Below are 55373 nucleotides of genomic sequence, written 5' to 3' on the forward strand. Positions count from 1 at the left end.
GAACATGAGGTGCGCGGCTACAAACGCACGGCCCATGCCAATGCCCTGCAAGGCGTACAGACCGAGTTCATCGGGCCGGACCGGGTCAAACAACTGGTGCCGATCATCAACATCGACGGGCCGCGCTACCCGGTGCTGGGCGGGCTTTGGCAGGCCCGCGGCGGCACCGCGCGGCATGATGCGGTGGCTTGGGGCTATGCGCGGGCCTGCTCGGATATGGGCATGGACATTATCCAGAAATGCGAGGTCACCGGCGTGCGCCAGACGGGCGGCAAGGTGACCGGCGTCAGCACCACACGCGGCGATATCGACTGCGACAAGCTGGGGATCGTCGTGGCGGGGCATTCGGGGCAGCTGGCGAATATGGCAGGCTTTCGTCTGCCGATCGAAAGCGTGGCCTTGCAGGCGCTGGTCTCAGAACCGGTCAAACCCTGTATGGATGTCGTCGTCATGGCCAATACGGTGCACGGCTATATGAGCCAGTCCGACAAGGGCGAGATGGTCATCGGCGGCGGCACGGACGGGCATAACAACTACACCCAACGCGGCAGCTTTCACCATATCGAAGAGACGGTGCGCGCGCTGGTCGAGACCTTCCCGATGATCTCGCGGCTCAAGATGCTGCGGCAATGGGGCGGCATCGTGGATGTCACCGGCGACCGCTCTCCCATCCTCAGCAAGACCCCGGTGGAGGGGGTGTTTATCAATGGCGGCTGGGGCACGGGCGGCTTCAAAGCGATCCCCGGCTCGGGCTGGGGCTTTGCGGAGTTGATGGCCAAGGGGCATTCGCCCCTGACCGACGCCTTCGGGCTTGAGCGTTTCGCCGAAGGGCGCTTTATCGATGAATCCGTGGCCGCCGGGGTGGCGCATTGATGATGTGGATCGGCCACAATTCGCCGCTGCTCAGCACGGGGGGGAACGCCAGTGCCCGGCCCGGGGTTACCCGTTCAGACATTGAATATAACGGAGCTGAACAATGGCAACCCCGGATCACAACCGCACGGATCACGTCGATCATACCAACACCACCACAACCACAACCACGACGGATCGTGGCGGCAACAGCGGCCTTGCCTTCATCGTGGGCGCGGTCGTCGTCGTGGTGGCTTTGCTGGCCTATTTCCTCTTCGCGGGCGGTGACCTTGATGGCGCGAATGACGTCAACGTTAATATCGAAGGTGCAGCCGAAAGCACTGGCGAGACCATTGAGGGCGCGGCCGAAGGCACGGCGGATGCCGTCGATGAGGCAGCAACCCCGACCGAGTAAAACCCCCTCGGCCACGCGCGCAGCGTCGCCCTTTCACGATTCACGCCGCTCCGCGCAGTCGCGCTGGGGCGGCGTTTTGCCGTTCTCTACCCGCGCAGGAGCCTGCCCATGCTGATCCTCACCTGTCCTTGCTGCCATGTCACCGCCGAAGAGACGGAGTTTCACGGCGGCGGGGAGGCGCATTTGAAACGTATCGGCCCCGGCGGCTCCGAAGAGGATTTCGAGCGCTACCTCTTCATGCGTGAGAACCCCAAGGGCGTGCATCTTGAGCGTTGGCGGCATGTCTATGGCTGCGGCAAGTGGTTCCACATGGCCCGCGATACCGCCACGCTCGAAGTCTTTGGCAGCTATCCCGCGCAGACCCTTGCCCCGCCGGATCACATCCTCAAGGCGATCCGCAAACGCCATCCCGATTGGCAGTGGCAGCGCGCCAGCTAACCCCCGACCTCGTTTTTCGCCCCGGCATTCACCCCATCCTCAGCCCCCAAGGTTTTCCACGATGAGCACAAGACTGGCCACAGGCGGCCGCCTGCTGAACAAAAGCAAACCGCTGAGCTTTACCTTCAACGGCAAGCAGATGCGCGGCTATGAGGGGGACACGCTGGCCTCGGCGCTGTTGGCCAACGATCAGGTGCTGGTCGGGCGTTCGTTCAAATACCACCGCCCGCGCGGCATCGTGACCTCCGGCCCCGAAGAACCCAACGGTCTGGTCGGTCTTGGCCAAGAGGGGCATTTCGAGCCCAATGCCCGCGTCACCACGACCGAGCTTTACGAGGGGTTGGCCGCGGAAAGCCAGAACCACTGGCCGAGCCTTGAGTTCGACGTGGGCGCGATCAACAAACACCTCAGCCGTTTTCTGCCCGCGGGCTTCTACTACAAGATGTTCATGCATCCGCGTCCGCTGTGGAAGCATCTTTATGAGCCGATCATCCGCCATTCCGCCGGTCTGGGCAAAGCGCCCAAGGCGGCAGATGCCGACACCTATGAACACTTCCACGCCTTCTGCGATGTGCTGGTCATCGGCGGCGGGGTCGCGGGGCTTCAGGCCGCCTTGGCCGCGGGGGTGAGCGGTGCGCGTGTCATCGTGATGGAGCAGTCGGCCCATTGGGGTGGGCGAGCGCCGGTTGACGGCGGCACGGTCGACGATGCGCCGGTGGAGGACTGGATCGCGCAAACGCTCGACCGTTTGCGCGGCATGGAGAATGTGGACCTGCGCGGCCGGACCATGGGGGCAGGGGTTTACGATCACGGCTATGTGCTGGGCTATGAACGGCTGCGGGATCATGCCCCCGAGAGCGCAGGCCCACGTCATCGGCTTTGGCGCGTGCGGGCGGCCCATGTGATCACCGCCACGGGCGCGATCGAACGGCCGCTGAGCTTTGCGCACAATGACGTGCCGGGCGTGATGCTGGCCTCGGCCATGCGCGACTATGTGGCGAATTACGGGGTGTCACCGGGTGATCGCACCGTGGTGGTGACGAACAACGACAATGCCTATCTCACGGCGATTGCGCTGAAACAGGCGGGGCTTGATGTGCCCGCCGTGCTGGATGCCCGCGTCTTGCCGCAGGACAGCGAATTGGTCGCCCAGGCCCGCGCGCTTGGCATTCGGGTGGTCATGGGCCATGCGGTATCCTCGGTTCAGGGGGGCAAGCGGGTGACCGGTGTGGCCGTCTGTTCGCAGGCGGGCGAAGGTGCCGTGTTGGAAGAGATCGCCTGCGATGCGGTGGCCATGTCGGGCGGTTGGTCGCCGGTGGTGCACCTGTGGTCCCATTGCGGTGGCAAGCTGACGTGGGACGAGGCGAAAGCCTGTTTCCGCCCAGATCAGGACCACCCGCCCACCGGCGCGGACGGGCACGGTTTCGTCACGCCCGCCGGGGCAGCGGCAGGGGTCTTTGCCCTCGACGACGTGCTGCATGACGCCCATGCTGCTGCCGATGGGGTGGCAACGTCGCTCGGCTTCAAACTGCCGCGCGATCTGGCGGCACCCACGGCGGCGCGGCGCGAGGAAGCGCCGATGATGCCGGTCTGGCAAATGCCGCAGGGCGCCAGCGTCAAACTGCGCGAAAAGACCTTTCTGGACTATCAGAACGACGTGAAGGTCTCGGACGTGCGGCTGGCGGCGCAAGAGGGCTTCGTCTCGGTCGAACATGCCAAACGCTATACCACGCTCGGCATGGCGACGGATCAGGGGAAGCTTAGCAATATCAACGGGCTGGCCACGCTCGCCGGGGCGCTGGATGCAGAGATCCCCAGCGTCGGCACCACCACCTTCCGCCCGCCTTACCACCCGATTTCGCTGGGCGCGATTGCGGGGGCGGCGCGGGGCGATACCTTCCAGCCGATCCGCCGCACCCCGCTGCATGACTGGCACGCGGCCAATGGCGCGGTCTGGGAGCCGGTCGGCCAGTGGCGGCGGCCCTATGCCTATGCGCAAGACGGTGAAAGCACCCATGACGCGGTGATGCGTGAAGTGACGAACACGCGCCAGAACCTCGGCCTGCTGGATGCCTCGACTCTTGGCAAGCTGATCGTCCGTGGCCCGGATGCGGCGCGGTTTCTCGACATGATGTACACCAATATGATGTCGACGCTGAAACCCGGCAAATGCCGCTATGGGCTGATGTGCAACGAGAATGGTTTCCTCATCGACGATGGCGTCGTGGCGCGGCTGGATGAGCAGACCTTCCTCTGCCACACGACCACCGGCGGGGCCGACAGCATCCACGCCCATATGGAGGAATGGCTCCAGACCGAGTGGTGGGACTGGAAAGTGCATGTGGTCAACGCCACCGAACATTACGCGCAGGTGGCCGTGGTCGGCCCCAATGCGCGCAAATGTCTGGAAAAGCTCGGCGGCATGGACCTCAGCCGCGAGGCGCTTGGCTTCATGGAATGGACCGAAGGTGAGCTTGGCGGCTTCAAGGTCCGCGTCTTCCGCATCTCTTTCTCGGGCGAGTTGAGCTATGAGATCGCGGTCGAGGCCGGGCAGGGGCAGGCCTTTTGGGACGCGCTGCTGATCGCCGGGCATGATCTGGGTGTGATGCCCTATGGCACGGAATGTCTGCACATCCTGCGTGCTGAAAAGGGCTTCATCATGATCGGGGATGAGACCGACGGCACGGTGATCCCTCAAGACCTTGGCCTGAACTGGGCGATCTCGAAAAAGAAGGACGACTACCTTGGCAAACGCGCGCAACAGCGTAGCCATATGCAAGATCCGACCCGGTGGAAACTCGTGGGGCTTGAGACCACGGATGGCAGCACCCTGCCGGATGGGGCCTATGCGCTTGGCGAAGGTGAGAATGAGAACGGCCAGAAGGTGATGCAGGGGCGGGTGACCTCCTCCTATCACTCCCCAACGCTGGACCGGGGCATCGCCATGGGGCTGGTGCTGCATGGACCGGACCGGATGGGCGAGGTGCTGACCTTCCCCGGCACCGATGGCAAGACCTATGAGGCGCGGATCGTCGATCCGGTGTTTTATGATCCCAAGGGGGAGAAACAGAATGTCTGAGCCCGTAAGCGCATTGAAGAACGCCCGCTATAACGCTGGTATCGCTGTGATTTCCGAAGTGGCACCCATGGGCATGATTACGATCCGCGGCGATCTTGATGCGCCCTATCTGCGCAAGGTGACCAAGAAGCTCACCGGGGTGGAGCGCCCCGAGCGGGGGCAATGCCGCTTCGCCGGGGATGCCGGGGTGGCTTGGATGTCGCCCGATGAATTGCTGCTCTTTTGCCCCCACGCGCAGGCGCCCGAGGTGCTGGCGCGGCTGCATGCGGCCTTCGAGGATACCCATACCACTGCCATGGATGTCTCTGGCGCACGGGCGGCGTTTCGTGTCGAAGGCCCCCATGCGCGAGAGGTGCTGGCCAAGCTCGCCCCCGTCGACCTCGCCCCAGATCAATTCACCCCCGGCATGTTCCGCCGCACCCGGATGGGGCAGGTGCCCGCCGCCTTTTGGCTGCGCGACGATGGCGCCTTTGAGGTGATCTGCTTTCGCTCGGTGGCGCAGTATATGTTCGACCAGCTTTGCGTGGCAGCCCAGCCCGGCAGCGCGGTCGGTCACTTCCAAATGGCGTAAGTCGGGAGAAAAACTGACTATTTCTCTCGGAACGGATGTGATTTGCAGACGTTGACCTTGACGTTGCTGCTTGATCTCCATCAAGTGGCCACAGCGAAATTTCCAAACGAGGAGGCCCAGAAATGGCTTTTGAACTTCCCGATCTCCCCTATGCCCACGACGCGCTTGCATCCAAGGGCATGTCCAAGGAAACGCTGGAATACCACCACGACAAGCACCACAACGCCTATGTCACGAACGGCAACAAGGCGATTGAGGGCACCGAGTGGGAGGGCAAGACCCTCGAAGAGATCATCAAGGGCACCTACAACCCGAACGCCGTGGCCCAGTCCGGCATCTTCAACAACATCTCTCAGCTGTGGAACCACAACCAGTTCTGGGAAATGATGAGCCCCGAAGACAACAAAATGCCCGGTGAGCTGGAAAAGGCGATCACCGAGAGCTTTGGCTCCGTCGACAAGTTCAAGGACGAGTTCAAGGCCGCGGGCGCAGGCCAGTTCGGCTCCGGCTGGGCATGGCTGGTGAAGGACAAAGACGGCAGCCTCAAGGTCACCAAGACCGAGAACGGCGTGAACCCGCTCTGCTTTGACCAGACTGCGCTGCTCGGCTGTGACGTGTGGGAGCATTCCTACTACATCGACTTCCGCAACGCGCGCCCCGACTACCTGTCGAACTTCCTCGACAACCTTGTAAACTGGGACAACGTCGCGTCGCGCCTGTGATCTAGCGGCGGCGCGTGCGAGAGCCGCTCGCGCCTGATGCGTGTGGCGCTCTCCCAGTCACCGACGCCCACGACTACGCCGCAGGCTGGGTGAGCTGGGACAACGTCGCGCCGCGTATGTGATATGACGGCACGGCCTTACGGCCAGCCGGAACAAGACAGAAACCCCGCAGCCTGCTGCGGGGTTTTTCGTTGGAACCCAAGACCCTTCGCGGATGTTTTTCTCCTGAGACTTCACGTCAAAAAAGGAGGACAACATGGCCGAGCGGAAGCGATCCAACGACGGTAGCAAGGAGACGGAAAAATTCCTCTCTGATACCGAGACGCCAGACCAAGGTGGCCGCGCCGGGGGTGATCTGCAAAAGGACGTTGGCACCCAAGACGCCATGCGCCGCGCCGATAAGGGCGAAGACGGCGTGACCCGCGTCACTGGCGAAGACAAACGCAACCATGGAGAGCCTTCATGACCAAACTCAGCCAAGACACATGGGTGCTGATCGCGGATGGCGAAAAGGCCCTTTTCCTGCAAAACCACACGGACGGCGAAGACCCCTATCTTCAGGTCGTGCGCAAGGAAGAGCAGGAGAACCCACCGGCGCGGGAGCAAGCCGCCAACCGCCCCGGTCGGATGAGCGATGGTCCAAGCGGGCACCGCTCTGCCTTTGACGACACGGATTGGCATGAGCTGGAAAAAGAGCGCTTTGCCAAAGACTTGTCGGACATCCTTTACAAACTAGCGCACAAAGGCCGCTTTGATCGGATCGTCTTGGTGGCCCCTCCGGCAGTGCTGGGCGACCTGCGCGATGACCTCCACAAAGAGGTGCAGAGCAAGGTGGTGGGGGAAATCCCCAAGACCCTGACCAACCACCCCATCGACGAGATCGAAAAGATCGTGGCCGGGGAATTGGCCTAAGCCTGACTTTTCCCTTGGCGCGGGAAATGATTGCCTTCACAAGGAAGCAGTCTACCGCGCCAAGGATTTCCCATGACCGACACCACCAAGGGTTTCGCCGCCATGATCGCGGCCTGCTGTATCTGGGGGCTCTCGTCTATCTTCTACAAATTGCTGTCGCATGTGCCCGCAGCGGAGGTGCTGGCCCATCGCACCCTCTGGTCGCTGGTGTTCTTCGTCATCGTGCTGGCGGTGCAGCGGCGGCTGCGCGCGATCCTTGACGCGATGGCCGGGCCGCGGGCTTTCAGTCTGCTTGCTTTCGCGGCACTGGTGATCGCGACGAACTGGTATCTTTTCATCTGGGCGGTCCAGAGCGGGCAGGCGACGGAGGCGGCCTTGGGCTATTATATTTTCCCGCTGGTCTCCGTCCTGCTGGGCCGTCTTGTCTTTGCCGAGCGACTGAGCCCCGTACAGCTTTTCGCGGTCGGGTTGGTGACAGTCGCGGTCTCGCTGCTCACCTATGGCTTGGGCACCGCGCCTTGGCTCGCTATGGCGCTGGCGGCGTCTTTTGGGCTTTATGGGCTGGCGAAAAAGCGGTTGGCGGTGGGGCCGGTCGTCTCTGTCACCGCTGAGGTGCTGCTGTTGTCCCCCCTCGCGGTGCTCGTGCTGTGGCAAACGGGTGACAATGGGGCGGGGGCCTTCGGGGCCTCCTTCCGCGATACGGCGCTGCTGATACTCGCCGGGCCGATCACCGCAACGCCGCTGATCCTGTTCAGCTATGCGGCGCGGCGGCTGTCGATGGCGACGGCCGGATTGCTAAGCTACATCAACCCGACCTTACAGTTTTTCTGCGCCGTGGTCCTGTTTCGCGAACCCTTCACAGGCTGGCATGTGCAGGCCTTTGTGCTGATCTGGTGCGCGCTGGCGGTCTATTCCGTCAGCACCTTCCGTCAGGACAAAGCGCGGCGCAGAGCGCTGAGAGCGGCATCGGCATCGGGCACTACGGTGACGTAATCCAGCAGCGTCGCATCGGCGAAACCTTTGGTCACGACATGGTTCATCAGCGACATGAAGGGATCCCAGTAGGCATTTGTGTTCACAAGAAAAATCGGCTTTTCATGCAGGCCCAACTGGCGCCACGTCAGCACTTCGAAAAGCTCATCTAGTGACCCCGCGCCACCCGGCAAAACCGCCACGGCGTCGCTGTTCATGAACATCACTTTTTTGCGCTCGTGCATCGTCTCGGTCACGATGTAGCGGGTGAGGTCGGTCTTGCCGACTTCCCATGCCACGAGATGCGCGGGGATCACGCCGAAGGTATCGCCGCCTGCGGCTTGGGCCGCACGCGCGACGCTGCCCATCAGGCCGACATCGCCCGCGCCATAGACCAGCCGCAGTCCCGCGTCGGCCAGACCGCGGCCCAATGTTTCGGCGTCTTGGGTGAAGGCTTCGTCGTCGCCGGGGCGGGAGCCGCAATAGACACAGACAGAATGTTGCATGGTAAAGCGTCCTGTTGATTAGGAAAATTCGGCGCGGATCGTCTGCGCTTTTGACCCCTGTTAGCCTGCTTGCTAAAAAGGCTCAACCACAGGGGAAGTAGAGAATGTTCAAGGGATTTGGCCGGTTTGGCGGCATGGGGGCGATGGCGGCGGGCGCCTTTGCGGCGGCGGTGCTGGCGCTTGGCGCTTGGATCGGCAGCAAGCGCGGCGCGCCGGAGGAGGCAGCCTCTGAGACGGTGGCCGTGCTCCCCGAACGCGATGCCACCCCTGAGAATGCCACGCTGGTGCCAGATGCTGTGAAAGGTGTCTCGGTCGGCCCCGAGGGCGAGGCGGCGACGGAGCCTGAGGCGGCGCCGCAGGCCCCGGCCTTTGACGAAGTGCGCCGCGAAAGCGACGGCATGACGGTGATCGCGGGCCGCGCGGCGCCGGGCAGCACCGTGGCCGTGTTGAAGGATGGCGAAGAGGTGGCCCGCGCCACCGCCGATGGGGCCGGGAAATTCGCGACCCTTGCCATGATCCCGCCCGATGGCAAGGGCCATGTGCTGACGCTTTTGGGCCAGGACGGCGCGGCGGAGCTTGCTTCGGAAGAGGAGATTATTCTCACCCCTCGCGCAGTGCCAGTGCAGTTGGCGGAGGCCAATATCGCGCCGGAGGAAAGTCCGATTGCGTCGGTTGAGGAGGGGACCACACAGCCGGTTGATACGGCGGAGCCTGAAATCTCAGAGACCACGGTGGAAGAGCCGACTCCGGCAACTACAAACGACGCTGATGAGGAAAGCGCTTCAGCTACGGGTCAAAACCCAGCCGCTGCGCAGCCGGAGCAGGCGACCCCGCTGGCCGGAACGGCCACAGCCGAGGCGGAGCGCGCTGCGACCGACAATGCGGACGTGCAAGACGTCGAGGCGGACCGAGGGCAGTCGGCTTCAGACGAGGCTGATACGGCCGACGACATCGCATCGACAGAGCAAGACCCGGCTATCGCCGAAGAAGAGGTTGCCTCCGCCCCCGCTCAGGCCACCCCACTTTCCGATACCGGGACCGCTAACGTGGAGAGCAGAACATCGGAGCAACCCTCTCAAGCGATGCCGATGGCGGGAAAAGGCACCGCGGAGGAGGAGAGCGCGGCGGCGTTGGATGAAGACGGTGCTGCCGAGCAGGGCGCGGATAGCAACACCGCGCCGTCCCAAGCCACGCCGATGGCCGGAACAGGCAGCGCCGAAGCCGTGAGTGCCGCGACGGTGGAGCAAGACGATGCCGCCGAGCAGGGCGAAGATTCCAGCACCGCTCCGGCCCAAACCACACCAATGGCGGAAACGGGTACAGCTGAAGACGTGAACGCCGCGCCGTCGGAGCAAGACGGAGCCGCCGATCAGGGGGCTGACACTGGCGCCACGCCTTCTCAAGCGACGCCGTTGGCGGAAACCGGCACCGACGAGAGCGTCAACGCCGCGCCAAACGCTGACGGTGAGGCGCCATCTCAAGCCACACCACTGGCGGAGACGGGAACTACTGAGAGAGACGCCACCCTCGCGCAAACACCGCCCGCAGCCGTGCCCGAGGCCCCGAACCTCTCCGACCGCAGCCCATCGCCATCCGAGACCACAACCTCCGCCCCAGCGGAAGAACCCGACACCACCGCCGCACCGGCGAAGCCGCCCGCGCCCGCTCCGGTGTTGAAATCCACCGCCGAAGGGGTCGAACGGCTCGACACCGCGCCGCCGCAGGTGATGACCAATGTGGCGCTCGACACCATCGGCTACTCCGATCAGGGCGATGTGCAACTGGCGGGCCGTGCCCAGCCGGACACCCGCGAAGTGCGCGTCTATCTGAACAACAACGCCGTGATCAGCTTGCCGGTCGATCAAGAGGGCCGCTGGCGGGGCGATCTGCCCAATGTCGATGAGGGCGTCTATACCCTGCGCGTGGATGAGCTTTCCCGCGGCGGCGATGTGACGAGCCGGGTAGAGACCCCCTTCAAGCGCGAATCCCCCGAGGTGCTGGCCGCCGCCACCGAAGGGCTGACCGGCCCGCTCAGCGCGGTGACGGTGCAAAAGGGCGATACGCTCTGGGCGATCTCGCGTGCGCGCTATGGCGATCCTCTGCTCTATGTGAAGGTTTTCGAGGCCAATAGCGCCAATATCCGCGACCCCGATCTGATCTATCCCGGACAGGTTTTCGACTTGCCCGAAGACCCGGCATCGGAGTGATCTGAGCGGCCAAAACCGGGGCGGCATTCGCAGCGCGCAGAGCGGCTGTGCGCCGCCCGGTACTGGCAACCCAAGGCCATGGGGCCTATGTAGCCTGTAATCACTTCAGGAATTCCCATGCCAGCCGATACAGACCAATCTGCCGCCGCGCGGCGGCGCGACCGCAAGACCCCCAAGCCCGAACGCATCCCCACAGAGGCCGAAATGATCGACGCCGCCGAGCGGCAGTCGGGTTTTCTGGTGCTGCGCAAGGTGGCGCCCTACCTCTGGCCCAAGGATATGCCATGGGTGAAACGCCGGGTGGTTCTGGCCATGCTGGCGCTGCTGGTGTCGAAGCTGATCATCGTCGCCACGCCGTTCTTCTACCGCGACGCGGTGGATGCGCTGGCGGGCGAGGGGACGCCGATGCTGGCGCTCGGCGCGATTGGTCTGACCGTGGCTTACGGCATGGCGCGACTGATGGGGGTGGGCTTTCAACAGGTCCGCGATGCGGTGTTTGCTCGCGTCGGGCAGCGCGCCCTACGGATGCTGGCGCTTGAGACCTTCCAGCACATCCACAAACTCTCGATGCGCTATCACATCACCCGCAAGACCGGGGGCTTGAGCCGGATCATTGAGCGCGGTGTCAAAGGCGTCGATTTCCTGCTGCGCTTCTTGCTGTTCTCCATCGGGCCGCTGATCCTTGAGCTGATCCTCGTCGGTGTGATCCTCGCCGTGCTTTTCGATATTTGGTATCTGGCGGTCGTGACCGTGACCATCGCGGTCTACGTCTGGTTCACCTTCGCCGTCACTGAATGGCGCGTGCGCCTGCGGCGGCAGATGAACGACAGCGACACCGACGCCAACCAAAAGGCGATCGACAGCCTGCTGAACTATGAAACGGTGAAATACTTCGGCGCAGAGGGGCGTGAGGCCGCGCGCTATGACGCCGCGATGGCCGATTATGAGAACGCGGCGATCAAGACGAACTATTCGCTGGCCTTCCTGAACTTTGGCCAAGCTCTGATCATCACCGCAGGGCTCGTAGGGGTCATGGTCATGGCGGCGATGGGCGTGCAAAGCGGCGAGCTTAGCGTCGGCGACTTCGTGATGGTGAACTCCTACATGATCCAGCTGACCGTGCCGCTGAACTTCCTTGGCACCGTGTACCGTGAGATTCGTCAGGCGCTGGTGGACATGGGGCAGATGTTCGGCCTGCTCGAACAACCGGCTGAGATTGACGACAAGCCAAACGCGCCGGACCTCAAGGTCACCGGCGGCCATGTGACGCTTGAGAACGTGCGTTTCGCCTATGACACCGACCGCGAAATCCTCAAAGGCATCTCGCTTGAAGCGCGTCCGGGAGAGACGGTGGCGATCGTCGGCTCGACCGGCTCGGGGAAATCCACCATCGGGCGGCTGTTGTTCCGCTTCTACGATGTCGCGGGCGGGGCGCTGAAGATCGACGGGCAGGACGTGCGCGATGTGACGCAGCATTCGCTGCATATGGCGATTGGCGTCGTGCCGCAGGATACGGTGCTGTTTAACGACACCATCGGCTACAACATTGCCTATGGACGCGATGGTGCCACGCAGGAGGAGGTCGAGGACGCCGCGCGCGCCGCACAGATCCATGATTTCATCATGGCGCTGCCGCAGGGCTATGAGACCATGGTCGGCGAGCGGGGGCTGAAGCTTTCAGGCGGCGAGAAACAGCGCGTCGGCATCGCGCGAACCCTGCTGAAAGACCCGCCGATCCTGCTGTTGGATGAGGCCACAAGCGCGCTCGACAGCGAGACGGAGCATGAGATCCAAGATGCGCTGCGCCGCGCGGGCCAAGGACGCACGGTGCTGACCATCGCCCACCGCCTTTCGACCATCGCCGAGGCCGACCGCATCGTCGTGTTGGAGAAGGGCGAGATCATCGAACAGGGCAGCCATGAGGTGCTGCTCGTCCAAGGTGGGCGCTATGCCCAGCTTTGGCAGCGCCAACAGGCGGAAGAAGAGTAGACGGAGAAGCTGGCCCCGCCTTCTGTTTCGGCAGGCAGGCGGGGCATTGCCGCCGAGGGGTGCATTTGCGGGCGATCTGCTCTTGCACTGTGCGGGGTGGCGCATGATATCTACCGCCATGACCGATCTTTCGACCCCCTCGCAGACCTCGCTGCGCGCCCGCGCCGCCCGGCTGGCCGACCGCCCTTCGTTCCAGAATTTCATTCTGGGCGTGATTCTCTTTAACGCCGTGATCTTGGGGCTTGAGACCTCGGACGAGGTGATGGGGCAGGTCGGGCCGCTGATCCTGCTGCTGGACCGTATCTGTCTCGCCATTTTCGTCATCGAAATTGCGATCAAGCTTTTCGGGCGCGGGCTTGATTTCTTCAAACGCGGGTGGAGCATCTTTGACTTCGTCATCGTCGCCATCTCGCTGATCCCGGCGACACAGGGGCTCAGCGTTTTGCGCGCCCTGCGAATCCTGCGGCTCTTGCGCGTCGTCTCGGTCGCGCCCTCGCTGCGCCGCGTGGTCGAGGGGTTGGTCAACGCGCTGCCCGGGATGGGCTCGGTCTTTTTGCTGATGGGGGTGATCTTCTACATCGCCTCCGTCATGGCCACCAAACTCTTTGGCGCGGATTTCCCGCAGTGGTTCGGCACGCTGGGCCAGTCGGGCTATTCGCTGTTTCAGATCATGACGCTCGAGTCGTGGTCCATGGGCATCGTGCGCCCGGTGATGGAGGTCTATCCCTATGCTTGGATGTTCTTCGTGCCCTTCATCATGGTCACCACCTTCGCGGTGGTGAACCTGTTGGTCGGCCTGATCGTGAACTCGATGCAAGACGCGCATCATGAGGAAAGCAACGAGCAGACCAACACCTACCGCGATGAGGTCATGTCGCGGTTGACCGATCTGGAAAACCTGATCAAGGCGCAGAACACCCCGCCCAAACCCTAAGAGGCCGGGCGGGGAGAGGGCGTTATTCCTCGCCGATCGCCTTGGCGGTGAGATTGTCCAGCGCCTTGGTCATCTTGGTGAGATATTCCGCCTCTTCGGGCAGGCCGTGGGCGGTGACCAGCGTTTCAGGCGCGGCATAGGTCACATGCACGGCCCCCTCGCCATCGGCGTAGACCAGCACCCGCATCGGCAGGTCCAGCCCGGCGGTCTGGGCATCCTGCATCGCGGGGGTGCCGAGCTTTGGGTTGCCAAAGATCAAAAGCTGCGTCGGGCGCAATTCCATCTCGGCCTTTTCGGCCCCGGCGGCATGATCGACCCGGGCAAAGACCTCGGCCCCCGCCGCCTCGACCGCGCTTTCCAGTCGGTCCATCGTCGTCGGCACATCATGGGGTGAGACTTTGGCCACCAAATCCTGCGCCAAAGCGGGCATGGCCGCCATCACAATACCTGCTGCCAGTGCAATCGCTTTCATCATCGTCTCCTTTCGCTGCATTCTGCCCCTGACCTAGCGTGACGCGCCCCCGGGCCAAGCACTCGGCGAAAAGGCGCTGCGGTTCGCTGGGTCTTGGCTTGGCTGGCCACGCGCGGTAAGAGGGTCAAAATCAGGCCGGGGGCAGGGCGCGATGAGCGATACCGACAGTTTTATTGACGAAGTGAACGAAGAGGTCCGCCGCGACCGGCTATACGGCTACCTGCGCCGCTATGGTTGGATCGCCGTGCTGGCCGTGGTGGCCATCGTCGGTGGCGCCGCGTGGAACGAATACAGCAAAGCACAGGAGCGGGCCGAGGCCGAAGCTCTGGGGGATGCGATGCTCGCCGCGCTCGAAGCGGATGCCAGCAATGCCCGCGCCGAAGCGCTCGCTCCGATCGAGGCGGATGGCCCCGGTGCCCGCGCCGTGCTTAACTTCATGCGCGCCGATGCGCTGGCCGAAGCGGGTGAGACCGATGCCGCTGTGGAGCAGCTTGATGCCGTGGCGCTCGACGGTGATCTCGCGCCGATCTACCGGGCCTTGGCGCAGTTCAAGATCGTGACCCTTCAGGGCCAATCGGTGCCCGTGGCCGAGCGGCGTCAGGCGCTCGAAGCGCTGGCCCAGCCCGGCGCCCCGCTGCGCCTGTTGGCAGAAGAGCAACTGGCCCTGATCGACATCCAAGAGGGTGAGACCGACAAGGCCGTGGCGCGCTACCAATCCATTCTCTCCGATGCGGAAACCACCCCGGACTTGCAACAACGCGCCCTTCAGGTGATTGTGGCCTTGGGTGAAGAACCGGGTGATGAGAGCGCCGCCGCAGAGGCCGCGCTGGAGATCCCCGAAGCAACGGGTGACTGACACATATCCACCCGCCAAAAATGGCGGGGGCGTGAAGGTTGAGGAAAGACAGAAAGTGAGCAGGTCCATGACGAAGCATCGCGAAACCGAACCCGGGCAAGCGGGTCTGCGGGGTCTGGGCGTGGCGGGGGCCATCGGTGCCGCGCTGCTGCTAGCGGCCTGCGCGGACGAGCAGACCTATCTGCCGGGCAAACGCGAAGACGTGCGCGCGGTGCTGCAAAACCCCGGCGTGCAAGACCCTGCCTTCGACGCCGCCACTGGCCCCGTGCCAGAGAATACCAGCCGCGCCATCGCTCTGGGCGGCACGGTGAACAACGCCAACTGGAGCCATAGCATCGGCAGCGCCGCGACCCGCATCAGCCATCCCGCGTTGCGCACGGCCTTCCAGCCGGTCTGGAGCGCTGATATCGGCGCGGGCGACAGCCGCAAACAACGTATCACCGCCGATCCGGTGGTGGCGGGCGGGCGTGTCTTCACGCTCGACGCCGGCGCGCAGGTCACTGCGACCTCTACCTCAGGCCAAACGCTCTGGACCCGTGATCTCACCCCCGCATCCGACCGCGAAGGCCAAGCCACCGGCGGCGGGCTCGCCGTGGACGGCGAAACGCTCTATGTCTCCGTGGGTTTTGGCGTTCTGGCCGCGCTCGACGTGACGACGGGCGGCGTGCGCTGGGACCAAGACCTTGACGCCACCGGTTCGGGCACGCCGACCGTCTCGGGCGATCTGGTCTATCTCACGGCGGGCGACGATACCGGCTGGGCGCTCGACAAAACCAATGGCCGCATCCAGTGGCAGACCGGCGCTGTGACCAGCCTCAGCAACGTGCTGGGCGCGCCTGCGCCTGCCGTCACCAGCGATCTGGCGATCTTCGCCTTCGGCTCGGGCGAGGTGCAGGGGCTGTTCCGACAAGGCGGGCTTGAGCGGTGGTCGACCTCTGTTCTGGGCAAACGTCCGGGCCGCGCGCTGAGCTTTGTGGGCGATGTGACAAGTGCGCCTGTGGTCTCGAACGGGACCGTCTATGTGGGCAATCACTCAGGCCGTCTGGCCGCGCTGGATGTCAACAGCGGCGACCGTAAGTGGGTCGCGCGCGACGGGGCGATCGGACCGGTCTGGCCTGCGGGCGATTCTGTCTTTGCGGTGACTGACCTGAACGAACTCGTACGGCTCGACGCCAGCACGGGCCGCCGCATCTGGGGCACGCCGCTGCCGAATTTCGTCAAGGACAAGCCCAAGAAGCAATCCGAAGTGGTGGCCCATTACGGCCCGATCATCGCCGGGGGGCGCGTGATCGTGGCTTCCAACGACGGGGTGCTGCGCAGCTTTGACCCCGTGAGCGGGGGGCTGACCGGCACCACCCAAATCCCCGGCGGGGCGACAACCGCCCCGGTCGTGGCGGGCGGCACGCTTTATGTCGTCTCCACCAAGGGGCAATTGCACGCTTTCCGTTAGGCCGCAAATAGGCTAAGGCGCGTGTCTGAACTGGCCCAACCGGGGCCCGGAGCCTGAATTATGTCCTTTACCCTTGCCATCGTGGGCCGTCCCAATGTCGGGAAATCCACGCTGTTCAACCGCCTTGTCGGCAAACGCCTTGCGCTGGTCGATGACCAGCCCGGCGTGACCCGCGACCTGCGCGAAGGCGCGGCCAAATTAGCCGACCTGCGCTTCACCGTGATCGACACCGCGGGGCTGGAAGAGGTCACCGACGACAGCCTGCAAGGCCGGATGCGCCGCCTGACCGAACGTGCGGTGGACATGGCCGATGTCTGCCTCTTCATGATCGACGCCCGCGTGGGCGTAACCCCCTCCGACATGGTCTTTGCCGAAATCCTCCGCAAGAAATCCGCCCATGTGATTCTCGCGGGCAACAAGGGGGAGGGCAAGGCCGCCGACGCCGGGATGATTGAGGCCTATTCGCTGGGGCTGGGCGAGCCCATTCGCATGTCCGCCGAACATGGCGAGGGGCTGACCGATCTTTACACCGCCCTGATGCCGCTGGCGGATGAATATGCTGAACGTGCCACCCAAGACGCGCCCGAGACGGATGTGGACCTGCCTGAGGATGACGCCGATCTCGAAGCCGAATCCCTGCCGATGCCGACCCGCGCCAAGCCCTTGCAGGTCGCCGTGGTGGGCCGCCCCAATGCGGGCAAGTCGACGCTGATCAACCAGATTCTGGGTGAGGACCGTCTGCTGACCGGGCCAGAGGCCGGGATCACCCGCGATGCGATCTCGCTGACCACCGAATGGGCCGGGCCGGATGGTGAGCCTGTGCCGATGCGCATTTTCGACACCGCCGGGATGCGCAAGAAGGCCAAGGTGCAGGAGAAGCTGGAAAAACTCAGCGTTAGCGACGGTCTGCGCGCGGTGAAATTCGCCGAGGTCGTGGTGCTTTTGCTCGACGCCGAAATCCCGTTCGAGCAGCAAGACCTGCGCATCGCCGATCTGGCCGAGCGTGAGGGCCGTGCCGTGGTCGTCGCCGTCAACAAATGGGACATCGAAGAGAACCGGCAGGAGAAACTGCGCGATCTCAAGGAAAGCTTCGAGCGGCTCTTGCCGCAGTTGCGCGGTGCGCCGCTGATCACCGTGTCCGCCAAGACGGGCAGGGGCCTCGACCGCCTGCAAGCCGCGATCATGCGCGCCTATGAGGTCTGGAACCGCCGGGTGACCACCGCGCAGCTCAACCGCTGGCTCTCGGGCATGATGGAGGCGCATCCGCCTCCCGCGCCGCAGGGCAAGCGCATCAAGCTGCGCTATATGACCCAAGCCAAGACCCGCCCGCCGGGCTTCGTGGTGATGTGCAGCCACCCTGACAAGGTGCCGGACAGCTACACGCGCTATCTGGTCAACGGGTTGCGGTTGGATTTCGACATGCCCGGCACGCCGATCCGTCTGTGGATGCGCGGCCAGTCCGACGCCAACCCCTATAAGAACCGCAAGAAAGCGGCACCGTCGAAGCTGCGCAAGCACACCGACGGTCGCCGCAAGGACTAAGCGCGCTCAGCCGCGCCGAAACGCCCTGACGGTGGGCAGCGCCACGATGACGCTGCCCCCGAGCGCCAGATAGGCGACCAAGGGCGTCTCGCCCCAATTGGTCACGACCACGCCCACCAGCCCCCAGATCACCGCGATGCCATAGGTCGGTGTCCGCCCCAGAGCGGTCTGGACGATGGTGCCGATTGCAATCGCCAGTCCGACAAAGACCACCGCTGCTGTCTGCTCTTCCAGATAGCCGTATCCCGCCGCCAGCAGCGCCAGCGACACGCAGGAAGCGGCAGAGAGCCAGCCTGCGTAGAGCCCCACCGGCGCGGCGGCCCAGAGCGGGTCTTCGACCGGGGCGAGGAACAGGGCGATGAGGGCGGTGATCAGCATGATCCAGATCAGTATCGCGGCCCAGACCGGGCTCATGGTCGCCACGGCGAGCCATGTGGTCCCCACGGCGAGCGACAGGCAGAGCGGCACGCGCATGTCATGCCACTGCCCGTCCCGCGGCGCGCGCAACAGGCCATAGCCAAGGCCCGCGATCAGCCACAGGTAAATCACCCCCCAGATGGAAAAGGCATAGCCCGCAGGCTGCGCGGGCGGGTTGTCCTGCGGAATGGGGAATTGGTTCGGATCAAAGCCCGAAAAGCTGGGAACGAAAAAGGGTGAGATCGCGAAGGCGATGCTGAGCAGCAGGGCAAGCACGGCGATCAGGGTGCGGGAGGATTTGGGCAAGGTCGGCCTCGCGGGATTAGCTGTTGCGGTACAGCTAATCCTAGAGCGCCCGCGCCCCACGGCAACCAAGGGCCAGCGCCTACCCGGTCGCACCAAAGCTGCGCCCCACAAAATCTGGCACGCCCCCCGGCGGGGCGGGGCGGGCAGGCGATGGCCCGACCCCTGCGGGGCGGATCGGGCCGAGCGGTGGCTGACCCTTAGGCGAGCACACCTTCCGCCGTGAGGGTCGTCTTGCCCCCCAGATAGGGCGCAAGCGCCTCGGGCAGTTTCACCGAGCCATCCGCCTGCTGGCCATTTTCCAGCACCGCGATCAGGCAACGCCCAACCGCCAGCCCCGAGCCATTCAGCGTATGCACGAACTGCGGCTTGCCGCCGCCCTCGGGTTTGAACCGCGCGTTCATGCGCCGCGCCTGAAAATCGCCGGTGGTCGAGACCGAGGAGATCTCGCGGTAGCAATCCTGCCCCGGCACCCAAGCCTCAATGTCATAGGTCCGCCGCGCGCCGAACCCCATGTCGCCGGTGCAGAGGATCACCGTCCGGTAGGGCACGCCGAGTTTTTCGAGAATGCCCTCGGCGCAGCCGACCATGCGCTGCTGTTCGGCGTCGCTCTCATCCGGGTGGGTGATCGAGACCATCTCGACCTTCTCGAACTGGTGCTGGCGCAGCATACCGGCGGTGTCGCGGCCCGCGCTTCCGGCCTCGGAGCGGAAGCAGAGCGTATGGGCGGTGAGACGGATCGGCAGGGCGCTTTGCTCCAGCGTGTCGCCGCCCACCGAATAGGTCAGCGGCACTTCGGAGGTCGGCACCAGCCACCAGCCATCCGTGGTCTGATAGCTGTCCTCGCCGAATTTCGGCAGTTTGTCGGTGCCATACATCGCCTCGTCGCGCACCAGCACGGGGGAGTTTACCTCCGTCAGCCCGTTTTCATCCACATGAGTGTCGATCATGAATTGCGCCAGCGCGCGGTGCACCCGCGCCACGGCACCTTTCAGCATGACGAAACGCGCGCCCGAAGTCTTGGCCGCGGTCTCGAAATCCATGCCGGGTTTGACGCCTTTAATCTCGTAATGCTCGACCGGTTTGAAGTCGAAGGCGGGCTTCTCGCCCCAGTTCTTCACCTCGACATTGTCGTTCTCATCATCGCCTTGGGGCACGTCATCGGCGGGGTTGTTGGGGATGCGGGCGAGCATGTCGGTCAGCTTCGCGTCCAACTCCTGCGCCTCGGCGTTCATCGCGGCGACTTCGGCCTTTTTGTCGCTGATCAGCGCGCGCAGGCGCTCGAACTCGGCCTCGTCGCCCCGACCCTTGGCGGCACCGACTTCCTTGCTGGCCTTGTTCTGCTCGGCCTTGGCAGTCTCGGCGGCGGCAATCTTGGCGCGGCGCGCGGCATCGAGGGACAGCACCTCCTGCGACATCGCAGCTTCGCCCCGGCGGGCGAGAGCGGCGTCAAAAGCCTCGGGATTGTCGCGGATGGCGCGGATGTCGTGCATGGGTTTGTCCTCAAGATCGGGTGAGTCGGTTTTGCCGCCTTATGCCTGAATGTGCGGCGCGGGGGTAGGGGCCGCAACCATGCGGCGATTGGCCCCGCGCGGGCGGGCAGGCGGGATCGGCTTTCCACCTTGCACCCCGCTGTCACCGCGCATAGGTTCTGGCCAAATTCTCAAGGCCCATTTTGTGGCCCAATACCCATCGAAAAGGACGACCCCCATGGAAGGCATCCAGCAATTCGTGCCGCTGATCCTGATCTTCGCGATCATGTATTTTCTGCTCATCCGCCCGCAGCAGAAGAAGGCGAAGGAACATCAGGCCATGGTGGCCGGTCTGCGCCGGGGCGATCAGGTCGTGACCCAAGGCGGCATCATCGGCAAGGTCTCCAAGGTCAAAGACGACGGTGAGCTTGAGGTGGAAATCGCCGAGGGCGTGAAAATTCGCGTGGTGCAGGCCACCATCGCCACCGTGGTCTCCAAGACCGAACCGGCGAAGTAAACCCTACCCCGAGGCCGCAACCCAAAGGCGGAACTATGCTACAGATTGATCTGTGGAAGCGGATTGTCATTGTCCTGACCTGTTTGGCAGGGCTTTGGCTGGCGCTTCCCAATGCCTTTTACGCTCCTGTCGAAAAGCACAATGACGCCGTTGCGGCCATCGAGGTTCAGGGCAGTACGCCCGAACTGGAAGCGCAGCGCGCGCTTTGGCCCGAGTGGATGCCCTCGGGGCTGGTGAACCTTGGCCTCGATTTGCGCGGCGGTGCGCATCTGCTGGCCGAAGTGCAATTGGCCGATGTCTATGCCTCGCGCATGGAGGCCCAATGGCCCGAGGTCCGCGACGCCCTGCGCAGCCTGACACCGGTGCGCCGCCAAGAAGCGCCAGCGGGGGAGTTGCGGGTCCGTCTGAACGATCCGTCGAAAATGGCCGAGGCGCTGCAGATCACCCGTGATCTGGCCCGGCCCGTCACCACCGTGACCGGCGCAGGCGGCAGCGACATCGACGTAAGCGGGGCCGATGGCATCATCACCATCACCCTGTCGGATGCCGAAAAACAGGCGACCGACGAACGCACCATGCAGCAGAGCCTCGAAATCGTGCGCCGCCGCATTGACGAAGTCGGCACCCGTGAGCCGACGATCCAGCGTCAGGGCGCGGACCGCATTCTGATCCAGGTGCCCGGCATCGGTTCGGCGGCCGAGTTGAAAGCCATCATCGGCACCACGGCGCAGCTGACCTTCAACCCGGTGGTCAACCGCGGCTCGAACGAAAACGACAACCCCGGCATCGGCAACGCGATCCTGCCTGCCGCCGACGAAGAGGGAGTCTTCTACACGATTGAGACCGCCCCCGTCGTCACCGGCGAACAACTAGTCGACGCACAGCCGAGCTTTGATCAGAACGGCGCGCCTGCCGTGTCTTTCCGTTTTGATACCTCCGGCGCACGCAAGTTCGGCGATTACACGGCTGAGAACATCGGTTCTCCCTTCGCCATCGTGCTTGACGATGAGGTCATCAGCGCGCCCACCATTCAAAGCCATATTCCCGGCGGGTCGGGCATCATCACCGGACGCTTCTCGGTCGAGGAAAGCACCAACCTCGCCGTGCTGCTGCGCGCAGGTGCACTGCCTGCGGGTCTGAGCTTTGTCGAAGAGCGCACCATCGGGCCGGAACTGGGCCAAGACAGCATCGACGCGGGCAAGATCGCGACTGTGGTCGCCTTTGTCGCCGTGCTGTTCTTCATGTGGGCGTCCTACGGGCTGTTCGGCTTCTTCGCCAATATCGCGCTTATCATCAATGTCGGGCTGATCTTTGGCCTGTTGAGCCTGATCGGTGCCACGCTGACGTTGCCGGGCATCGCCGGGATCGTGCTGACGGTCGGCATGGCGGTCGACGCCAACGTGCTGATTTTCGAGCGTATCCGCGAAGAGCAGCGCAACGCCAAGGGTGCCGCGCGGGCGATCTCACTGGGGTATGAGCGTGCGCTCAGCGCCATTCTGGATGCCAATATCACCACATTCATCGTGGCGGTCATCCTCTTCGCTCTCGGCTCCGGTCCGGTGCGCGGCTTTGCCGTCACGCTGGGGCTGGGCATCGTCACATCGGTCTTCACCGCCTTCTTCGTCACCCGTTTGCTGGTGGTGATCTGGTTTGAACGCCGCCGTCCCAAGACAATCGAGGTTTGACATGCGACTGAAGCTGGTACCCGACAACACGAACTTCGATTTCTTCGGCTATGCCAAGATCACCTTCGGCGCCTCCGTGGTGTTGATGGTCCTGTCCCTGATCGCTTGGGGCGTGATGGGGCTGAACTTTGGCATCGACTTCCGCGGCGGCACCACGCTGCGGACCGAAAGCACCCAAGCCGTCGACGTGGGCGAATACCGCGATGCGCTCGCGCCGCTTGAATTGGGCGACGTCACGATTTCCGAGGTCTTCGATCCCGGTTTCGGTGCCGACCGCCATGTGGCGATGATCCGCGTGCAGGCTCAAGAGGGGCAGCAGGCGGCGACCACAAACACAATCGAAACCATCGAAGCGGCGCTGCAAAGCGTCGCCCCCGATATCAAGTTCACCTCCGTCGAATCCGTGGGGCCGAAGGTCTCGGGCGAGCTGATCCAGACCGCCTTCCTTGCCGTGGGCGGGGCGCTGGCGGCGATCTTGATCTACATCTGGTTGCGGTTCGAATGGCAGTTCTCGGTCGGCGCGGTTGTGGCCCTGTTCCACGACGTGGTTTTAACCATCGGTTTGTTCTCGCTCCTCCAGATCCGTTTCGATCTGCCGGTCGTGGCGGCGATCCTGACCATCATCGGCTATTCGATCAACGACACCGTGGTGATCTTTGACCGCCTGCGGGAGAACCTGCGCAAATACAAAAAGCGGCCCCTGCGCGACGTGATGAACCTCAGTGTGAACGAGACGCTGAGCCGTACGCTGATGACCTCGGGCACCACGCTGCTGGCACTGATCGCGCTGCTGATCTTGGGCGGCGACGTGATCCGGGCCTTCGTCTTTGCCATCACTTGGGGCGTGATCGTCGGCACCTATTCCTCGGTCTATGTGGCCAAGAACGTGGTGCTTTACCTTGGCGTGAAGCGCGACTGGTCCAAGCCTGACGCGGGCGCGGGCACGCAATTCGCCAATATTGATGCCTGACCTGCTGGCGCAGGCCATCGCCACCCCCGGGGTGGCATGGCTTGCGCTGGCCGTGATCGTGGCGGGGTTGGTGCGCGGCTTTGCCGGGTTCGGCTCCGCCATGATCATCATGCCCGTGGCGGCCTCTGTGCTTTCTCCGGTCGAAGCGATTCTGTTTCTCACCGCTGCCGAATTGATCGGCCCCCTGCCAAACCTCCCCGATGCCCTGCGCGAAGGCGCGCCCCGCGAAGTGGGGCGGCTGCTCCTCGGCGTGCTGATCGGGATGCCACTGGGGCTCTGGGGGCTGTCGCTGATCTCACCCGAAGGGTTCGGCTGGATCGTCTCGGGCGTGGTACTGGGGCTTCTGACGCTGCTGCTCGCGGGCTGGCGCTATCACGGGCCGCTTGGCGCGAAGCTGGTGACGGCCACCGGCGCTCTGGGTGGCTTTATGACCGGTTTCGCGGGCATCGCCGGGCCGCCGGTGATCCTGCTTTATATGGCGAGCCGCAGGCCCGCTGCGGTGATCCGGGCGAATTTCCTGCTCTATCTTCTGGGGCTCGACCTGATGCTCTTTGCCATGCTGGCGGCGACGGGGCAGGTGGTCTGGCCGGTGCTGTGGCTGGGCCTGCTGGCCGGGGTGCCCAATGTCATCGCCAATATCATCGGGGCGCGGCTATTTGACCCAAAGCGAGAGCGGCTTTTTCGCGCGGTGGCCTATATCGTCATCGCTGCATCGGCTATCCTCGGCATGCCGCTGTGGAATATCTGAGCCTGTGAGGGACGCGACATGCGATTGAATGAGATCACCTATACCGACGCCAAACCGATCGACGGCTACGGCCCCGGCTTTTTTCGCATCGATGGAGAGGTTGTCGAGGGCGCGCAGGTGATCGGCCCTGAGGGCATCACCGGCTGGGGCGGTCTGGCCGATCCCGCGCCGGTGCTGGCGCTGGCGGGCAAGGTGGATGTCGTCTTTCTCGGCACCGGGTCGGAGGTGGCGCATATCCCCGATGACCTGCGTGAGACCTTGGAAGAGGCCGGGCTGGGGGTCGAGGTCATGTCCTCTCCCGCCGCCTGCCGCACCTACAACATTCTGCTGAGCGAGGGGCGGCGCATCGCGCTGGCCCTCTTGCCGGTCTAAGGGCGGAGCGGCGCGGCCAGTGCAAGTCAGTAACCTTAGCGTCGCACGCGGCGGGGTGCCCGTGCTCTCGGGCCTATCCTTCGCGCTGGCGGCGGGGGAGGCCTTGGTGCTGCGCGGCCCGAACGGGGCCGGGAAGACGACGCTGCTGCGCTGTATCGCGGGGCTGCAAGCGCCGCTCACGGGGCAGATCGAGGGGGCGGAGGACCGTGTCGCCTATGCCGCCCACGCAGATGGGCTGAAATCCATGCTGACCGTACGCGAGAACCTGAGCTTCTGGGCGCAAGTCTTTGGCAATACAGATATATCCGCAGCGCTCGATGGCTATGCGCTGCGCCCATTGGCTGACCGTCTGGCCGCAACGCTTTCTGCCGGACAAAAGCGCCGTTTGGGCTTGGCGCGGCTCTTGGTTACGGGGCGGCCGACTTGGGTTTTGGATGAGCCCACGGTCTCGCTCGATGCAGATGCAGTGGCGCTATTCGGCGATGTGCTGCGCGGGCATCTGGCGGCGGGCGGATCGGCCCTGATGGCCACGCATATCGATCTGGGGGTGGAGGCGCGGGTGCTCGATATCAGCGCCTACCGCGCGGCCCCCGATGCCGATATCGGCGTCAGCGATGCGGCGTTTCTATGAAGGCGTTGCTGCTACGAGACCTGCGTTTGGCGTTGCGGGCGGGCGGGGGCTTCGGCCTTGGCTTGGCGTTCTTCTTGATCGTGACGATGCTGGTGCCCTTCAGCGTCGGGCCAGAGGCTACGCTGCTGCGCGCGATTGCGCCCGGTATTCTCTGGCTTGGGGCGCTGCTTGCCTGCCTTTTGTCGCTCGACCGGCTGCTGGCGCTCGACCTCGAAGATGGCTCACTGGAACTGCTGTTGACCGCTCCGCTGCCGTTGGAGGGGGCGCTGGCGATCAAGGCTTTTGCGCATTGGCTGACCACGGGGCTGCCGCTGGTGCTGGCGGCGCCCTTTTTGGGCGTGATGCTGCAACTCGCGGCCCCGGGGCATCTGTGGCTGCTGGCCTCGCTGGCGCTTGGCACGCCCGCGCTGTCGGTGATCGGCATGTTCGGTGCGGCGCTGACGGTGGGGATCAAACGCGGCGGGCTGCTGCTGTCGCTGCTGGTGCTGCCGCTCTATATCCCGACGCTTATTTTCGGGGCCGAGGTCGCGCGGCGCGGGGCGGCGGGGCTGGACACCGCCACGCCACTTTTGATGCTCGCGGGGCTGACGCTGGCCGTGGTGGCCTTGATGCCATTTGCCGCAGCGGCTGTCTTACGGATGGGGTTGCGATGACCCCGAGAAATCGTGCATTGAGCACCACCCAACCGCGCGATAGGTAGTCTGTATGTCCCTTTGGCAATACGCAAACCCGGTCAAATTCCTCGCACTTTCGCAGCGCGTGCAACCCGCGCTTTGGGTGCTGGCGGCGGCTTTCGTGAGCGTTGGCCTGCTTTGGGGGTTCTTCGGCACCCCCGATGACGCGCGCCAAGGCAGCACGGTCAAGATCATCTACCTGCATGTGCCCGCCGCCCTGATGGCGATCAATGCGTGGTTCATGATGCTGGTGGCCTCGCTCATCTGGCTGATCCGCCGTCACCACGTCAGCGCATTGGCGGCCAAGGCCGCGGCCCCCGTGGGGCTGGTGATGACGCTGATTGCGCTGGTCACGGGGGCGATCTGGGGCCAGCCGATGTGGGGCACATGGTGGGCGTGGGATCCGCGGCTTACGTCCTTCCTGATCCTGTTTCTCTTCTATCTGGGTTATATCGCGCTGTGGCAGGCGGTCGAAGACCCGGACACCGCCGCCGATCTGACCTCGGTTCTCTGCCTGGTCGGCTCCGTCTTCGCGGTGCTGTCACGCTATGCGGTGCAGTTCTGGAACCAAGGGTTGCACCAAGGCACCTCGATCCCCGTGGCCACGGGCAACCGCAGCGTGGCGGATGTTTTCTTTTACCCGCTGGTCCTGGCAATGCTGGGCTTTGGCCTGCTGTTTCTGGCGCTGGTGGTTTACCGCACGGGCACCGAGATTCGCCTGCGCCGTACGGCGGCGCTCAGGGCGCGGATGAATAGGGGGGCGTGATGCCAGAGCTTGGAAAATACGCGGGCGAGGTGCTCTCGGCCTATGCCGTATCTCTGCTGCTTCTGGCAGCGCTGATCGGCTTGACCCTCTGGCGCGGTCGCGCAGCGCGCCGGGCTTTGGAAGAGACAGAGCAGGAGGCCGGACGCCGTGGCTAAACTCTCGCCCATGATGATCGCGCCGCCGGTGATCTTTGCCGCCTTCGTGGCACTGGCCGCCGTTGGCATGTACCGCGACGACCCCGAGGGGCTGCCCTCAACGCTGGTGGGACAGCAGGCGCCTGCCATGCCCGAAGCCACGCTGCCCGGCTATCCGCACGCCACGGATGACATGCTGCGCGCAGGGCAAGTGAGCTTGGTGAACTTCTGGGCCAGCTGGTGCCCGCCCTGCCGTGCCGAACACCCCAAACTGCTTGAGATGCAGGCCGAGGGGATGAACATCATCGGCATCAATTTCAAGGATACCGAGAAGAACGCGACCGCCTATCTCGAAGACGAAGAAAGCCCCTTTGGCGGGGTCGGTTTCGACCCGCAGGGGCGTGTGGCAATCGACTGGGGCGTGACCGCCCCGCCGGAGACTTTCATCGTCGACGGGGACGGCACGGTGTTGTTCCGCTTTGCCGGGCCGCTGGTGGGCAGCGATTACGAACAGCGGTTCCTCCCGGCGCTGCGGGATGCAATCACCCGCTGATCTTGGTAGCGAAGTCGACCAGACGTTTCGCCTGATAGGCGACGGATTTCTTGCCGGTGTCGCTCAGCGGGCCGGGCTCGCAGGAGTATCCGTAGGGGTTGCCGCCATCTTCGAATTTCACGCCATCGGCATAGCCCGGCGGCACGATGATCGCGCCCCAGTGCATGGCGGTGACATAGATCGACTGAAGCGTCGTCTCCTGCCCGCCGTGCGGGTTCTGCGCCGAAGTAGTCGCCGTGATCGCCTTATTGGCGAGCGCCCCTGACTGCCAGAGCGGCCCCAGCGTGTCGATAAAAGCGCGGAATTGGCTGGCGGCGACGCCAAAGCGGGTGGGGGCCGAGATGAAATAGCCATCGGCCCATTCCATGTCCTCGGGTTTGGCCTCGGGGATGTCTTGCATCTTGTCCAGCTGCGCGCGCCACGCGTCTTGGCCATCGACGACGGCCTGCGGGGCGGTCTCGGCGCAGCGGCGCAGGCGGACCTCGGCGCCTGCCTCTTCGGCGGCGCGCGCGGCTTCTTCTGCAATGGCTTGGTTGGTCCCATAGGTGGAATAGAACAGAACGGTGATTTTCGGGCTCATGGTTTCTCCTTTCACGAGGTGCTTCGGGATCAACGGGAGTTCCCGGTCTTCTGTTCCTCGGGGTCAGAGGGAATAGGGCCGCGCCCATTCGCGCAGGCGGTCGATAAACTGGGCGTTGGTCAGTTGGTCCAAGCGGCCCTCGGGCGCGGTGAAACCGGGCAGCGGCTCAAGCGCGATGCGCAGGCGGCGCATCTGTTCGGGGTAGGGGGCGACCCGCTCGGCCAGTTCCACCATTCCTGCGGGCACCCGGCGGGCGGGATGTTCAGCGCTGTAGTAAAGCGCGAATTGCATCGCGTTGAGGTTCGACACCAGATCGGCGAGGGCGGGCAGGATGATTGTATTCATTTCGTCACTGTCCGCCGCGAACATCGACGCCTTGCTCAAAAGCCCCCGCGCTTGCGCGACGGTGGTGGTGGTCGACAGCACGAAGCTGACCGAGAGGGTGAGGATCACCATCCCATTGACCCCGACAAGCACCGACATCACCATCCAGAAGGGGCTTTGCGTTTGCAGCGGCCCGCCGCCGAGGGTCGAAAGCAGATGGCCGACAAAGGCGGAGTCGCGCACAAAACCCGCAGGCTGCGTGCTGTCAGACATCACCACCGCGTAGTGGCTGAGTTGAAACACCAAGGTCCATCCGAGAGAGACGAGCAGGATCCACGTCGCCGCGATGGCCGTCATCACCACCGGACCTGAGAGGCGATGGCGCGTGTCCCCCTTTGGCATGATCTTGGAAAAGAGGAAGAAGGCCGCCCGCGCGACCCGTTCCGACAGGGGGGCCACAGGGGCCGCACCAATGGCGGTATAAAGAAAATCCAGCAGGACGATAACAAGGATCACCGCGCCCAAAGCGCCAAGCGCGTAACCTGTTACCATTGCTGTGCCTTCCTCGAACGCGATCGTCTTAGGAAGGCAACCCTTGATGCGCGGGCAGGTTCCCGCTCAAGGCCCTGAGGCAACGAAAAAGGAGCGGCCCACGGGGGCCGCTCCTTGAATTGTTTCGCAGTGGCGTTTGGCGCTTAGGCCGATTTCGCCAGATTGCGCAGCACGTAGTGCAGCACGCCGCCGTGCTCAATGTATTCGATCTCAATCGCGGTATCGATGCGGCACTTCAGAGTAATCTCTTTGGTGCTGCCGTCCGCCATGGTGATCTCGCAGGGCACTTCCTGAAGCGGCTTGATGGTGTCGAGCCCTTTGATCGAGACGCTTTCCTCACCGGTCAGACCCAGCGATTTGCGGGTGTCGCCGCCGGTGAACTCAAACGGGATGACGCCCATGCCGACGAGGTTGGAGCGGTGGATACGCTCAAAGCTCTCGGCGATCACGGCCTTCACACCCAGCAGAGCGGTGCCCTTAGCCGCCCAGTCACGCGAGGAGCCCGCGCCATACTGCTCACCACCGAAGATCACCAGCGGGGTGCCATTCTCCTGATGCGCCATGGCGGCATCGAAGATCGAGGTCTGCTCGCCATCGGGGCCCTTGGTGTAGCCGCCCTCGACGCCGTCCAGCATCTCGTTCTTGATGCGGATGTTGGCGAAAGTGCCGCGCATCATGACCTCGTGGTTGCCGCGACGGGAACCGTAGGAGTTGAACTCCCGGACCGGCACCTGACGTTCGATCAGGTACTGACCCGCGGGCGTGGTTTCCTTGAAGGAACCAGCCGGCGAGATGTGGTCGGTGGTGATCATGTCACCCAGCACCGCCAGCACTTTCGCGCCTTCGATGTTCGAGATCGTGCCCGGCTCGGGCGACATGCCTTGGAAGTAAGGCGGGTTCTGAACATAGGTCGACTGCGGCGGCCAGTCGTAGGTCTTGCTGTCGGTGGTCTCGACCGCCTGCCACTTTTCGTCGCCCTTGAAGACATCGGCGTATTTCTCTTGGAAGGCTTCGCGCGTCACGGTCTGTTCGACCAGTTCGGCGACTTCCTGCGTCGAGGGCCAGATGTCTTTCAGGTAGACGTCATTGCCGTTCTTGTCCTGACCCAGCGGGCTGTTCGTCAGGTCGTGGTTCATGTCACCCACTAGCGCATAGGCCACCACGAGGGGCGGGGAGGCGAGGTAGTTGGCGCGCACGTCGGGGCTGATACGGCCCTCGAAGTTGCGGTTGCCCGAGAGCACGGAGGTGCCGATCAGGTCATAATCGTTGATCGCCTTGCTGATCGGCGCTTCCAGCGGGCCGGAGTTGCCGATGCAGGTGGTGCAGCCGTAGCCCACGAGGTTGAAGCCGATGGCGTCCAGATCGTCTTGCAGGCCCGCGGCCTCAAGGTAATGCGACACAACCTGCGAGCCCGGTGCCAGCGATGTCTTGACCCAAGGCTTGCGGGTCAGACCCAGTTCACGCGCTTTGCGTGCCACGAGGCCCGCGCCGATCATCACATAGGGGTTCGACGTGTTGGTGCAGGAGGTGATCGAGGCGATCACGATGGAGCCGTCGTGCAGCTGGTAATGGCCGTCGTCGGTCATCACATAGCCGCGGTTGTGGTGGCCCTCGTCACCGGGGATTTCCTGCGGCTCGGGCTGGCCGCCTTCGCCTTCCCAACGGATTTCAGAGTTCGCGGAGGTGTCTTTGCCTTCGCGGATGCCCTTTACATACTCGGCAAAAGCGGTGTGCGCCTTGTCGAGCGCGATGTAATCCTGCGGACGCTTGGGGCCCGAGATCGCGGGCACGATAGTGCCCATGTCGAGGCTCAGCGTATCGGTGTAGACCGGCGCGTAATCCGCATCGCGCCACATGCCGTTTTCCTGCGCATAGGCTTTGACCAGCGCCACGCGATCCTTGTCGCGGCCTGTGTTGGTCAGATAGCGCAGGGTCTCGTCGTCGATCGGGAAGAAGCCACAGGTGGCGCCGTATTCGGGTGCCATGTTGGCAATGGTCGCACGGTCCGCCAGCGGCAGGTGATCAAGACCTTCGCCGTAGAATTCCACGAACTTACCAACTACGCCTTTCTCGCGCAGCATTTCGACCACTTTCAGCACGAGGTCGGTGCCGGTGGTGCCTTCCATCATGCGGCCTGTCAGCTCGAAACCGATAACCTCGGGGATCAGCATGGAGATTGGCTGACCCAGCATCGCGGCTTCGGCCTCGATCCCGCCAACGCCCCAGCCCAGAACGGCAGCGCCGTTGACCATGGTGGTGTGGCTGTCGGTGCCGACGAGCGTATCGGGGTAGGCCACTTCTTCGCCGTTTTGGTCCTTGTCGGTCCAGACGGTTTGGCTCAGATACTCAAGGTTTACCTGGTGGCAGATGCCGGTGCCGGGGGGCACAACGCGGAAGTTGTTAAACGCTTTTTGGCCCCACTTGAGGAAGGTATAACGCTCGATGTTACGCTCATACTCGCGGTCCACATTCATCTGGAAGGCGCGCGGGTTGCCAAACTCGTCGATCATGACGGAGTGGTCGATGACGAGGTCGACGGGGTTGAGCGGGTTAATCTTGTCGGCGTCGCCACCAAGCGCCACCAGACCGTCGCGCATCGCGGCAAGGTCGACCACTGCCGGCACGCCGGTGAAGTCCTGCATCAGCACGCGGGCCGGGCGGTAGGCGATCTCACGCGGGTTCTTGCCGCCCTTGGTCGCCCATTCGGCGAAAGCCTTGATGTCGTCTTGGGTGACGGTCTTGCCGTCTTCAAAACGCAGCATGTTTTCCAGAACGACTTTCAGCGCCGCTGGCAGTTTCGAGAAGTCACCCAGACCAGCCGCTTCGGCGGCGGGGATGGAGTAATAGGCGACGTTCTGGCTGCCAACGGAGAGGGTTTTCCGTGTCTTGGCACTGTCGTGACCGACTTGGATTGTCATGGCGGGCTCCCTTCGGGGTCTGATGGGTGGCTAGATTGCCGTCTCAATGCCACTACGGGCGCGGCGGTTCAACTGTTATCAGGCGGTTTCGCGCGATTTTGTATACCATTGTGTACCGACTTTAAAGGGGGCATCATGCGCAGCATGCGGCTGTGGGCGCTAACGGCCGTTTCAACAAAGGTTGATTGGTATTTTACCCTCCCAGCCGTTAGACCAAACCCATCACCGCGATATTGATCCGTCTGGAATTTTATGAAGCCCCTGATTTTTCCCGTCCTTGCCGCATTTTCGCTGCTGGCCGCGCCATTGCAGGCTCAGCAGGAGCAGCCTGTGGTGGTCGAACTCTTTACCTCTCAGGGCTGTTCCTCTTGCCCCGATGCCGATGCAATGCTCGCCGAATTGGCCGAGCGGGAGGATATCATCGCGCTCGCGCTGCATGTGGATTACTGGGATTACATCGGCTGGGAGGATCCCTTTGGCGATCCGGCCCATGCCGAGCGTCAGCGCGGCTATGCCGCTGTCGGCGGGCGGCGCAGCGTTTATACGCCTGAGCTGATCGTGCAGGGGCAGACCGATATCGTCGGCGCGAAACCGATGAAACTGATGGACGCGGTCGAACGTCATGCAGAGGCCGCGCCGCAGGTGGCGCTGACGGTCGCGCGGTCAGGTGCAGCGGTTGAGATCAAGGCAGACCCTTTGGCCAAAGGCGTGGGGCCGATGCAGATCCACATGCTGCGCTATTCCCCGATGGAGCGGACCAAGGTCACCCGGGGTGAGAACGCGGGCCATGTTATGGAGCACAGCAATGTGGTGCAGGGCTGGCAGGTCTTGGCGGAATGGGACGGGGCGGCGCCCCTGTCACTGCGTGCCGAGGCCGAGGGCGATCTGCCCGTCGTGGTCATCGTTCAGCGCAAAGAGCAGGGCGGGCCGGGGGCGATCCTTGCCGCCGCGCGAGCCAAGTAAGGCGCGCCCTTAGGTTTCGTGGGGCCGCCAGCGGCGGTGCACCCAGAACCACTGTTCCGGCGTCTTGGTGACCTGCGCGGTCAGACTGTCGTTTAGCGCCTGCGTCATGGTCATCGGATCGCTATGCGGCACCGGCGCTTCGAGCACCACGTCAAAGCTGACGCCATCGTCCTGACGAATGCCGTAAAAGGGGATCAGCAGCGCATCATAGCGCAGTGCCAGTTCCGCCGCCGAGATGGCGGTGCGAGCGGGCTTTCCGATGAAATCGAGGATCGGCGCGCGGATGACATGTTGGTCGAACAGCAGCACCAGCCGACCGCCCTGTTTCAGATGCCGCACGAACCCCGCCGTGCCGCGCCGACCTTGGGGGAACACCGGCCCGCCGAAGGCTTCGAGCGTCTTGACGTAATGCGCGTTGAAATAGGGGTTCTTCATCTTGCGGTAGAGCCCGCCGATGTCATAGCCCCGCGCCACGAGGGAGGCCCGCGCCGCTTCGTAATTGCCGTAATGCCCGGTCACGAGGATAACCGGCTGGCCCGTGCGGTTGGCCTCTTCCAGCGCCGCCATGCCCGGCCCCTGTGGGGCGATCTCGGCCATGCGTTTGGGAAAGTCCTCGGCGGAGTAATTTTCGATGAAAGACCGCCCGAGATTGTTGAGGCAGCGGGTCGCGATTTCCTCACGCCGGGCAAGCGGCATCTCGGGCCAGACATGCTCAAGATTGTCCAGCGCACGGCGGCGGTAGCCCGCGAGCGGGGCCAGAACATGCTGCACCAATCCGCCGACAAAGCCGACCCGCGTCTTATAAGGCAGGGCCAAAGCCGTGCGGATGATGCCGACGATCAGCAGGTTGCTTAGGTAATGCCGGGCCCGGCGACCGAAGGGATAGGGCTTTTTGGCTTTGGTGGCTGGGTCCGACATGGGCTCTGACAGGCTGTTAAACTTTTCCTGACATAGCCTGCGCCGACGCGCGCAACAAGCCATGCCGGGCAGCATAGGCCGGGGTCAGCCGTCAGAGGCCCGGGCAGGGGGCATTGTACTTTGCCGCCGGTGGAAAGCCTAGGCGGTGGCGTCCGGCACGCAGGTGCCGCTGCTGATGTCGAGTTTCATACCCTCCGCGCAGGTCATGACCTGTTTGTCATGGACGCAGCCCGAGGCGAGGGCGAGGGAGGGGGCCGTGAGCGCCATGAGGGCGCCGAGTGTCAGTGCGAGTTTCATGTCGTTTGCTCCTTTGACAGGCGCGGATAGGGTACACCCACCCGCGCCAATCTCAAAGCAATAGGAGGAACGCCTTACGCGCCGAAGACGCGCTTAAAGATCGTGTCGACATGTTTGGTGTGGTAGCCCATGTCGAATTTCTCGTTGATGCCATCTTCGCCCAAGGCGGCGACGACCTCTTTATCGGCCAGCAGCAATTCGCGGAAATCGAGCCGTTCTTCCCAGACTTTCAGGGCATTGCGCTGCACCATGGAATAGGCATCTTCGCGGCTCACGCCCGCTTGGGTCAGGGCCAGAAGCACCCGCTGGCTCATCACAAGGCCGGGGAATTTGTTCATGTTCTCCAGCATGTTCTCGGGGAAGATCAGCATCTTGTCGACGACACCCGCCAGACGGTGCAGGGCGAAGTCCAGCGTTACGGTGGCATCGGGCCCAATGCCGCGCTCGACAGAGGAATGCGAGATGTCGCGCTCGTGCCAAAGGGCCACGTTTTCCATCGCCGGGATCACCGACATGCGCACGAGGCGCGCCAGACCGGTCAGGTTCTCGGTCAGAACCGGGTTCTTCTTATGCGGCATGGCTGAGGAGCCTTTTTGCCCCATGGAGAAGAATTCCGCCCCTTCCAGCACCTCGGTACGCTGCATGTGGCGAATCTCGATCGCGACGTTTTCGATGCTGCTGGCGATGACGCCGAGCGTGGCAAAGAACATCGCATGACGGTCGCGCGGGATGACTTGGGTCGAGATCGGCTCGGGGTTGAGGCCCAATTTCTCACAGACGTGCTCTTCGACGCGCGGGTCGATATTGGCGAAAGTGCCGACAGCGCCCGAGATCGCACCGGTGGCAATCTCCTCACGCGCGGCGACGAGGCGGGCGCGGTTGCGGTCCATCTCGGCATAGAAACGGGCAAAGGTGAGGCCCATGGTGGTGGGTTCTGCGTGGATGCCGTGGCTGCGGCCCACGCGCACGGTGTCTTTATGCTCAAGCGCGCGTTTCTTCAGCGCGGCGAGTAGCTTGTCCATACCGTCGAGCAGCAGGTCGGCGGCACGGGTCAGTTGCACGTTGAAACAGGTGTCGAGCACGTCGGAGGAGGTCATCCCCTGATGCACGAAACGCGCCTCGTCGCTGCCGACATGTTCGGCCAGATGCGTGAGGAAGGCGATGACGTCATGTTTGGTCACGGCTTCGATCTCGTCGATGCGGGCCACGTCGAATTCGACGTCCTTGGCTTTCCAGACGGCTTCGGCGTTCTCGCGCGGGATGGTGCCCAGATCGGCCATGGCGTCGCATGCATGGGCCTCGATCTCGAACCAGATGCGGAATTTCGTTTCCGGCGACCAGACGGCAACCATATCGGGACGGGAGTAGCGGGGGATCATGCGCGCACCTTTTTAGGACAGGGGATGGGTCAAGGGCGGCATAGACTGACTTGGGGTTAAGGACAAGTCTGAGGGGGGGGGTGACCAGGGCCATCGCCTGCCCGCGGGTGGGCGATCATACGTAAGTCGGTGCCACTTTATGGCTCAACCATGATGTGCGCTCGCGAGGTTACGCCCAGCCTCACCAAATCGCCTACCCGGTCGCACCAAACGTGCGCCAGTGTATATCGGCACGCCTTTGGCGTGACGGGCGGGCAGACGATGGCCCGGCGCCTGCGGCTTGATTCCGGGCCGGGATGGTAAACCTGTTGTAGCTAAAGCAGTTCGGTTACCACCGTCGAACTCCGCTCCAACGTCCGATGCACCGGACACTTGTCCGCGATCTCCAACAACCGCTGGCGCTGCTCCTCGGTCAAATCCCCCTCAAGCCGGATACGCCGCCGCCAAGTGTCGATCTTCTCTGCCGCGCCTGTGCATGCGTCCTGCGCGTGCACCTTGTCGTGGCAGACATCCACGCTCACGCCGTCGAGCGGCCAGCCCTTGCGCCGGGCATACATGCGGATGGTCATCGAGGTGCAAGCCCCCAATCCGGCGGACAAAAACCCATAGGGCGACATGCCGCGGTTGGTGCCGCCATAGGCCCGCGGCTCATCCGCCAGCGCGTGGTGATGCGGGCCCGCGTTCACGTCTTGCAAGAACCCATCGGCATCCGCTTCGGTCACGCGCACAATTCCTTCCGGCGCGCCGGGGGGCGGGGCGGGGGATTTCAACGACATGTAGCGATCCGCCCATGTGGCGATGATCTCTGCCGCATATTCGGCGTCGCGCGGGCGGGTGATCAGGTGGTCGGCATCGTCGAGGGTCACAAAGCTTTTGGGGTGTTTCGCGGCCATGAAAATCTGTCCGGCGTTGTCGATGCTGACGATCTCGTCGCGCGGCGCATGCATCACCAGCAGGGCGGCCTTTAGCCCAGCGATATCGGGGGCGAGCGTGGCCCCCTGCAGATCGTCGATGAACCCCTGACTGATGGTAAAGGGCCGCCCTCCGAGATTGACCTCGGCACTGCCATTTTCCGAAATCTCGGGCAGGCTCTCGGCAAAGTTATGGGTCACATGGGCCGGATCGAAAGGCGCGCCGAGCGTGGCGACAGCGCTGACATGGGGCAGTTGTGCGGCGGCTTTAAGCACTGCCGCGCCGCCCAGTGAATGGCCGATTAAAAGCGCGGGGGCCATGTCACGGCCCGACAGATAGCGGCAAGCGGCGAGCAGATCATCGACGTTGGACGAGAACGAAGTTTCCTCGAAATCGCCCTCTGAATGGCCTTGCCCGGTGAAATCGAAGCGCAGCACCGCAATCCCCATCGCCGCCAAACGGCCCGCGATGCGCCGCGCGGCGGGGATGTCTTTGCCGCAGGTGAAACAATGCGCGAAAAGCGCGGTCGCCAGATGCGGCCCCTCCGGCATGTCCAACCGTGCGGAGAGTTCCGTGCCGCCCGGGCCGGGAAAGGTGATGCGTTCGATGGCCATGAGGCTCTCCAATTTGCTTGGCCTAAAGGTGACATCTCTAGCGGGCGGATCAAGGGCCGGGGCCGCGCGCTCACCCAAGCGTGACGCGAAAGCACTGCGCGTGATCGCATTTGCCCCGGCTTGTTGCTTTGTATACGACTTGTGCAAAACCCCTGTCGGAGACATATCTTGGCCCAGCCCCCCAAACCGAACCTGCACCCTGCCACCATCGCGGCCCAAGCCGCGGGCGCCGTCGATCCCGCCTCGGGCGGGGTGGTGCCGCCGGTGCAATTCGCCACCACCTATCTGCGGGACGAGAATTACGATCTGGTCAATCCTGACAACGTCTATTTGCGCTCGCATAACGAAAATACCCGTGTGGCAGAGCGTCTGCTGAACGCGCTCGAAGGGGCCGACGAGACGCTGATCTTCCCCTCGGGCATGGCGGCCATCGCGGCGGTCTTTCGCACCGTGCCCAATGGGGCGAGCGTGGTGGTGCAGAGCCAGATTTACTGGGGCACGACGAAATGGATCCGCGATTTCTGCGCCCGGCGCCAGATCGCGCTGCATGAGGTGGAGGCAAGCGACCTTGATGCCTTTGCCGCCCTGTGCCGCGCCGAAAAGCCTGACCTCTGCCTGATCGAGACGCCGTCGAACCCATGGCTGCGGATCACCGATATCGCCGGGGCCGCCGCCGCCGCGCATGAGGTGGGCGCGACGCTGGTGGTCGACAGCACCGCAGCCTCGCCCGTGCTGAGCCACCCGTTGGAGTATGGCGCGGATATCGTGATGCATTCGGCGACCAAGGGGATCAACGGCCATTCCGATGTTCTGGCCGGGTCGCTCGCCACCAAAGACGCCGAGACACCGCGCTGGCAGATGATCCGCGACGACCGCAATGAGGCGGGCGCGGTGATTGGCCCGATGGAGGCGTGGCTGCTGGTGCGTGGGATGCGGACCTTGCCGCTCAGGATGCGCGAAATGTCTCGCAATGCCATGGCCTTGGCTGAATTTCTGTCGGATCATCCGCAGGTGGAACAGGTGATGTACCCCGGCCTGCCGGACCACCCCGGCCATGCGCTGGCCGCGCAGCAGATGCACGGGGGCTACGGCGGGCTGTTGTCCTTTGTCGTCAAAGGCGGGGCCGAGGCGGCGTTGAAAGCGGCGGGGCGGTTGCAGCTGTTCCACCGCGCGACCTCGCTCGGCGGGGTGGAAAGCCTTGTCGAGCATCGCCACACGATCGAGCCGCATACCGGAATCCCCGAAGGGCTGTTGCGCCTGTCGGTCGGGATCGAGGATGTCGAAGACCTTGGTGCCGATCTGGGCCAAGCGCTCGGGCAGTAAAACGAAATTGGCCGCGCACCCTCGCGGCCAATCTTGCCTCACGTTTCAGACCATTCCTGCAACTTGTCGATCACCCCATCGGTCAGCGATTGCAGATCCTCCTGCACCGCCAGTGCCGGGCAGGGCTGGTCCAGCCGCGCGGCCATATCGCCCATGTGGAAGCCATTCGCGCTGTCGAGCGTCTCTAATTCCTCCCAAGTCACCGGCACGGCGACCGGCGCACCGGGGCGCGCGCGGAGGGAGTAGGGCGCGATGGCCGTGGCACCGCGTTCATTGCGGAGCCAGTCGATGAAAATCCGGCCCTTGCGCTTAGCCTTGGACATGGTCGCGACATAGCGGTCGGGGTCTTGCGCGGCCATGACATGGGCAAAGGTCTTGGCGAAAAGTTTGACCGTCTCCCAACCGCGCGTGCGGCGCAGGGCCAGCCAGACATGCACACCCTTGCCGCCGGTGACGATGGCCCCCGATTGCAGGCCGAGGGCCGCCAACGCATCGCGCAGCTCGAACGCTGCCGCGCGGACATCGGCCCAGTCCAGCCCTTCATCGGGGTCGAGGTCAAAAACCAGCCTGTCGGGGCGGTCCAGCCGATCCACCCGCGCGCCCCAGATGTGATATTCCAAACTGCCCATCTGCGCCGCCGCGATCAGGCTTTCGGGGCGCGTGGCATAGAGGTAATCCGCCGCGTCGCCATCGCTTTCCTCAATCGAGACGCGTGACAGCGCGTCGGGCATCCCGCCGCTGTCGTGTTTTTGAAAGAAACATTGCCCATCAATCCCCGAAGGGCAGCGAAAGAGCGACAGCGGACGGTGGCCCATGAGGTCGATCATCCGCGCCCCGACACGTTCGTATTGCCGTGCCACATCGCCTTTGGTGCAGCCCGCATCGGGAAAAACCTTGCGGTCGGCATTGCTGATCTGCACGCCGCCGATCTTGCTGTCGCTATCCATTTTAGGTTCCTCCAAGGTCACGCTGCCCGCGTCCTTATCCTCGCGCAGGCCCAGAAAACTGCCGTGCCGGATCACGCCATCGTCGGTAAACTCGGCAAAATCGACCTCGGCCACCAGATCGGCGCGGACCCATTTGGCATCGCGCGCCACCTCCGCAGGCACATCGCTTGCGGGCGGGGTCTTGCGGGCGGTCATGGCGCGGGCGAGGTCGGCCATCACCGCCTCGGAAAACCCTGTGCCGACGCGGCCCTTGTAGCGCAATTCGCCGTCCTCATGGCTGCCCAGCAGGAGCGAGGCAAAGGCGCGGCCCTTTTTGTCGGAGGGGGAATAGCCGATGATCACGAATTCCTGCCGCCGGGTGCATTTCACCTTGAGCCAGCTTTTGCTGCGCCTGCCGGAATAGGGCGCGTCGATGCGTTTGGAGATGATCCCCTCGGCCCCGGCTTTGCAGGCGCGGTCGAAGACTTCGGAGCCATGGCCGACGATATGTTCACTCAGCCGCAGCGGCCCGCCTGCGGGCACGCCGGATAGCAACTGCGCCAGACGCGCGCGGCGGTCCAACTGCGGCGCGTCGCGAAAATCCTCACCGTCGAGTGACAGCAGATCGAAGGCGTAAAAGACCAGCGGATGCCCCTCTTTCAGCGCCTTTTGCAGCGAAGAGAAGGCCGAGCCGTTGATCTTGGCCGCCATGACCTCTCCGTCCAAGAGCGCCCGGTCGCAGGGCAGCGGATCGAAGGCGGCCCCAAGCGCGCCGAACTTATCGGTCCAATCCTTGCCGGAGCGGGTGAAAAGCCGCGTGCCGTTCTTGCCCAGGGACACCAGACAGCGGTAGCCGTCGAACTTCGTCTCATGCATCCAACCGTCGCCCTCGGGCGCGTCGGCGACGAGGGTGGCAAGCTGGGGTTTGACGAAAGCAGGGTTCTTGCCTTTGCGCTTGGGGCGTGGGTCGGCGACCTTTTTGGCGGGGGCGTCTTTGGCGATCTCGGCCATGGTGCGGCCCGTGGTGATCGACCGGGCGGTGCCTTTGGTTAGCCCATCGGGCATATCGCGGGCATAATCGTCACGCTCTTTGATCAGCAGCCAGTTCTCGCGCTTCTCCCGGCCCCGCATCCGCACCAGCGTCCAACCCCCCTGCATGTGCTGGCCTTGCAGCGTGAACTTGAGCTTGCCGTTTTTCAGCCCCTTGGCCACATCGCCCTGCGGCATCCATGTGCCCCGGTCCCAGAGCATGACCGTACCGCCGCCATATTGCCCCTTGGGAATCGTCCCCTCAAAGCCGCCATAGTCAAGCGGATGGTCCTCGGTCCGTACAGCAAGGCGTTTTTCCGACGGGTCGGGGGAGGGGCCTTTGGTGACGGCCCAACTCAGCAGCACCCCTTCCCATTCAAGGCGAAAATCATAGTGCAGGCGGGTGGCATCGTGTTTCTGGACGACAAAGCTTTGCCCCGCGCCACTGCCGATCTGGCCGCGCGGTTCCGCTGTTGCCTCGAAATTGCGTTTGGCGTTGTAGCTGGCCAGCCTGTCGGGGGATTTGGCCATCACGAGGCCTTCTTACGCGGCGCCTTTTTCTTGGCGCTGGATTTCCCGCCGCCCGCTTCTTTCAGGCTCTCTTTCAGCGCGCCCATGAGGTCGATCACATTCTCGCCCTCAGTGGCGCTGTCATCCCCGGTCTGCACGCGCGGGGTCTTCTTGTTCTTCACCTTCGCATCCAACAGCTTTTGCATCGCCTCGGCATATTTGTCGGTATAGGCGGAGGCGTCGAAAGGCGCGGTTTTCTTGTCGATCAGCGAGGTCGCGACATCGAGCAGTTCCTTGTCGGTCTTGTCGTCCTCGATATCGGTGAAAATCTGATCCGCCTCGCGCAGCTCATCGGCATAGTGCAGCGTCTCCATCAACAGCCCGTCGCCGCAGGGTTTGACGCAGGCCAGATATTCCTTGCCGCGCATGGTGACCTGCCCCAACCCAACCTTGCCGGATTGGCGCAGCGCATCGCGCACCACGCGGTAAGCGTCTTGGGCCAGATCGTCGGAAGCGGTGATGTAATAGGGTTTGTCGAAATAGAGCGGAGAGATTTCGCAGGCGTCCACGAATTGCACCAACTCAAAGGTCTTCTTCGTCTCCAGCTTGATCTCATCGACCTCGTCGGGGTCAAGCAGGATATACTCGTCGCTGCCCACCTCATAGCCTTTGACGATATCCTCGGCCTTGACCGGGCCGATGCCGGGCACGGATTTCTCATAGCGGACCCGCTTGCCCGAGGGTTTGTGAATTTGCCGGAAGGAGACCTTGGAACTGGTCTTGGTGGCCGAGAATATCTCGACCGGAATCGACACCAGCGAGAGGCGAAGTTGACCTTTCCAAAGTGCGCGCGGTGCCATGAGAACTCTCCTATTTGCCCTTCGCGCGGCCCAGCTTATCAGCCTTGACCGCGTCGCGTTGGCCCATTGGCTCATCCGGGCCAATGGTGCTGTCCTTACGGGTCTGGGCCTCCATCTCGGAGTTGAACTCAGCCCCCAGAAGCACGATGAAGGCTGAGATCCAAAGCCACATCAGCAGGATGATCGCCCCGGCCATGCTGCCGAAACTTTCATTGTAGCTGCCGAAGTTGCTGACGTAGATCGAAAACCCGATGGAGGCGACGATCCACAGGATGCAGGCGATGACGGAGCCGGGGGTGAGCCATTTCCACTCCGCATCGTCGCGGGCGGGGCCGTAGCGGTAGAGCACGGCCAATGCGAGTGCAGTAAGTGCGGCCAGCAGCACCCAGCTGCCATAGGTGAGCAGCGTCTCGACCCAATCGGGCAGGGCGAGAAAGGCGACCACAGCAGGCACGGCCAACGTGGCCGCAAGGCCCAAGAGCAGCACGCCGATCAACATGAGGGTGAGGCCAAGCGTCCAGATCAGTTTGGAGACGAAACCGCGGGTCTCATCCTCGTCATAGGCGACGTTTAGACCCTCCATCAGACTGCCCACGCCTTTGGACGCGGAGTAGAGCGCGAGGGCCAAACCGATCAAGAAGGCCCAGCCTAGACCGGTTTCTTCCGACCCGGTCACGGCGACGGCTTGGCCGAGGATGATATTGGCGGCTTCTTCAGGAATGAGGTTGGTCAGGGATTCAAGCTGCGCGGTGACCTGAGCGGGCTCCATCACCAATCCGGCGAGGGCCATCAGGGCGGTCACGGCGGGGAAAATCGCCAGCAGCGCGTAAAAGGCGACACCGGCGGCGACAAGAGACACGTGATCGGCAGCGATCTCATCCTTGACCCGCAACAGGATGTCTTTCCATCCGGGGGCCGGTATCTCCATCGGCGTTTCCGCTTTCCGTCCGCGCGCCATATCTGGTCCTTTGACATTTAATTCGTATCATAAAATATGCCCGCCCCCGAGGCCGGGAGCGGGCGTGGCTTGGCTTAGCTCTTCACGTTGCCGAGCTTTTGCTTGTCGGCTTCGCTTTTAGCGGCGTCCGCGACGCGCTGACCGCTTTCCTTTGCCTTTTTCACGGCGGCATCGGCGGCGGTCTCTTCGTCGGCGGCGGCATCGGCATTGTCTTTGGTCTCTTTCAAGACCTTGCCTGCCTCATCCGTCGCGGCTTTGGCGACCTTGCCCAGCTTGTCACGCTCTTCCGCGTAAATACGCTCGGCTTCGTTAAAGAGCGCATCGCTGTGCTCGCCCATATAGGCGTCTTCGGTGCGGCTGCGGGGCAGGGCGGCGCCGATTGCGGCACCCACTGCGAGGGCCAGCGCACCGGCCACCATTGGATGCTCTTCGAACATGTCCGAGGCACGCTCACCGCCCTGACGGGCATAGCGGCCGCTGGCGTTCCACGCATCCACGGCGCGGGCACGGGCAATCACGATGCGCTCACGCGCTTCGGCGGTCATGTTTTCAGTGCCTTCCGACAGACGGTCCCGCAGGGCATGGGCACGCTCATTGGCGGCATTGGCGCTGTCGCGTACGCTGTGGGCCGCGCCGCTGGCGGTGCTGCGGATGCTGTCCACGGCGGAACGGGTGCCATAGGAGGCGCGGTCACGGGCATAACGAGCGCCGCTGGCGACCGAGGAACCGGCAGAGCGGGCACGCCCGGCTGCCGAGCTTGCAGCGCCCTTGACGCTACCGGCGGCAGAGCCTGCCGCACCGGATACACCGCTCGCGGCGGAGCCTGCGGCCCCTTTCACGCTGCCTGCGGCAGAGCGGGCACGATCGCCGAAGCCGCGGCCATCATCATCGTCGTGATGCACGTCACGGGCCCAAGCGGGCACATCATCGGCAGCGCCGCGTTCGGAGCCATAGCTTGTGGCATAGGCGCTTGCGGGGGCAGAGGAACGACGCGCATCGCGCACGGCGGGGCGGTTTTCGGTATTGGTCACGGGCACCGGCACGGGATGTGCGCGGTCGCGGTCCAGACCTTCGTAGCCACGGCGGTCACGGCTGTTGCCGCTGCCGAACATCATCCACGCAAGGCCCGCACCTGTCAGCGCCAATGCGACCGGGTTGCGCTTCGCCGCGTCAGAGATGGAGCGACCCCAGTCGCCGCCATGCTCGCGGAACTGGTCGGAGAACTGACGCGCGATGCCTTCGACCGAAAAGCGGTCTTGCAAGTCGTCCAGCGTATCGGCCAGACCGGCGCGCTCCCGTTCAATCTCGCGTTCAATTTCTTCGGGGTTTCTGGAGTCATTTGTCATCGTAGACCTCCTTCATGGTCTCTGCGTCACGCTTGACGTTTTTGGCGGTGCGGGTGGGCGCAAGGCTGCTGAGTTTCAGATCATTGGTGCCCTTCTGGATCATCACATAGGCGACGATGGCCAGAAGAACGCCGACGATCACGGCAGACCAGCCAGCGGCGATGCCAGCTTCGGTCAAAGCGGCGACGAGGGCGGCGCTCAGCACGTTCAGTGCGGTGAGGGCAACAACCACGGCGCCGACGATCAGACCAATGGCCACGCCCGCATGTTTTAGGTTCTCATTCACTTCGGCGCGGGCCAGATCGACCTCTTTGCGCATCAGCGAACTGACGTGGGAGAGGGCTTCGGTCAGCAGGCTCCCGGCGGATTTATTGCTTTCAGTGGTCATACTTTATCTCCTGTAACGACGTTGGGCGCGGCAGGCTGAGTTGTCGGCTGAGGGGCGGTGCGGCCGGGCACGGTGCTGGCAGCACCGGTGGGCGGCGTGCCGGTCATGGGGCGGTCGATGCGGTCGTCGTCGTCATATTCGACGCCGGTGCCGCCGTAGCCGCCCTGAGGCCGATCGCTGGAGGCTTTGGCGAAACGGGTCGCCACGAAGCCCAGAAGGGCCGCGCCACCGAGGAAGACCAGCGGGTTGCGCTTGGCGAAACCGTTCAGGTCGCCCATCATTTCGCCCAAGTCCTTGTCGCGCATGCTGTCAGAGACATCGGCAAGGCCGTCGGCCAGCTGGCTAAAGCTGCGCTCCTGCGGGGAGCCGCTACGCAGCTCATCAGCTGCAGTGCGCAGGGCAGAGGCCACGCCTTTGACCTCGTCAGCGGCGGTGTCGCGCGCTTGGTAGGCATAGTTGGTCGCCTCGGCGGATACGGTGTCGGCCACGTCGCGGGCCTGCGCCTTGGCGGATTCAGCGGCGTTGCTCGCGACGGCGGCAGCTTTGTCTTTTGCAGCGGTCGCCTGCTCTTTGGCAGCGGCGCTTTGGGTCTGTGTGGTGTTGTTGTCGGGCATGGTAACCTCCTTTAAAATACGAGATTCAGGATCGCGAGAACGACCACGATCAGGCCGATGAGGTAGAAGATTCCGTGCATGGGTCCCTCCATTCGTCTGCAGCAGTTATCTTATCTACAGTCCAACGACTGACGCCGCGGGCGGTTCCCCCGCCGGGGCAAAAGAATGCTGGGAACCCTTTGGCCTATAGGAATTAAACGGGCGCAGAAGCCCGCCGAGCCCACAAACGTAAGCGGCGCGCCCCGATTGGGACGCGCCGCCGCTTAACATAGTTTAAGTGGGCTATTAGCCGTCGATGCGGCTGGCCATGATGGCGATGGCCTTTTGATAGACCCCCGCCGCGTTCCACGCCTGAATGACGCGGAAGTTCGGCTGACCCTCTTGATAGCCCGCCCCCGGCTGCCAGCCTTTCTGGCGCAGGAAATTGGCGGTAGAGGCCAACGCGTCGACCTGATTGTAGAAATCAACACGGCCGTCACCATTGCCATCAACGCCATAGCGCAGCGCGTTGCCGGGCAGGAATTGCGTGTGACCCAGCTCACCATGTTTCGCGCCTTGGGTGTTGGAGGTGATGGCGCCACGGTCGACCAGTTTCAGTGCACCAATGGCATGGGGCACGAAAAAGTCGGAGCGGCGGCAGTCATAGGCCAGCGTGGTGATGGCTGAGACGACAGCGCTATTGCCCATGAACCCGCCAAAGCCCGTTTCCATCCCGTGGATCGCCAGCAAAACCCCCGCGGGCACGCCATAGCGCTGCTCAAGCGCGTTATAGAGCCCGGCATTGCGCGCTTTGCGTTTGCGGCCTTGGGCCACGATCGTATCCGCGCCGCGCACCTGCATGAACTTGGACAGAGAGTATTTGAAGGATTTTTGGTTCCGGTCGGCGGCGATGGTGCCATTGGCGTAGCGCGCGCTTGCCAATGCGTCCAAGCCGCGCTGGCCGACGCCTGCGGCACGGGCCTCTTGGGCGAAAGCGCCTTTCCATGCCTCAAAGCCATTGGCCGTATTGCCGCATTGCGCGGCCAAAGTCGGCGCGGCCATGAAGGTGCAGATGGCCGCGGTGGTGGTGAAAAGTGTTTTGAACATGAGATTGACCCTCTGCGTCTGTATGCCGAGCAGAGGTTAGCCCATATGGGAAACGGTTCAACTCACTTGGCGACCGAAAGGGAAAATCTTTGGCCCTCAGCGGGGCAGTAGCGCGCGGATATATTCAAAGGCGGTGCCGGCCCAGAGATTGACCTGCGGCGCGCTGTCTTGGGCGAAGCTTGCCCCGCCAAAGAGCAGGCCGATGGTTACCAGAAAGACCAGCCCTTTGCGGCTGCGCTTGGCGCGGCGCTGCTTGCCGCGCGCCTGTTTCGCGCGCTGTTCAATGCGGTGCAGCCGCTCGTTAAAGGTCGTCGTGGAAATCGCCATCTATCCGCTTCCTTAGCCGGGTCTTGGTAAAGAGTGCTTAAGCGCTGTGGCTCTTTTATGGCGATGGTGGGGCGCGGGGCGGTCAGCCGCCCAGAAAATAGGAGGCACCTGCAAAAGCCGCGATCCCGGCGCCGATAAAGCCCAGCAGCATCAGCAGACCGTCGCGATAGAGCAGCGCCAGCCCGAAGATGGAAATCACGATCATCGGCGCGGAGGTGGCGAAGGGCACCACCTCAAGCGGGGGGACGGAAAAGCACAGGCAAAGGATGACGACACAGGCGACCTTTTGACCAGTGGCGCCTGCGATGCGCGACAGCCGGGCCTGTAGCTTGTCGTCGATCCATTGCGAGACGGGCCGCAGCCATTCGACGGATTTCAGCACCTTGTCGGTATCCAATGTGCGCTTGCGCAGCCAGTTGGGGGCCCAGAAATGCTCATACCCCAGCAGCATCCGCAGGGCGAGCAGCCCCACCAGAAGGGCCAGCGCAGTGGGAAAGCCGGGGATGCCGCCAAGGGGGGTAAGCTCCATCAGCGGCAGCACGGCAAGGGCGGGGCCATAGCCGCGCTGGTCGAGCGCGTCGATCAATTGGCCAACTTCAACGGTCTCTTTCCCCTCGGAGGCGTCTTTCAACTCATCGACAACATCCGTCAGCGCCGTTGAATCATCGGCCATGATGCGCACTCCTTCTTTGCTGCTCTGCCAAGGCAACGCGGTAGGGCAGGCTCTGTTCCGAGGGGTGCCACGCAAAAGGGCGCGGAATGAACCGCGCCCTTTCGATCTTCTCTCTCGCCCCCGCGGGGCCGGTGGCTGATCAGCAGCTGTAGTACATGCCGAATTCAACGGGGTGCGGGGTCTGTTCGAATTTCAGAACTTCTTCCATCTTCAACCCGATATAGCCTTCGATCTGGTCGCGGGTGAACACGTCACCGGCCAGCAGATAGTCCATGTCGTTGGACAGCTCGTCCAGCGCCTCGCGCAGCGAACCGGCCACTGTCGGGATGTCCGCCAGCTCTTCCGCGGGCAGGTCATAGAGGTTCTTGTCCATCGCCTCGCCCGGGTCGATCTTGTTTTTGATGCCGTCAAGGCCAGCCATCAAGAGCGCCGAGAACGCCAGATAGGGGTTCGCCGCAGGATCGGGGAAGCGAGCCTCGACGCGCTTGGCTTTGGGGCTTTCGGTCCACGGGATGCGCACGCAGCCCGAACGGTTACGCGCAGAGTAGGCACGCAGAACCGGCGCTTCGAAACCCGGGATCAGACGCTTGTAGCTGTTGGTCGTCGGGTTGGTGAAGGCGTTGAGCGATTTGGCGTGGGCCAGAATGCCGCCGATGAACCACAGCGCTTCTTGGCTGAGGTCTGCGTATTTGTCGCCTGCAAACAGCGGCTTGCCGTCTTTCCAGATCGACATGTTCACGTGCATGCCCGAGCCGTTGTCGCCAAAGACCGGCTTCGGCATGAAGGTCGCCGATTTGCCATAGGCGTGGGCCACGTTGTGGATCACGTATTTGTATTTCTGGATTTCATCCGCCTGTTTGGTCAGCTCACCAAAGATCAGACCCAGCTCGTGCTGGCAGGAGGCAACCTCGTGGTGGTGCTTGTCGACCTTCATGCCAAGGCGCTTCATGGTCGAAAGCATCTCGGCGCGCAGGTCTTGCGCTTCGTCCACCGGGTTCACCGGGAAGTAGCCGCCTTTGAGGCCAGGGCGGTGGCCCATGTTGCCCATCTCATAGTCGGTGTCGGTGTTCCACGAGCCGTCGGATGCGTCAACTTCGTATGATACCTTGTTAACTTCGTTCGAGAATTTGACGTTGTCAAAGAGGAAGAACTCAGCCTCGGGGCCAAAGTAGGCGTTGTCGCCAATGCCCGAGGAACGCAGATAGGCTTCGGCCTTCTCGGCAGTGCCGCGGGGGTCACGCTCATAGCTTTCGCCGGTGTCGGGCTCAACGATGGAGCAGTGCAGGCAGATCGTGGTTTCGGCATAGAAGGGGTCGACATAGGCGGTGCTGACGTCGGGCATCAGCTTCATGTCGGAGGCTTCGATGCTTTTCCAACCTGCGATGGAGGAGCCGTCGAACATGAAGCCTTCTTCGAGGAAGTCTTCGTCGACCAGATCGCTCACGATGGTAACGTGCTGCAAGGCGCCGCGGGTGTCGGTAAAGCGGATGTCGACATATTCGATGCCTTCATCTTTGATTTTGCTCAGGAATTCCTGGGTATCCATCGTGTAGGTCCTTTATGGTCTATTCGTAGTCTGGGCCCGAGGGCCGTTGTCAAAGCGCGTCTGAACCGGATTCACCGGTACGGATGCGAATTGTTTGTTCTACAGGGGAAACGAAGATCTTGCCGTCACCGATTTTCTCCGTTTTGGCGGCGTCGACGATGGCCTCGATAGCGGCATCGACCTGATCGTCATCCAATACCACTTCAACCTTTACTTTGGGAAGGAAATCTACGACATACTCCGCACCGCGATAGAGTTCGGTGTGGCCTTTCTGGCGGCCGAAGCCTTTCACTTCAATCACACTCAGACCTTGAACGCCCACGTCTTGAAGGGCTTCTTTGACTTCGTCGAGTTTGAACGGCTTGATGATGGCTTCGATCTTTTTCATGGTAATCCCCTGACAATTCCCGCGCATTTATGCTCTGGTTTCGACAGAGCATCCCGCCCGCGTAACGTCCAGCGCCGGGCAGGGGGTAACATGGCGCGGCGGATGCATTTGCCAAGGGTCGCTGAGAATTTGCGCAACGCGCCTAAAAAATAAGCATTCGTGAATCGGCTCTGGGCTGTACCTTTGGGCGGCAGTTGCTAGATCCCTTTGCATGCGTATTTCCGAGATCACCCGCGAGAGCCTGAACGTCGATTTGCTGCGCAAAGAGCCGGGGCATAAATATGACCACGGTCATGCGCTCGTCCTATCTGGCGGGCCGGGCCAGACCGGGGCCGCGCGTATGGCGGCGCGCGGGGCGCTGCGGATCGGGGCAGGGGCTGTGACCTTGGGCGTGCCGCCCGCCGCGCAGCTTGAAGCGGCGATGCAACTCACGGCGGTCATGCTGCAACGGATACCGGATAGCGCGGCCTTGTCCGGAACGCTCGAAGACAGCCGGATCAACGCGCTCTGCCTCGGGCCCGCCTTGGGATTGGGCGCGCGCGCAGCGGGGCTTGTCAAAGCAGCCCTCGCCGCGCCGCATGTCGTGTTGGACGCCGATGCGATCACTTTGCTGTCGCAAGATGCCGATCTGCGCGACGCCCTGCACGACGGCTGCGTTCTGACGCCTCATATGGGGGAGTTCGCCCGGCTCGCCCCAGATCTGGCCGAGGCTGCGAAGGCCGAGGAGGAGGGGGCCAAGGCGCAGGCCACGCGCGAGGCTGCCGCGCGCTTCGGTTGCGTGATCCTGTTGAAAGGCCCGAAAACGATCATCGCCACGCCCGAGGGGGAGGTGCGGCGCCATAGCGCGACCCAAGACCGGGCAACCCCTTGGCTGGCCACCGCAGGGGCGGGCGATGTCTTGGCGGGGCTTATCACCGGGCTGCTCGCGCGGGGGAGCGCCCCTGTCGAAGCAGCCTCCACCGCGGCATGGATACATGCCGAGGCAGCGCTGCTGCATGGGCCGGGGCTGATCGCCGAGGACCTGCCCGATCTGATGCCGCAGGTGCTGCGGGACTTGGGGGTTTAGGCCGCGTGCAACACCGCGCCGCGGGCGCGGGCGGCATCGGCTGTGCCAAGCTCCAGCCCATCGGCGTAGATCACATGCGGGCCGTCGCAGAATATCTGGATCAGGGTCGTCTCTTCCTCCCCCAAATCGGTGATGAATTCATCGTCGACCAAAGCCCGCGCCGCGACCAAGGCGCGTTCGGAATTGAAAAGCGCCCGCGCGCGCCAATCGCGTACCAGCACCATCTGATCCCCGGCGAGGGCCACGTCGCGCTCGGGCCGCGTATGGCCCAGCGATCCCGCCGCCAGCGCGATGCGCCGCACGCTGCGGGTTGTGCGTTGAATATGAAGGATTTTTGCAAAGCCACTGTCACGCGTAATGACACGATCCCCGACCGAGAGATACTCAACCGGGATTTCACCATCCAGCGTCAGAATAAGGGCGCCCTGCACAAGACCGGTGTCCAGCGCAGCGAAAGGGGAAAACTGCCCCCCATGGCGATCTTTGCCGCCTACGCACCCGACCGTATTCGGTTTCATGGGCGTCTCTTTCTATTGTACCTGCCTCAGGTATCACCAACCATATGCAAACATCCGGTTAATGTCTTGTGCTTTTTTGCTCTCGCATCTGCCGCGCGGGTTTGCTAATCAGCGCGGGCACCGGTTGGTGCAGTGCGGGTGTGGCGGAATTGGTAGACGCACCAGATTTAGGTTCTGGCGCCTTTGGCGTGGGGGTTCGAGTCCCTTCACCCGCACCATTTTCCCCGGTAAATCAAAGATATCGCAGGATTTTCGCGCGTGACCCGCTCAGCCCAGCACCGTGAGCCAAAGCCATACTGTCAGGATCGAACTGCCCGTCGCGATCAGCACCGAACTGGCTGCCACACGGCGCGCGCGGCCGTACATATTGGCGAAAATATAGGCGTTGAACCCCGGTGCCATGGCCGCCGTCAGCACGCCCGACCGGAAACCGGCCTGTGGCAGCGACAGTATGGTGCCAAAGCTCCAGACCAGCGCGGGATGCACCAAAAGGGCGATGGCGCAGACCATGAGGATCGCCTTCATGTCGCCTTCGGGCTTGTATTGCAGCAGCACGCCGCCAAGCGCGAAGAGCGCGGCGGGCAGGGCGGCGCGGACAATGAGCGACAGCGCGTCATCCACCACGCCGGGGATCGGCAGACCGCTGAGGTTAACGGCAAAGCCGCCGAGGATCGCCAGAACCAGCGCGTTGCGAAACATCGCCCGGCTCACGTTGCGCAGCAGCGACAGGCCCGATTGCCCGCGGTTGCGCACGAATTCCATCACCGTGATGCCCAAACCGTAGCAAAAGGGCGCGTGGAACGACAGGATCGCATAGTTCCCGGCCAGCGCCTCGGGCCCGTAAGCGCGTTCGGTGATCGGCAGGCCCAGCAGGATCGAATTTGAGAACAGGCAGCAAAACCCGATCGCCACGCTGTCTTCCCAATCGCGGCGGAACAAGAGCCGCGCGCCAAGGATGCCAAGCGCAAAGCAAAGCGCCGCGCCGCCGTAGAAACTGCCCAGAAGGCGCGGGTCATAGCTGCTTGATAGGTCAATGCGGGCGATGGCTTGGAACAGCAGACAGGGGATCGCGAAGTTTTGGGTGAATTTGATCACCCCGTCGATACCAGACACGGGGAAGAGCCCGCGCCAGACCGCAACATAACCAAAGCCGATGACCAGAAAGACCGGCAGAATGACGTCTAAAAGAGTTTGCACTTGAAAGGGGCCTTATGGGGTGGGGCGGGGGCGCCGACCCTCAGGCCCGCGCCTGGCGCTGCCTAGTCTGAATGGGGAAGGGGGAAATGAAGGGTCAGCCCGTCATAGGCCGGTTGAATGTGATCCGGCGTCTCTGCGGCGACGGTGTGGTAATCAAGGTCGTTGTGCATATTGGTGAGCACCGCCGTTTCGGGCGCCACGCGGTCGATCCAGTCAAGGGTCTGCGCCAGATGGCTGTGGGTCGGATGCGGCTCCCGCCGCAGGGCGTCGACGATCCAGCAGCGCAGGTTGTCCATCATCGGCCAGCAGTCTTCGGGGATGGCCGAGACATCGGGCAGATAGACGATATCGTCAAAGCGAAAACCGAGCGCGTCGATATTGCCATGGGTGACGGTGAAGGGCGCGAATTTCAGCGTGCCACCCGGCCCGTCGATGCTGACCTCGCCGGTGATCTCATGCATGTCGAGGATGGGGGGATAGCTCGACCATTCGGGCTGCACGAAGGCATAGCCAAACCGTTCGATCAGCGCGTCCCGCGTGGGCGCATCGGCCCAGACCGGCAGCCGCGCGCGCATGTTCATCACCACCATGCGCAAATCGTCCAGCCCGTGAACGTGATCCGCGTGGGAATGGGTGTAGATCACCGCATCGAGCCGCCCGATGCCTGCGTCCAACAGCTGGCTGCGCATGTCGGGGGAGGTGTCGATCAAGACGGTGGTGGTGCCTGCCTCCGTCACCCGCTCCACAAGGATCGAGCAGCGGCGGCGGGCGTTCTTGGGCTCATTCGGGTCGCAAGCGCCCCAGTGGCCGCCGATCCGCGGGACCCCGCCGGAAGAGCCGCAGCCCAATATGGTCACCCGCAGGTCGGCCATCAGCGCGCAGGCTCCCAAGCGGCGGCTTTCGCGAAGAGACGCTCAAAATTTTCCTGCGTGCGGGCCGCGAAATCGGCGTAGTCGAGGCCAAAGGTCTCTGCCGCGCGGCGGGCGGTATGGGCGGTAAAGGCAGGCTCATTCGGTTTGCCGCGATGCGGCGGCGGGGCGAGATAGGGCGCGTCGGTTTCCACCAGAATACGGTCGAGCGGGGCGGCGGCGAAAATATCGCGCAGGTCCTGCGATTTGGGGAAGGCGGTGATGCCGGACATCGACAGGTAGAACCCCAGATCAAGCGCGGCACGGGCCAGTTCAGCGGAGGAGGAGAAGCAATGCATGACGCAGCTATAGGCGCCATTCGCATGTTCCTCGCGCAGGATGCGGGCCATGTCGTCATCCGCATCGCGGGCATGGATGATCAGCGGCAAGCCACTTTCCCGCGCCGCCGCGATATGAATGCGCAGGGATGTCTTTTGCACCTCGGCACTCTCGGCGGTGTAGTGGTAGTCGAGGCCCGTCTCACCGATGCCGACCATCTTGGGGTGCCGGGTCAGGGCGAGAAGTTCGTCGACCGAAGCCATCGGCTCTTCCGCGGCGGACATCGGATGGGTGCCTGCGGCGTAGAACACCGGCTCATGCGCCTCGGCAATGGCCCGCACGCTCGGCTCGGTCTTTAGCCGGGTGCAGATGGTGACCATGCGGGTGACGCCAGCCTCCGCCGCGCGGGTGATGACGCCGGGCAGGTCTTCTTGCAGGCTCTCGAAATCGAGGTGGCAGTGGCTGTCGGTGATCTGGGGCGTGTCGGTCATGCTGTCCTTTCGGCTATCTTGGCGCCGTCTGGCCTATCTGCCGCAGGGTATCTAGGACCAGCGCGGCAGGGTCAAGGTTCACCGCCAGCCCGTGGCGGGCGCGGTCGGATATCTGCTGTGCCGCATCGGCCCATGCGCGCCCCTGTGCGGGGCTGGGCGAAAGGCGTTGCAGCACCGCGATCTCATCGGCGCAGGCGGGCTGCGCGGGCGGCACACCTGTGGCCCCGGTACGTGCCAGACGCACCAGCAGCAGGTCCAGCAGGGTAAAGAGGAGGTCGAGTTTCGCCTCCCCCCCGCGCTGTGCTGCGGCTTCGGCCAGTTTGATGGCGCGGCCCCGGTCGAGTTGCGGCAGCGAAGAGATCAGGCCGACGAGATCGGCATAGGTTTTCACCCCGCCCATCAGCGACAGGCGCAGCGCCCCGCCGACCGACCCGCCGGAAAGCTCGGCCAGGGCGGCGGGATCGTCTTCGACCTCCACGCCCGAGCCGGCCAGCGCCTCGGCCATCTGACCCGCGTCAAGCGTGCCGAGCCGTAGGGTGCGGCAGCGTGAGCGGATCGTGGGCAGCAGGCTGGAGGGTTGGTGGCTGAGCAGCAGCAGAACGGCGCGCTCCGGCGGCTCTTCCAGCATCTTCAGCAGCGCGTTGGCGGCATTGGGGTTCATCTCATCCGCGTCGTCGATGATGACCACGCGGCGGCCCCCATCGGCGGCGGACATCTGGAAGAAACCGTTCAGCGCGCGGATGTCATCGACGACGATCTGCTTGCGCATTTTCTTGGTGTCGGGGTTCAGCGTGCGGGTGACGGATTTCAGCCCCGCTTCGGCCCCGGCGGCCACACGGCGGGCGACGGGGTGTTCGGGGTCGATCTCAAGCGTTTCAGCCGGGGGCAGGTCGAACATCCCGCCATCCGGGTCGGGCGTGGCCAAAAGGAACCGCGCGATGCGCCATGCCAGCGTCGCCTTGCCCACCCCGCGCGGGCCGGTAAGCATCCATGCGTGGTGCAATTTGCCGCTGTTGAAAGCGTCGAGAAAGGCAGCCTCGGCGGCGCTTTGGCCGATCAGTTTCGGCGTGTCGCGCGGGTGGCGGGCACCATCCACACGGTCTGGCTGGGGGGTGTCGTCTGTCATGGCCTCGGTCTAGCATGTTTCGCCGCAGAGGGAAGCGGGCAGGGCGCGTGGATCAGTCCAATCGCCCGCTCACGCAGGCGGTTACGTCGCGGGTCACGCTGTCGATGTCGCGGCCCCCGTCGATCACATGGAAGCGGTCACTGAATTCCTCGGCGAGGCTTAGAAAACCGGCGCGCATCTTGGCTTGAAGTTCCACGCCGAAATCCTCGAACCGCTCCTCTGCCGTCTGGCGCGAGAGGGCGCGTTCAAGGCCATGGGCCGGATCCATGTCGATCAAAAGGGTCAGGTCAGGCTCCACCCCGATCATCAGCGCATGCAGGTCATCGACCATCTGCCGCAGATCGCCGCGCGAAAGGCCCTGATACATCCGCGTGCTATCGGCGAAACGGTCGCAGATCACGACCTTTCCGGCGTCTAGCGCGGGGCGAATGGTGCGTTCAAGATGATCGCGGCGGGCGGCGGTGAAGAGCAGGATTTCCGTCTGCGCCGACCAGCGGTCGGGGTCACCCTGCAAGACAAGCGCACGAATTTCCTCGGCCCCCGGGCTGCCGCCCGGTTCGCGGGTCAGCACCACGTCATGCCCCTGCGCTGTCAGGTGATCCGCCAAAAGCCGCGCTTGGGTGGATTTGCCAGAGCCATCAATGCCTTCGAAAGTGACGAAGAGTCCCGGTGCGCGGGCCTTCTCTGCGCTGGTCACGAAGTTTCCGCTTCCACGCTGGGGGCTGCCTGCGGCCCGGCGTTGAGGCGGTTCATCAGGTGCAGGGCGGCGGCGGTCATCTTGACCATGAACCCGCCCGGCGCGATGGAGGTTGAGGCCACCAGCGGCACGCGCATCGCGGGCAAATCGCCCCGGTCGACCACCAGTTCGCCCAATTCGTCGCCCTTGCTGATCGGCGCTTGGAACGGGCCAGTGTAGATTACCTCGGCCTCGATCTCATCCCCGCCGGTGACAGGCACCAGCATCGACAGATCGTCTTTCAGCTCAAGCCCGACCGATTGGGTCGTGCCAAGGGCCACGGGGGCTTCGGCGATGCGGGTGCCCGCTTCGCCCAGATCGCGCTGCGTGAACTGGCGGAAGGCCCAGTTGACCACCGATTCAGCCTCCTGCGCGCGGGCAGCGGCACTGTCGAGACCCGAAAGGACAAAGATCACCCGGCGGTCGCCCTGTTTGGCCGAACCGACAAGCCCATAGCCCGCC

General features: G+C 63.6%; 57 protein-coding genes and 1 tRNA gene (2 of these 58 cut by a window edge). 29 read left to right on the plus strand and 29 right to left on the minus strand.

Features of this window, described 5'->3' with window-relative positions; genetic code table 11:
- The 9 genes from ACGYLI_RS11640 to rarD form a co-directional block, all read left to right on the plus strand.
- Window positions 1-873, plus strand: the 3' portion of a protein-coding gene (locus tag ACGYLI_RS11640; RefSeq protein WP_394419289.1) for a sarcosine oxidase subunit beta family protein. It extends 372 nt beyond the left edge of the window; the window shows 873 of its 1245 coding nt (coding positions 373-1245); the start codon falls outside the window, past its left edge; its stop codon occupies window positions 871-873.
- 103 nt (window positions 874-976) lie between these two features.
- Entirely contained in the window at window positions 977-1267 is a 291-nt protein-coding gene (locus ACGYLI_RS11645) for a hypothetical protein (RefSeq protein ID WP_209218643.1), read from the plus strand.
- Between the two features lie 108 nt (window positions 1268-1375).
- The gene (locus ACGYLI_RS11650) at window positions 1376-1705 is read left to right on the plus strand and encodes a sarcosine oxidase subunit delta (protein WP_394419290.1); all 330 of its coding nucleotides are present in this window, start codon (window positions 1376-1378) and stop codon (window positions 1703-1705) included.
- 61 nt (window positions 1706-1766) lie between these two features.
- Window positions 1767-4784: a sarcosine oxidase subunit alpha family protein gene (locus ACGYLI_RS11655; RefSeq protein ID WP_394419291.1), complete on the plus strand. Its 3018-nt coding sequence runs from the start codon at window positions 1767-1769 to the stop codon at window positions 4782-4784.
- On the plus strand, window positions 4777-5355 hold the full coding sequence (locus ACGYLI_RS11660; protein ID WP_394419292.1) for a sarcosine oxidase subunit gamma: 579 nt from the start codon (window positions 4777-4779) through the stop codon (window positions 5353-5355). Before ACGYLI_RS11655 ends, ACGYLI_RS11660 begins: the two co-directional genes overlap by 8 nt.
- 122 nt (window positions 5356-5477) lie before the next feature.
- The gene (locus tag ACGYLI_RS11665; protein ID WP_322329471.1) at window positions 5478-6077 is read left to right on the plus strand and encodes a superoxide dismutase; all 600 of its coding nucleotides are present in this window, start codon (window positions 5478-5480) and stop codon (window positions 6075-6077) included.
- Between the two features lie 256 nt (window positions 6078-6333).
- Window positions 6334-6543, plus strand: a complete 210-nt coding sequence (locus tag ACGYLI_RS11670; RefSeq protein WP_209218647.1) for a hypothetical protein — start codon at window positions 6334-6336, stop codon at window positions 6541-6543.
- Window positions 6540-6989: a host attachment family protein gene (locus ACGYLI_RS11675; protein WP_394419293.1), complete on the plus strand. Its 450-nt coding sequence runs from the start codon at window positions 6540-6542 to the stop codon at window positions 6987-6989. The genes ACGYLI_RS11670 and ACGYLI_RS11675 overlap by 4 nt, the downstream gene beginning before the upstream one ends.
- A 72-nt stretch (window positions 6990-7061) precedes the next feature.
- Entirely contained in the window at window positions 7062-7982 is a 921-nt protein-coding gene (gene rarD, locus ACGYLI_RS11680) for an EamA family transporter RarD (protein WP_394419294.1), read from the plus strand.
- Here rarD and ACGYLI_RS11685 read toward each other — a convergent pair.
- On the minus strand, window positions 7919-8467 hold the full coding sequence (locus tag ACGYLI_RS11685) for a TIGR00730 family Rossman fold protein (RefSeq protein ID WP_394419295.1): 549 nt from the start codon (window positions 8465-8467) through the stop codon (window positions 7919-7921). The two genes, rarD and ACGYLI_RS11685, sit on opposite strands and share 64 nt — an antisense overlap.
- 104 nt (window positions 8468-8571) lie before the next feature.
- Here ACGYLI_RS11685 and ACGYLI_RS11690 point away from each other — a divergent pair, with 104 nt between their 5' ends.
- From ACGYLI_RS11690 to ACGYLI_RS11700, 3 genes are all read left to right on the plus strand, one after another.
- A complete protein-coding gene (locus ACGYLI_RS11690; RefSeq protein WP_394419296.1) occupies window positions 8572-10674 on the plus strand; it encodes a LysM peptidoglycan-binding domain-containing protein in 2103 nt (700 codons plus the stop codon).
- Between the two features lie 117 nt (window positions 10675-10791).
- Entirely contained in the window at window positions 10792-12663 is a 1872-nt protein-coding gene (locus ACGYLI_RS11695) for an ABCB family ABC transporter ATP-binding protein/permease (protein ID WP_394419297.1), read from the plus strand.
- Window positions 12664-12781: 118 nt separating this feature from the next.
- Window positions 12782-13597 carry an ion transporter gene (locus ACGYLI_RS11700; protein ID WP_394419298.1) on the plus strand — a complete coding sequence of 272 codons (816 nt, stop codon included), beginning with the start codon at window positions 12782-12784 and terminating at the stop codon, window positions 13595-13597.
- 22 nt (window positions 13598-13619) lie between these two features.
- On the opposite strand, the gene ACGYLI_RS11705 is transcribed toward ACGYLI_RS11700, so the two are convergent.
- Window positions 13620-14069, minus strand: a complete 450-nt coding sequence (locus ACGYLI_RS11705; RefSeq protein ID WP_394419299.1) for a DUF302 domain-containing protein — start codon at window positions 14067-14069, stop codon at window positions 13620-13622.
- A gap of 151 nt (window positions 14070-14220) precedes the next feature.
- On the opposite strand from ACGYLI_RS11705, the gene ACGYLI_RS11710 reads away from it, so the two are divergent.
- From ACGYLI_RS11710 to der, 3 genes are all read left to right on the plus strand, one after another.
- The gene (locus ACGYLI_RS11710; RefSeq protein ID WP_394419300.1) at window positions 14221-14925 is read left to right on the plus strand and encodes a hypothetical protein; all 705 of its coding nucleotides are present in this window, start codon (window positions 14221-14223) and stop codon (window positions 14923-14925) included.
- A 67-nt stretch (window positions 14926-14992) separates the two neighbouring features.
- On the plus strand, window positions 14993-16375 hold the full coding sequence (locus ACGYLI_RS11715; RefSeq protein ID WP_394419301.1) for a PQQ-binding-like beta-propeller repeat protein: 1383 nt from the start codon (window positions 14993-14995) through the stop codon (window positions 16373-16375).
- Window positions 16376-16435: 60 nt separating this feature from the next.
- Window positions 16436-17917 carry a ribosome biogenesis GTPase Der gene (gene der, locus ACGYLI_RS11720; RefSeq protein WP_067266411.1) on the plus strand — a complete coding sequence of 494 codons (1482 nt, stop codon included), beginning with the start codon at window positions 16436-16438 and terminating at the stop codon, window positions 17915-17917.
- A 6-nt stretch (window positions 17918-17923) separates the two neighbouring features.
- Here the strand turns inward: der and ACGYLI_RS11725 are convergent, their stop codons facing one another.
- Window positions 17924-18640, minus strand: a complete 717-nt coding sequence (locus ACGYLI_RS11725; protein WP_394419302.1) for a hypothetical protein — start codon at window positions 18638-18640, stop codon at window positions 17924-17926.
- A 197-nt stretch (window positions 18641-18837) separates the two neighbouring features.
- A complete protein-coding gene (serS, locus tag ACGYLI_RS11730; protein WP_394419303.1) occupies window positions 18838-20130 on the minus strand; it encodes a serine--tRNA ligase in 1293 nt (430 codons plus the stop codon).
- Between the two features lie 217 nt (window positions 20131-20347).
- Between serS and yajC the strand changes: the two genes are divergently transcribed.
- Genes yajC through ACGYLI_RS11780 form a run of 10 tightly spaced genes read left to right on the plus strand, consistent with a single transcriptional unit; the run spans window position 20348 to window position 27159 of the window.
- Window positions 20348-20626, plus strand: coding sequence for a preprotein translocase subunit YajC (gene yajC / locus ACGYLI_RS11735; RefSeq protein WP_067627241.1), 279 nt, complete (start codon window positions 20348-20350; stop codon window positions 20624-20626).
- A 35-nt stretch (window positions 20627-20661) separates the two neighbouring features.
- On the plus strand, window positions 20662-22311 hold the full coding sequence (gene secD / locus ACGYLI_RS11740; protein ID WP_394419304.1) for a protein translocase subunit SecD: 1650 nt from the start codon (window positions 20662-20664) through the stop codon (window positions 22309-22311).
- A 1-nt stretch (window position 22312) separates the two neighbouring features.
- Entirely contained in the window at window positions 22313-23281 is a 969-nt protein-coding gene (gene secF / locus ACGYLI_RS11745; RefSeq protein WP_394419305.1) for a protein translocase subunit SecF, read from the plus strand.
- Window positions 23274-24029, plus strand: a complete 756-nt coding sequence (locus ACGYLI_RS11750; RefSeq protein WP_394419306.1) for a sulfite exporter TauE/SafE family protein — start codon at window positions 23274-23276, stop codon at window positions 24027-24029. Before secF ends, ACGYLI_RS11750 begins: the two co-directional genes overlap by 8 nt.
- Window positions 24030-24047: 18 nt before the next feature.
- A complete protein-coding gene (locus ACGYLI_RS11755; protein ID WP_067266397.1) occupies window positions 24048-24401 on the plus strand; it encodes an Mth938-like domain-containing protein in 354 nt (117 codons plus the stop codon).
- 19 nt (window positions 24402-24420) lie between these two features.
- A complete protein-coding gene (gene ccmA, locus ACGYLI_RS11760) occupies window positions 24421-25032 on the plus strand; it encodes a heme ABC exporter ATP-binding protein CcmA (protein ID WP_394419307.1) in 612 nt (203 codons plus the stop codon).
- Complete coding sequence (gene ccmB, locus ACGYLI_RS11765) at window positions 25029-25685, plus strand: heme exporter protein CcmB (RefSeq protein WP_394419308.1); 657 nt, start codon at window positions 25029-25031, stop codon at window positions 25683-25685. Before ccmA ends, ccmB begins: the two co-directional genes overlap by 4 nt.
- 52 nt (window positions 25686-25737) lie before the next feature.
- Window positions 25738-26472: a heme ABC transporter permease CcmC gene (gene ccmC, locus ACGYLI_RS11770; RefSeq protein ID WP_067266389.1), complete on the plus strand. Its 735-nt coding sequence runs from the start codon at window positions 25738-25740 to the stop codon at window positions 26470-26472.
- Window positions 26472-26627: a heme exporter protein CcmD gene (gene ccmD / locus ACGYLI_RS11775; protein ID WP_394419309.1), complete on the plus strand. Its 156-nt coding sequence runs from the start codon at window positions 26472-26474 to the stop codon at window positions 26625-26627. The genes ccmC and ccmD overlap by 1 nt, the downstream gene beginning before the upstream one ends.
- A 13-nt stretch (window positions 26628-26640) precedes the next feature.
- Window positions 26641-27159: a DsbE family thiol:disulfide interchange protein gene (locus ACGYLI_RS11780; RefSeq protein ID WP_394419342.1), complete on the plus strand. Its 519-nt coding sequence runs from the start codon at window positions 26641-26643 to the stop codon at window positions 27157-27159.
- Here ACGYLI_RS11780 and ACGYLI_RS11785 read toward each other — a convergent pair.
- The 3 genes from ACGYLI_RS11785 to acnA form a co-directional block, all read right to left on the minus strand.
- Window positions 27149-27739: an NAD(P)H-dependent oxidoreductase gene (locus tag ACGYLI_RS11785; protein ID WP_394419310.1), complete on the minus strand. Its 591-nt coding sequence runs from the start codon at window positions 27737-27739 to the stop codon at window positions 27149-27151. The genes ACGYLI_RS11780 and ACGYLI_RS11785 overlap by 11 nt on opposite strands.
- A 63-nt stretch (window positions 27740-27802) precedes the next feature.
- Window positions 27803-28615: a hypothetical protein gene (locus ACGYLI_RS11790; protein WP_394419311.1), complete on the minus strand. Its 813-nt coding sequence runs from the start codon at window positions 28613-28615 to the stop codon at window positions 27803-27805.
- A gap of 143 nt (window positions 28616-28758) precedes the next feature.
- The gene (gene acnA, locus ACGYLI_RS11795) at window positions 28759-31533 is read right to left on the minus strand and encodes an aconitate hydratase AcnA (protein WP_394419312.1); all 2775 of its coding nucleotides are present in this window, start codon (window positions 31531-31533) and stop codon (window positions 28759-28761) included.
- Window positions 31534-31785: 252 nt separating this feature from the next.
- Here acnA and ACGYLI_RS11800 point away from each other — a divergent pair, with 252 nt between their 5' ends.
- On the plus strand, window positions 31786-32496 hold the full coding sequence (locus ACGYLI_RS11800; protein ID WP_394419313.1) for a DUF1223 domain-containing protein: 711 nt from the start codon (window positions 31786-31788) through the stop codon (window positions 32494-32496).
- 9 nt (window positions 32497-32505) lie between these two features.
- Here ACGYLI_RS11800 and ACGYLI_RS11805 read toward each other — a convergent pair whose 3' ends face one another.
- The 4 genes from ACGYLI_RS11805 to ACGYLI_RS11820 form a co-directional block, all read right to left on the minus strand.
- A complete protein-coding gene (locus ACGYLI_RS11805) occupies window positions 32506-33414 on the minus strand; it encodes a lysophospholipid acyltransferase family protein (RefSeq protein ID WP_394419314.1) in 909 nt (302 codons plus the stop codon).
- Between the two features lie 138 nt (window positions 33415-33552).
- Complete coding sequence (locus ACGYLI_RS11810; protein ID WP_162931827.1) at window positions 33553-33711, minus strand: hypothetical protein; 159 nt, start codon at window positions 33709-33711, stop codon at window positions 33553-33555.
- Between the two features lie 74 nt (window positions 33712-33785).
- A complete protein-coding gene (gene purB, locus ACGYLI_RS11815) occupies window positions 33786-35090 on the minus strand; it encodes an adenylosuccinate lyase (RefSeq protein ID WP_394419315.1) in 1305 nt (434 codons plus the stop codon).
- Between the two features lie 314 nt (window positions 35091-35404).
- Complete coding sequence (locus ACGYLI_RS11820; RefSeq protein ID WP_394419316.1) at window positions 35405-36616, minus strand: alpha/beta fold hydrolase; 1212 nt, start codon at window positions 36614-36616, stop codon at window positions 35405-35407.
- Between the two features lie 168 nt (window positions 36617-36784).
- Here ACGYLI_RS11820 and ACGYLI_RS11825 point away from each other — a divergent pair, with 168 nt between their 5' ends.
- A complete protein-coding gene (locus ACGYLI_RS11825; protein WP_394419317.1) occupies window positions 36785-37939 on the plus strand; it encodes a trans-sulfuration enzyme family protein in 1155 nt (384 codons plus the stop codon).
- A 38-nt stretch (window positions 37940-37977) separates the two neighbouring features.
- Here ACGYLI_RS11825 and ligD read toward each other — a convergent pair whose 3' ends face one another.
- The 11 genes from ligD to ACGYLI_RS11880 form a co-directional block, all read right to left on the minus strand.
- Window positions 37978-40425 (minus strand): DNA ligase D, encoded by a 2448-nt coding sequence (gene ligD / locus ACGYLI_RS11830; RefSeq protein ID WP_394419318.1) that lies wholly within the window; start codon window positions 40423-40425, stop codon window positions 37978-37980.
- Entirely contained in the window at window positions 40425-41264 is an 840-nt protein-coding gene (locus tag ACGYLI_RS11835) for a Ku protein (protein WP_394419319.1), read from the minus strand. The genes ligD and ACGYLI_RS11835 overlap by 1 nt, the downstream gene beginning before the upstream one ends.
- A 10-nt stretch (window positions 41265-41274) precedes the next feature.
- On the minus strand, window positions 41275-42222 hold the full coding sequence (locus tag ACGYLI_RS11840; protein ID WP_394419320.1) for a YihY/virulence factor BrkB family protein: 948 nt from the start codon (window positions 42220-42222) through the stop codon (window positions 41275-41277).
- Between the two features lie 74 nt (window positions 42223-42296).
- Window positions 42297-43568 carry a DUF3618 domain-containing protein gene (locus ACGYLI_RS11845; RefSeq protein WP_394419321.1) on the minus strand — a complete coding sequence of 424 codons (1272 nt, stop codon included), beginning with the start codon at window positions 43566-43568 and terminating at the stop codon, window positions 42297-42299.
- Window positions 43558-43956: a phage holin family protein gene (locus ACGYLI_RS11850; RefSeq protein WP_394408835.1), complete on the minus strand. Its 399-nt coding sequence runs from the start codon at window positions 43954-43956 to the stop codon at window positions 43558-43560. The genes ACGYLI_RS11845 and ACGYLI_RS11850 overlap by 11 nt, the downstream gene beginning before the upstream one ends.
- A complete protein-coding gene (locus ACGYLI_RS11855; RefSeq protein WP_394419322.1) occupies window positions 43953-44570 on the minus strand; it encodes a hypothetical protein in 618 nt (205 codons plus the stop codon). Before ACGYLI_RS11855 ends, ACGYLI_RS11850 begins: the two co-directional genes overlap by 4 nt.
- 285 nt (window positions 44571-44855) lie before the next feature.
- Window positions 44856-45656, minus strand: a complete 801-nt coding sequence (locus ACGYLI_RS11860; RefSeq protein WP_394419323.1) for a lytic transglycosylase domain-containing protein — start codon at window positions 45654-45656, stop codon at window positions 44856-44858.
- 96 nt (window positions 45657-45752) lie between these two features.
- Window positions 45753-45983, minus strand: coding sequence for a hypothetical protein (locus ACGYLI_RS11865; protein ID WP_394419324.1), 231 nt, complete (start codon window positions 45981-45983; stop codon window positions 45753-45755).
- A gap of 82 nt (window positions 45984-46065) precedes the next feature.
- The gene (locus ACGYLI_RS11870; RefSeq protein WP_067266344.1) at window positions 46066-46656 is read right to left on the minus strand and encodes an exopolysaccharide biosynthesis protein; all 591 of its coding nucleotides are present in this window, start codon (window positions 46654-46656) and stop codon (window positions 46066-46068) included.
- A gap of 139 nt (window positions 46657-46795) precedes the next feature.
- Window positions 46796-48202, minus strand: coding sequence for a type I glutamate--ammonia ligase (glnA, locus tag ACGYLI_RS11875; protein ID WP_168613076.1), 1407 nt, complete (start codon window positions 48200-48202; stop codon window positions 46796-46798).
- Between the two features lie 49 nt (window positions 48203-48251).
- Window positions 48252-48590 (minus strand): P-II family nitrogen regulator, encoded by a 339-nt coding sequence (locus ACGYLI_RS11880; RefSeq protein ID WP_067266338.1) that lies wholly within the window; start codon window positions 48588-48590, stop codon window positions 48252-48254.
- A 211-nt stretch (window positions 48591-48801) separates the two neighbouring features.
- On the opposite strand from ACGYLI_RS11880, the gene ACGYLI_RS11885 reads away from it, so the two are divergent.
- A complete protein-coding gene (locus tag ACGYLI_RS11885; protein WP_394419325.1) occupies window positions 48802-49656 on the plus strand; it encodes an NAD(P)H-hydrate dehydratase in 855 nt (284 codons plus the stop codon).
- Here the strand turns inward: ACGYLI_RS11885 and ACGYLI_RS11890 are convergent.
- Window positions 49653-50174: a Hint domain-containing protein gene (locus ACGYLI_RS11890; protein ID WP_067266333.1), complete on the minus strand. Its 522-nt coding sequence runs from the start codon at window positions 50172-50174 to the stop codon at window positions 49653-49655. The two genes, ACGYLI_RS11885 and ACGYLI_RS11890, sit on opposite strands and share 4 nt — an antisense overlap.
- A 134-nt stretch (window positions 50175-50308) precedes the next feature.
- Here ACGYLI_RS11890 and ACGYLI_RS11895 point away from each other — a divergent pair.
- Window positions 50309-50392, plus strand: a tRNA-Leu gene (locus ACGYLI_RS11895).
- 49 nt (window positions 50393-50441) lie between these two features.
- Here the strand turns inward: ACGYLI_RS11895 and ACGYLI_RS11900 are convergent.
- From ACGYLI_RS11900 to ACGYLI_RS11925, 6 genes are all read right to left on the minus strand, one after another.
- Window positions 50442-51371, minus strand: a complete 930-nt coding sequence (locus tag ACGYLI_RS11900) for an AEC family transporter (protein ID WP_394419327.1) — start codon at window positions 51369-51371, stop codon at window positions 50442-50444.
- Window positions 51372-51433: 62 nt separating this feature from the next.
- A complete protein-coding gene (locus ACGYLI_RS11905) occupies window positions 51434-52243 on the minus strand; it encodes an MBL fold metallo-hydrolase (protein WP_394419328.1) in 810 nt (269 codons plus the stop codon).
- Complete coding sequence (locus tag ACGYLI_RS11910) at window positions 52243-53049, minus strand: TatD family hydrolase (RefSeq protein WP_394419329.1); 807 nt, start codon at window positions 53047-53049, stop codon at window positions 52243-52245. The genes ACGYLI_RS11905 and ACGYLI_RS11910 overlap by 1 nt, the downstream gene beginning before the upstream one ends.
- Window positions 53050-53062: 13 nt before the next feature.
- Complete coding sequence (locus tag ACGYLI_RS11915; RefSeq protein WP_394419331.1) at window positions 53063-54175, minus strand: DNA polymerase III subunit delta'; 1113 nt, start codon at window positions 54173-54175, stop codon at window positions 53063-53065.
- Window positions 54176-54227: 52 nt separating this feature from the next.
- Window positions 54228-54872, minus strand: a complete 645-nt coding sequence (tmk, locus tag ACGYLI_RS11920; RefSeq protein WP_394419332.1) for a dTMP kinase — start codon at window positions 54870-54872, stop codon at window positions 54228-54230.
- Window positions 54869-55373: the 3' portion of a D-alanyl-D-alanine carboxypeptidase family protein gene (locus tag ACGYLI_RS11925; RefSeq protein ID WP_394400670.1), read on the minus strand. The gene runs 686 nt beyond the window's last position; 505 of the gene's 1191 nt are visible here — the last part of the coding sequence; its start codon lies off the right edge, out of view; it ends in the stop codon at window positions 54869-54871. The genes tmk and ACGYLI_RS11925 overlap by 4 nt, the downstream gene beginning before the upstream one ends.

It is taken from the genome of Sulfitobacter sp. 1A13421 (genome assembly GCF_043557285.1).
In the GTDB taxonomy this organism is placed as follows: Bacteria; Pseudomonadota; Alphaproteobacteria; order Rhodobacterales; family Rhodobacteraceae; genus Sulfitobacter; species Sulfitobacter faviae.

Bases quoted from the DNA above. Each gene is read 5' to 3' on its own strand.
- ACGYLI_RS11645 (WP_209218643.1), top strand. From the start codon at position 977: ATGGCAACCCCGGATCACAACCGCACGGATCACGTCGATCATACCAAC.
- ACGYLI_RS11650 (WP_394419290.1), top strand. From the start codon at position 1,376: ATGCTGATCCTCACCTGTCCTTGCTGCCATGTCACCGCCGAAGAGACG.
- ACGYLI_RS11655 (WP_394419291.1), top strand. From the start codon at position 1,767: ATGAGCACAAGACTGGCCACAGGCGGCCGCCTGCTGAACAAAAGCAAA.
- ACGYLI_RS11660 (WP_394419292.1), top strand. From the start codon at position 4,777: ATGTCTGAGCCCGTAAGCGCATTGAAGAACGCCCGCTATAACGCTGGT.
- ACGYLI_RS11665 (WP_322329471.1), top strand. From the start codon at position 5,478: ATGGCTTTTGAACTTCCCGATCTCCCCTATGCCCACGACGCGCTTGCA.
- ACGYLI_RS11670 (WP_209218647.1), top strand. From the start codon at position 6,334: ATGGCCGAGCGGAAGCGATCCAACGACGGTAGCAAGGAGACGGAAAAA.
- ACGYLI_RS11675 (WP_394419293.1), top strand. From the start codon at position 6,540: ATGACCAAACTCAGCCAAGACACATGGGTGCTGATCGCGGATGGCGAA.
- rarD (WP_394419294.1), top strand. From the start codon at position 7,062: ATGACCGACACCACCAAGGGTTTCGCCGCCATGATCGCGGCCTGCTGT.
- ACGYLI_RS11685 (WP_394419295.1), bottom strand. From the start codon at position 8,467: ATGCAACATTCTGTCTGTGTCTATTGCGGCTCCCGCCCCGGCGACGAC.
- ACGYLI_RS11690 (WP_394419296.1), top strand. From the start codon at position 8,572: ATGTTCAAGGGATTTGGCCGGTTTGGCGGCATGGGGGCGATGGCGGCG.
- ACGYLI_RS11695 (WP_394419297.1), top strand. From the start codon at position 10,792: ATGCCAGCCGATACAGACCAATCTGCCGCCGCGCGGCGGCGCGACCGC.
- ACGYLI_RS11700 (WP_394419298.1), top strand. From the start codon at position 12,782: ATGACCGATCTTTCGACCCCCTCGCAGACCTCGCTGCGCGCCCGCGCC.
- ACGYLI_RS11705 (WP_394419299.1), bottom strand. From the start codon at position 14,069: ATGAAAGCGATTGCACTGGCAGCAGGTATTGTGATGGCGGCCATGCCC.
- ACGYLI_RS11710 (WP_394419300.1), top strand. From the start codon at position 14,221: ATGAGCGATACCGACAGTTTTATTGACGAAGTGAACGAAGAGGTCCGC.
- ACGYLI_RS11715 (WP_394419301.1), top strand. From the start codon at position 14,993: ATGACGAAGCATCGCGAAACCGAACCCGGGCAAGCGGGTCTGCGGGGT.
- der (WP_067266411.1), top strand. From the start codon at position 16,436: ATGTCCTTTACCCTTGCCATCGTGGGCCGTCCCAATGTCGGGAAATCC.
- serS (WP_394419303.1), bottom strand. From the start codon at position 20,130: ATGCACGACATCCGCGCCATCCGCGACAATCCCGAGGCTTTTGACGCC.
- yajC (WP_067627241.1), top strand. From the start codon at position 20,348: ATGGAAGGCATCCAGCAATTCGTGCCGCTGATCCTGATCTTCGCGATC.
- secD (WP_394419304.1), top strand. From the start codon at position 20,662: ATGCTACAGATTGATCTGTGGAAGCGGATTGTCATTGTCCTGACCTGT.
- secF (WP_394419305.1), top strand. From the start codon at position 22,313: ATGCGACTGAAGCTGGTACCCGACAACACGAACTTCGATTTCTTCGGC.
- ACGYLI_RS11750 (WP_394419306.1), top strand. From the start codon at position 23,274: ATGCCTGACCTGCTGGCGCAGGCCATCGCCACCCCCGGGGTGGCATGG.
- ACGYLI_RS11755 (WP_067266397.1), top strand. From the start codon at position 24,048: ATGCGATTGAATGAGATCACCTATACCGACGCCAAACCGATCGACGGC.
- ccmB (WP_394419308.1), top strand. From the start codon at position 25,029: ATGAAGGCGTTGCTGCTACGAGACCTGCGTTTGGCGTTGCGGGCGGGC.
- ccmC (WP_067266389.1), top strand. From the start codon at position 25,738: ATGTCCCTTTGGCAATACGCAAACCCGGTCAAATTCCTCGCACTTTCG.
- ccmD (WP_394419309.1), top strand. From the start codon at position 26,472: ATGCCAGAGCTTGGAAAATACGCGGGCGAGGTGCTCTCGGCCTATGCC.
- ACGYLI_RS11780 (WP_394419342.1), top strand. From the start codon at position 26,641: ATGATCGCGCCGCCGGTGATCTTTGCCGCCTTCGTGGCACTGGCCGCC.
- ACGYLI_RS11785 (WP_394419310.1), bottom strand. From the start codon at position 27,739: ATGAGCCCGAAAATCACCGTTCTGTTCTATTCCACCTATGGGACCAAC.
- ACGYLI_RS11790 (WP_394419311.1), bottom strand. From the start codon at position 28,615: ATGGTAACAGGTTACGCGCTTGGCGCTTTGGGCGCGGTGATCCTTGTT.
- acnA (WP_394419312.1), bottom strand. From the start codon at position 31,533: ATGACAATCCAAGTCGGTCACGACAGTGCCAAGACACGGAAAACCCTC.
- ACGYLI_RS11800 (WP_394419313.1), top strand. From the start codon at position 31,786: ATGAAGCCCCTGATTTTTCCCGTCCTTGCCGCATTTTCGCTGCTGGCC.
- ACGYLI_RS11805 (WP_394419314.1), bottom strand. From the start codon at position 33,414: ATGTCGGACCCAGCCACCAAAGCCAAAAAGCCCTATCCCTTCGGTCGC.
- ACGYLI_RS11810 (WP_162931827.1), bottom strand. From the start codon at position 33,711: ATGAAACTCGCACTGACACTCGGCGCCCTCATGGCGCTCACGGCCCCC.
- purB (WP_394419315.1), bottom strand. From the start codon at position 35,090: ATGATCCCCCGCTACTCCCGTCCCGATATGGTTGCCGTCTGGTCGCCG.
- ACGYLI_RS11820 (WP_394419316.1), bottom strand. From the start codon at position 36,616: ATGGCCATCGAACGCATCACCTTTCCCGGCCCGGGCGGCACGGAACTC.
- ligD (WP_394419318.1), bottom strand. From the start codon at position 40,425: ATGGCCAAATCCCCCGACAGGCTGGCCAGCTACAACGCCAAACGCAAT.
- ACGYLI_RS11835 (WP_394419319.1), bottom strand. From the start codon at position 41,264: ATGGCACCGCGCGCACTTTGGAAAGGTCAACTTCGCCTCTCGCTGGTG.
- ACGYLI_RS11840 (WP_394419320.1), bottom strand. From the start codon at position 42,222: ATGGCGCGCGGACGGAAAGCGGAAACGCCGATGGAGATACCGGCCCCC.
- ACGYLI_RS11845 (WP_394419321.1), bottom strand. From the start codon at position 43,568: ATGACAAATGACTCCAGAAACCCCGAAGAAATTGAACGCGAGATTGAA.
- ACGYLI_RS11850 (WP_394408835.1), bottom strand. From the start codon at position 43,956: ATGACCACTGAAAGCAATAAATCCGCCGGGAGCCTGCTGACCGAAGCC.
- ACGYLI_RS11855 (WP_394419322.1), bottom strand. From the start codon at position 44,570: ATGCCCGACAACAACACCACACAGACCCAAAGCGCCGCTGCCAAAGAG.
- ACGYLI_RS11860 (WP_394419323.1), bottom strand. From the start codon at position 45,656: ATGTTCAAAACACTTTTCACCACCACCGCGGCCATCTGCACCTTCATG.
- ACGYLI_RS11865 (WP_394419324.1), bottom strand. From the start codon at position 45,983: ATGGCGATTTCCACGACGACCTTTAACGAGCGGCTGCACCGCATTGAA.
- ACGYLI_RS11870 (WP_067266344.1), bottom strand. From the start codon at position 46,656: ATGGCCGATGATTCAACGGCGCTGACGGATGTTGTCGATGAGTTGAAA.
- glnA (WP_168613076.1), bottom strand. From the start codon at position 48,202: ATGGATACCCAGGAATTCCTGAGCAAAATCAAAGATGAAGGCATCGAA.
- ACGYLI_RS11880 (WP_067266338.1), bottom strand. From the start codon at position 48,590: ATGAAAAAGATCGAAGCCATCATCAAGCCGTTCAAACTCGACGAAGTC.
- ACGYLI_RS11885 (WP_394419325.1), top strand. From the start codon at position 48,802: ATGCGTATTTCCGAGATCACCCGCGAGAGCCTGAACGTCGATTTGCTG.
- ACGYLI_RS11890 (WP_067266333.1), bottom strand. From the start codon at position 50,174: ATGAAACCGAATACGGTCGGGTGCGTAGGCGGCAAAGATCGCCATGGG.
- ACGYLI_RS11905 (WP_394419328.1), bottom strand. From the start codon at position 52,243: ATGGCCGACCTGCGGGTGACCATATTGGGCTGCGGCTCTTCCGGCGGG.
- ACGYLI_RS11910 (WP_394419329.1), bottom strand. From the start codon at position 53,049: ATGACCGACACGCCCCAGATCACCGACAGCCACTGCCACCTCGATTTC.
- ACGYLI_RS11915 (WP_394419331.1), bottom strand. From the start codon at position 54,175: ATGACAGACGACACCCCCCAGCCAGACCGTGTGGATGGTGCCCGCCAC.